Source organism: Bradyrhizobium manausense, from assembly GCF_001440035.1.
Taxonomy (GTDB): Bacteria; Pseudomonadota; Alphaproteobacteria; order Rhizobiales; family Xanthobacteraceae; genus Bradyrhizobium; species Bradyrhizobium manausense.
This window is the reverse complement of the sequence record NZ_LJYG01000090.1, coordinates 1-55,468: the sequence shown is the minus strand read 5'-3', so window position 1 is coordinate 55,468 and position 55,468 is coordinate 1. Positions and strand designations below refer to the sequence as shown.

Below are 55,468 nucleotides of genomic sequence, written 5' to 3'. Positions count from 1 at the left end.
TATTTTGTAAGCCTGTCGGTGGCGCTCGTTGTTGCATACAGAAGCAAAGCTGATTGGTTGGTCATTCTCGGGGCGCTTTGGCTTGGGGTCTTCCTGGGCACGTTGGTCGGGTTTTATGTGCAAGAAGCTGACGAGTGGGGGCCGCGCGCGTTGACGACATCGATCTGGGTGGTGGCTGGCAGCAGCACCCTCGTACTCTTGCAATTCTTGAACCCGAGCGCCGGTTTGCGAGAGATTTGGTTTTATCCCCTCGGAATAGTCGGCGGTTTTATTGTTGGTACGATTTGGGAGTACGTAGATCCGCCACTGCCGTCCAAGTGACCGGAGGCTGTTAATGGGTGTCTTGCCACATCTCGGCTTGATCTTGCAGTGGATATCAGTTGCGCTTGCCGCGGCATCGGGCGCCCTTTGGATCTGGTCGGCAAAGGTGCCGCTTAAGCTGAGCTACCCATTCAGTGAGCCGTTCCTTCTTGAACAGAAGGTGCTGTATGCTCGTGCCGAGCAGTTGACCAACGATGCTGCAGTGAGCGCCGCGTTTGCGAAGCAGTCGCGATTGAGCGCCGCAGCCGGGATAGCCGCGTTTCTTTCTGCCTTTTTGCAGCTCCTCGCTTTGATGTTCTAGTGTGGGCACATTGTTATGGCGGAAGCCGAACTTAGCCTCTTTGCCGAGCGCGAAAGAACCCGACAGGAGCCGCTCAAGCGTGGAGAGCAGCTATTTGAGTTCTACGATAGCTGTGCGCGGGACGGGTACGATCAGCTCAGAGTGCTGCTTAACGGTTGGATCGCCGCTATCCCTGAAGAGCATCGGGCAGAGCTTGTCTCTCGGATGCAGTATGGAGGGGATGAGGCTTTCGGAGCAGCACTTTGCGAGCTGCTGGTTGCAAGCTTTCTCACGAAATCCGGTCTGAAACTCGTCTTCCATCCCGATGTTCCTGGCTCAACCAATCATCCAGATTTTGCGGTTGTCGACGAGGCCGGGAAGACGATCTGCTATGTCGAGGTCACAACCGTCAACCGAGCGGCCGAGCGCGCCAAGGAGCAGAATCGCGAGGCGGTTATCTACAACGCGATCGATGGCGCAAAGCTGCCCGCGGGTTGTTTGCTGGGTTACAACCTGGTGCGTGCTGGTCCAAGTAGCCCGGCTACCAAGCCGCTCGTCGCCGCCATCGAGCAATGGGCGCGAGACAATGTGGAGCAGGCGCGAACAGCGGAGATGGTCGGAAGATTTACGGCTGGCGAGTGGATCATTGAGATGGAGCTATATGCCGGTGGCGAGCCTGGGCAGCGTGGGCACGCCATAGGCGTAGCTTCGCTCGGAGGAGGCATCATTCACCCTCATAAAGACATACGAGCGGCGTTGGTAAAAAAGTCCCGGCGCTACGGCAAGCTCGATGCGCCTTACGTAATCGTCGTGGGCGATGGAAAGGACCAGCTATTCAGCGCTGAGACAGTGCGCATCGCGCTTACGGAAGCCGTCTTCGGGGACGAGAAAGCCGCAATGGTGGGTGGTAAGCTGCGCTTAGACTATGCGAAGAACGGATTTTGGAACGGACCAAACGGTCCGCAGAACCAGCACGTAAGTGGAGTGCTGCTCTTACCAAAACATACCGCCTGGCACCTGCGGGAAGAGAAGTGGCACCCGCTCTTAGCGGTCAATCCGTGGGCAACGTCGGCACTTTCTGCGGAGCTGAAAACCCTTCCTTGCCTTGAGAACGACAACGGGCGCTGGTCTCGTCACGACGGCGTAAACTTCGCGGATATTCTTGGTGTTCCAAATCCATGGCCGCCCGAATGACAACCAGCCAAATTTGCTAGCGATGGGGATCGGTGACAAGCTATGGCAAACGATAAGCTTGTGCTCGCGCGTACCAATATCGAAAATTTGGTATCCAACCTCAGGGGAGAAGTTGGCGAAGCGATCACGACATGGCTTCTGATGCGGCACTTTATTGCTTCTGCGCAGCAGCAACAATCGGGTAATATCGATAAGGATGTGAGCAACAAGAACGTGCAGTTCGCGCATCTCCTTGGCGACAAGCTGAGTGACGAGCTGGTCGGCCGGCTTTCGGAGTTAGCAGAGAAGAAGATTGGACAGCTGACATTCTACTTTGCGGCTCGCAAGCTCGGTCTCTTCGAGGCTGAGGCCGACGCCTTCACGGCGTACATCTTGAAATCGAAGATCCGAGACAAGCGAAATCGGGACGTGAGCCACAAGCAACTTCCCGGAGAAGCAAACAAGCAAACTTATTTGCATATCGAGTATCGGGTTTTGCTTCGCGCTGTGGCCCGTGCATTGCGACTCATGAAACGGATCGACCGTCATGTGCTTGGGCCTTGTGCTCCCTTTGTTTGGAAGGAGGCGCGCAAGCGGCGCTACGATTTTCTTTCGCCGCCGCGTGCTGGATATATGCTGGTTCCGTACCTCAATCTCTCACCAGAGGAACGGGTGCAAATCGTTTTGCAGGAGCTTGCCGAGAAGCGAACGAGGCTGACCGAAGAACCGACAATGATAAACGGGAAGCCCGCGAAGATTCTTGCGTGCAAGCAGTGGGGCGTGATTGTTTTAGGAAACGCGCTATTGGGGCTCGGTTCATATCCATTGATCAAGCTCGACAATCTTCAAATGGGTGAGCCTAGCGACGATGCGGAAGGAGCGCCTGCAGGCGCTCCTGGTTAAGTTCGCAATGCGGACCATTTGCTCATCCACTCTTGGAGATCGGCGGCGAGGATCAAAGATCGATGTCCACGCTTTACGACCCGCAGGCGGCCTTTGCCGATTTCCACGTACAACGAGGCGCGACTGATTGCGCAAAGCTCCAGCACTTCTTTTATTGAATAAGCGAGCTTCTGCGGTAGCTCAGGGACCGGGCGGTCTTGTGCTGGCGGCCGTGCTTCTGGCCTCTGCTCCACCTCCTGCGGTAGGGGACGAAGCGCTATGTCCTCAAGGATATCGACAAATCGTCGAATATGACTGAATAGCTCGCGCACCTGCGCATCGCGATTGCGCATCAGGTCTCCATTTCGATTCGATATTCGCGACTATTGCGTCGTCGAGGTTGCGGTGAAAAGCGATGCTTGCGGCAATATGATGACCGTGCGGGTGCTGGTCGACGTGTTGCCCCAGGTGTCGGTGGCCACGTAGTCGATCGTGTCGGTCGCGACGTGGGTCGTGTCGATCACAATGTTGCTGATCAGAGCGCCGTTGAGGAAGATGCGGTATGAGAGGTCGTGGCCTAGGTTGTCGGTCGCGATTGCACCAAGGTCCGTATAAGTGTCGCCAACGTTGAGGGTAGCAGGATTAGCGCCAGCAAGGCGGATCGTCGGGGGAGTGGAGGTCGAGCCGATCGTCAAAGGAGCCGGCGTGCTGATCTGGACCGCTGGCTGGCCGGAAAGGAAGACGTCGAGCTGAGACTTGGTGATGCAAGTTTGCCCGGTCTGATCGGAAAGGCAGAGTTCTTGGGTCGATATGTGCTTTGAAGTGAATGAGTCTGCGAAGCCAGCGACCGTCGCCTGGAGGCTCGAAAGCTCAGACGAGAGCGCCTGGATTGCCTTCACGATCGGACTGATTAAGCCAAGGTAGTTCAGGCCCAATGTGCCGTCTGGCGTGAGGGCAGTGGGGGACGTTGTCGAAACAAGGTTGGGGAAAATCGACTGCACTTGCTGGGCCAGGAAGCCGTATTGGCGAACGCCGCCTTTTTCTGGATCGAGCCAGTCGTAGGAAACCGGATTGAGCTGGTTGATCGCCGACAGGGAAGAGGAAGCGTCCAAGGAATCTACGTTCGTTTTCAAGCGGGCGTCAGAGCTTTGCGTAAGTGTGCCGGAGAGTTGCGCATTGCCGCCATCGAATACGGCAAAAACAGTGCTTGAGGCATTGTTGACCACGTTAAATGCCAGGGTAGAACTTGCCGTGTCAGCTCCCCAGACCGTGAGCTTTGAGTAGGATGTTGATGTACCAACGGCCAATGTTCCTGCGAAAGAAGATGCGCCTGTGCCTACGTAAAGCGAGAACCATCTCTGACTAGTCGCGCTAAACCCGAGCGAGAGAGTGTTGTCAGTCTGCGGGAGAAAGCCGCTACCCATCGCTTGCACGTAATTTCCGTTGCCGCTGGTCTGAAGTCCAGCGGAGCCGGTGCTATCTGATTTTCTAAATAGGAGTGTCCCATTATCCTGAGCAAATAGGACGTTGCCCCCGGTAATCGCGATTTTGTTGCCGCTAGTCGTTGTAGTGCCGACAGAAAAATTGCCGGCCACCGTTGCCGAGCCGCCGAAAGTCGCAGCGCCTGTACCGACATTTAAGGCAGCCCAGCGTTGGCTCGCGATACCAAGGGTGTATGTATTGTCCGGATACGGTACGAAGCTGCCGCCAATTTGCAGCGTTGTACCATCACCGGCCAACACCAAGCTGTTGCCGCCAGTTGTGTCGCTGTTACGGAAGTAGATGCCACCGCCGCTATTTGAGATTTGAATATTACCAACCACTTCCAACTTTGACGTAGGTGATGTGGTCCCAACGCCAACACTGCCAGTGCCGGTAATGCGTACTCTTTCCAAAGGTGTCGTAGATGCGCCTTGATAAGAGGTGAGGATAGCCAATCCCGATTGTCTATTGCCTCCGGTCGCGTTCTCGGTGACTGCTTGTATCTTGGCTCCAAGATCCGTTGTCGAGTTGCTGTCGGACAGAAGGATGGATACGGCATTACCCAGCGCCTGGGTGGTATTGTTGATCACTCTGATGGCATCGACATTTCCGGCGCTAAGCGATTTTGCAACGTCGAGAGTATAAGCCGGGTTGATCGTGCCGATACCAACATTGCCTCCATTGAGGATGGTAAGTGCCTGAGACTCTCCAGTGAACCCCGTCCCAAGATAAAGGTTGTTCACATAGTTGCCTCCCAAGTACAGATCACTTCCTAAAGTATTGGCAACAAACATGCTGTTGCCGCTCGCGTCTTTAGTGAGATACTGTCTTCCATTTTCGATCTGCACGTTGCCGCCAGCGACATACAGCTTCTGTGATGATGATGTCGTGCCAACTGCGACGTTCCCCCAAACCAGGAGGCCATTGCTCGGCGATGACTGTGTAGTGGTTCCAATACTCAAGCTGCCGGCGATGGTCGACGGACCGGTCCCAAGGAAGGCAGCATAGTATCGCTGTTGCGTGGGACCTACACCAAAAGACTGTACGTTGTCGGAGTTGGGGACCAATCCGGTGCCAAGCGTTTGAACATAGTTGCCGTTGCCGCTCACTTGCAAGCCAGCCGCACCGTTTAGATTAGATTGTTTGAGATAAAGAATGCCATTGTCTTGAGCGAATGTGACATTGCCGCCGGTGATTGTTAGGCCGGTTGAAGGCGAACTTGTGCCAATTCCTATGGCTGAGAATGCTCCTGCGCTGCGGACCGAAGTGCCCAAGGCGTAGGGCGAAGCAAAAACGGACATCAACGAACTAGGCGTGAGAACTCCTGATGAGTTGGAAGTGTCGAGGGTGCCGCTGACGAAGTTGGCAACTTGCTGGGCGACTATCCTGTAGCCGGCTGCATTGAGGTGAATGCTGTCATAGCGCAGATCGGTTGGTGGGATATCGTGACCAATATCCGTAAGATCTTGCGAGGAAGTGGCAATTCCTGCGTCACTCAAGCCGTGCTGAATGAGATAGCTCCGGATATCAAGGTAGTGCCCAGGATAGGTCGAGGCCAAATAGCTGTTGATGCTGACGATTTGGTTATAGCCAGATCCCCCGGAGTACTCATTTGAGCCAAACTCGCCGTTGAGAATTGAAAGGATCAGGTAGTGAGAGTTTGCGCCAAGCGCCGCGACCATGGCCGCAATATCGGACTCCACTTGGGAAGGGCTCGAATAGTTGTTTCTGCCAGCCCAAATGATAGCGGTGTTGTTGCTGTATGTGCCGGTGTCGACAACAAAAGTTGCGGACGATACGTTTACGGCGCTTCCAGAAGTCGCTCGTGTAAAGGTGTAGGTCCCTCCGGAGTACGTGACTGTTCCATACACTCCTGAGATTGTGCCGCTTACGCCTCCTGAAGGTCCTTGCGAGGTAACCGGTTCGTAACCGGTTGGGAAAGTAACGGTCACGCCACCCGATGCTGGGATTTGGCCGCCTGAAATTGTTGCGGTTGTTGAGACGCCTCCTTGCCGAACACCAATCTGTGTTGACGTCTGGCCGCCCACACCTTTGTTGGTAACGGTTCGGCCCGAGAGGTCGCTTGAGAGAGAAGAAGGGTAGGTGACTCCGGTGCCGTCCTCGTTGCCGGAAGTGAGGCTGTCACCCCACGCGACGATGCTATATGCCGAATAGACTGCACTGCTATTCGTTGCGTAGCTCAATCCCAGATTAGAACGCGTGGTGCTTGCATCGCCGGTGTTGAGTGAGCCGGCTAAGTAAGCAGAGCCAGCTACGGCGAACAGCGATGATGGCGATGTCGTTCCGACGCCGACATTTCCGCCCGACGTGATTGAGAGGCGGCTGAGGCCAGTGGTCTTGTCGTAGATGTCAAAGCGACCCGCGCCGCTCGTGTTTGCCGATCCCGTGGAAATGAGATCGTAAATGTGGCCGCCGATGTCCGCGTTAGAAAGCCGGATGATGCTGCCTAAGGTTGAGGTGGAGTCGATCGTGAGAAGTGACGATAGGGACGTCGTGCCAATGCCGACGTTGCCTGCAGTGTAGGAAATGTTTGCGCCGCTCGTTGCCCATTGACTGGTCGAGGCTACGACAATGCACGTGCCATCGCTCGGCGGGCACGTCGGGTTCAACGTTTGGCCGGGTTGGTAGGATGCGGAGGCTACTGCAGGGAGGAAGAGGCCAAGGTATAGGAGTGATGAAGCAAGGGCGGGTTTGGATTTCATATTTAAATCGCGGCCGGATATTTCAGTGTAGCACGGCGCTTAATTAAACAGGAAAGTACGAGGGTGAGAGCTACAGCACTCGTTTCAAGAGAGCGACTATCCTCCGCCACCAGCATGTTAGCCACGAACACGACGGGGTGGCTGCCGATGTGGCCGTCGTATCTGACACGTGCTTGGAGGCGTCGGCCGTGGTCGCATACAAGGTGACCGGCAGCGTTTCTGATACGATGGATTGCTGGCCATACTGCGCGGACACGCCGATCGTGTAGGCACCCGCGCCAAGGCCACTGGTTGGAATGCTGACGCTGAAGGCCGGTGATGCGGCAGGGACAAGCGTTCCGGTAATTGAATACGCTATCGAGCCGTCGGCGCGATACACGCGGTAGGCATAGGATACGTCTTGCGAGCGCTTCGTATCGTTGAGGGTGATGTTGAGCGCGAGAGGCTTGTCTACGACTGCCGTGGGGCTGGTGTAGATGGTCAAGGTGATGCTGGGCGTTAGATGGGCCGGTACTGTTGAGCCGCCGGTTGGGCCAGACTTTGGCTTGGTGGCAGTCGGTGGCGGCGTGGTTGGGACTAGTGACGAAGGTGTGGTCGATACGGCAGCGCTGCCGGTTGCGGGGCTTTGATACCCGTACGACTGCGCGCCGCTGATGGTGCCGCTACCACCGGTGTCGGTATTTGCGGCTGCGGTGGATGAATTGCGCCACGTGGTGGTGACGTTGCAGTAGGTGCAGTCAAAGGTCATCGTGCCAAAGAGCGATTGTGCGGTTGTTTGACCGTGGAAGCGCCCGCTGCTGTCGATCGTGACGCCGGTAAAGTTGATCCAACCGGTGTTAGCTCCCCAGGCATAGCCGCCTAGAGTGCCGGAGCTGTTTGTTATGCCGCCCTGATCGGGCGCCAGATTGATCCAGCCAAACCCTGCCGACCAGATGTAGCCAGTAAGCCCAGTGTCGGTGACGGTTACGTTGCCACCATTTGCATTCCAGTTTACGTAGCCTCCGTTGTCGTCCCATGCGTAATGATTGGTGGCATCGATCGTGCCGGTCGACGCGAGGGCCGGTTGCCAGGCAGCAACAAAGAATAGCGCGACTAGGAGCCCACGAAAAACATAGCTTGGCTGAAAACGCATAGCGGTTGTATGCCGTTATATTAGCATCGCTTTGCTCATTTGACATTGCTCAGTATCCGTCGAGTCTCAGCTTGGCTCAGTGTTGAAGACGGATGTTACTTGCCGGCACGTTTATGCGTGCTAGAAGAACGCCTCATATAAATCAGGAGCAGTGCGTGGCTAAGAAAGTAAAGAAGAAGACTATCGTTCGTCGGGAATATACCAAGGCGGACGTGAAAGAGCTGCGCACTCATTCGAAGGCGAAGACGCCCGTCGCAAAGATTGCGAAACTTACAAAGCGCTCCGAAGGCTCGCTGCGGCAAAAGGCGCTCAAGCTCGGAATTAGGCTTGGTCATCGGCGCTAGTTGGTTGAAAAGAAGAGGCTCGCCTTATTGACGAGCCAGCCGAACGTCCAGGTCATCGGAAAACGTCATGTAGACGTGCTCAATGAAGCGGGCGCGGTTTTCGGAGTTGCAGGTCATGTGATCGGCCAAGTGGGCGATCTCATGCAGAGCCGTGCCGCGAATCTCCCGTGGCACGGACTTGAAGATGACAATGATCCACGGAAGCTGAACGTCTCGAAAGATCGAGGCTCCCTGGTACTCCGCGGCCTCCTCGTAGTCCGTGCTGTAGTCCGCTATCAGCTTCTTTGGAATGATACCGGACTGCTCGACCAGCTTCGCGAATTCGGTAGGGTCGAATTGCTCCTGGACAACGAACAGACCGCGGACGTGTGTTTGCAGGAGCATGGGAAGTACATACGGTATGAGCATCATTACTCTCCTGAATGAGTTAGCCCTGCCCCACTGGTGGAGCACCGCTACGAATCGAACGTAGTCGGGGCGTGTCTCGACGGTCCCCCAACGGGGCATAACACTCGCCAGTGCGTTTAGCTGACCGATTGGCCTAGGTGGGAAGGGGCAGGGCTCTAACTATTTTACACCCTTGCCATCGAGCGCTCGTTCCTCGAAAGCGACTTCATTGCTATGGTGGTTAGCGCATGAAGAATGATTGATAGGAGACGCGTGTGTCATTAGATCGTGCATGTTATCTGGCTGGCAAGTTTTTGCATCTGTTTGCGCAAATCGAAGGTGAGCTAGATATCGCAATCGGGAAATTGTTTGAGCTTGAGAAAGATAATTCGCTAATTCTGACGGCCTCGATCGACTTCTTCAAAAAGTGCAACATCGTGAAGACCGCGCTCAATGCCCAAGACGACGGCAGCAAGGAGAAAGCCATTCGAGAGGCTTTCTCGGATGTCGCAAGAGTGAATGACTTACGGCAAATCGTAGCTCATTCGATGTTCGAGGGGCACGCGCCGGATGGGGTAGAGTTCCGACGCAATACAGCCAAGGGCGCTCTAAAGAAGGAAATAGTCGCTTGGAGCGAAAAGGATTGCGACGCCCATTTCATAAAGATGGAGCAAGTTAGACGAGATCTACACTTCTTGGTGCAGAAGATTGCTCCATACAAGCCAAGTCTGGATTTCTCCGACCCGCGAAATTCTATGTACCTCGGAATGTTTTGATGCAGCAGATCGCGACTGACGTCGTAGGCCGGGCTGACACGTCGACAAAAGGAAACGGCAGCCCTCGTTAGGCTGCCGCAACGGGCTCAATAGTCCTCCGCGAGCATAAGCAGTCCGACGCGTGCGGTCTTCGCTGGATCGGAAGGATCTTCAGATCCAGTCTGCATGTCGGGCGCGTAGTAGTCGCATTTCCAAAAGAACTTGCGATTGCACAGCTCGAATGTGAGAAAGTCGTGCTCATGGTAAGGATCGTTTCCGGCATCCCACTCGTTGAATTCCGACACTTTCAACCAAGCGGCCGACCGCACCATGTGTGGCAAAGCGGCGACGCTAGCCGACATCATCATTCTGCCGCCGGCAAACGTCTTGCGGAAGGCATCATTCAGCTCGCGGATGCGAGCCGTCTTGTCCTGCTCGTCACTCATAACGCTTCTCCTCACTGGCGGCACCCGAGAGGTCACGGATGCCGGGCAGTAGGGAGAAGAAAGGCCCGCACGCGGCGGGCCTCTATGTTCAGAAGAGCTCCAGGGTGTCGCAGTGCTTGGTCGCCATGAGGGCGGCCAGCATTTCGACCTGCAAGCCGGAGATTTCCGAAAGGAAGCACACGCAGTTTGTTGCGCCGGCTTCGTACGCTCGCAACACGTCGAGCACGTCCCGGACCAGGTAGAGGGTGCCGGCTTCGACCCGGTGAGCCCCGAAGATGATCTCCTGCGGGTTGAGCCCGTTCGGGATCGTGAGTACCGGCTGCTCGGTGCCGAGCGCGCGTCCGGCGAAGCCGAGGACGTTCCCGGCCGGGTCATGCAGCGCGATAGCCAAGCGGCCCCGGTTGGTCCCGGTGCTCGCAAAGCCGGCCTTCCAGTCCCGAAAGGTCTCGGCCGAGATCCCAAGCGCGGACAGGGCCGCGTGGGCGGGATCCAGCTTGGCCGCGTAGGTCTCCGGATCGAAACCTGGCTTCTTCTGGTGGGCAGGGGGAACGGTAGCAGGAACGGTACTGGTACTGTTCCGGCGGCCGGTCGTGGGAACAGTACCGTTCCCACCCAGGAAGGCCGCTGCTTCCGGAAGCGAGCAACCCCGGATGTGGGCCACCAAAGCGATCTGGTCGCCTCCTGCGCCCTTGGCGAAGCAGTAGAAGCCTCGGCCAGGGGTGATGACCAAGGCGCGCTCGCCGCCTGACTTGCAGGCCGGGCAGGGGCCTCGGTGTTGGTTGCCGTGCACCTTGAGGGCGAGGCCAAGCAGTCGCATGGCATCCTCCAAGGAGACACGGGTCTTCAGCTCCGCGAAATCGACGAAGGGCATTGGAGTCTCCAGCGACGTGGGGATAGCGAGAAGGTCCGTCCGGTTTGAATTGTACCATTGAGGCCAGAGGCAACCCGCAAAAGGAGAGTACCTGTGGCAAACCGTAAGCCCGACTACAAAGTCTTCGTATCACGCAACATCGCGAAGGAAGGCGAAGAGCCGAACAACTTCTATCACGAAGTTGGCGCGGCCTGGACGGTCGACAAAGATGGCATCTCGATCAGCTTGCACGCGCTGCCGATCGACGGCCGCTTGGTCCTCTTTCCGAACAAGGACTGAAAGAGAAAGGCCCCGATATGATCGGGGCCTTTTGTGTTGGCTAGAGTGCCGGCAACTGAGTAGCGGTTTCTTTTTCCGGGCAGGTTCGTGCTGAATGGCCCTCCTTGTTGCATTTAGAGCACTTCTGCGCGGCGCGAGTTTTTGCAGCGCCTGAACCGCCGAAGATTTCAGCTAGCTGCCGGTCGATGTCTTCGCGCTTCTCGATAAGGTCTTTCGCTTTACTGATGTCGTAGTCCATTTAGATCTCCTTCAGGTTTACGGGCGGGTGGATGGCACGGTGCCAATTCTCGAGAATTGACTGTGCGGGTGCGGGAGCTGCTTCGTAGCTCCCATATTCAGGCACGACCTTGAACAGGAACGGCTTATCCTTGGCGAGATTTGCCATGGTGTCGCGACGGGCTGTGTTCGTCGTGATCGTGAGCACGTTCATCAACTGCTGAACGCCGAGGTGGCGCTTGTAGACGCCTTTGAAGATCAGCTCGTGATAACCGCGGGCCTTCGTCGCGTACTCCTTCTCGCCGTGATTGCTCAGGTCGATCTCCCAAAAGAACATGCGATATTCGTTTGGATACTCGACGCTACAAATGGCGTCGGGTATGAGCTCGCCGCTGGTGACCGGGAAACGGAAGGGAGCCTTGAGCTGCTTCGTGGCACTGGGCGCGCGGGTGAGTATTGCTTCCCAGGGGATGAATCGCAGGCCAGCTTTGGTGACTGCAACTTCGAAGGATGCGAGAGCAAGGCAGACGACGAGATTGTGAACGGGCGTCCCACGCGAACCGGATTTAACCCAGATGGCGCGATCGGGGAGTAGTTCGCGGCTTTTCAGGTACGCGATCCCTTCGGCGGAAATTTCATATACCTGCGGATCTTTGAGGCGGTCGCGGCGAAAGAGATTGTTGGAGAGGCGGTTTATAAGCCCAGCGTCAAAGAGCCTGCGCAGTGCGCTCTTGGCGTTGCTATTTTCGCAGCCGATGAGCGCAAATATGTGCTTGCTATCGAGATAGCGATAGCGAGCGAGCGCAGAGAGAATCTGGTTGTGCCGCGAGGAAAGGCGGCGCAAGACGATGGGGAGGCGTTTGGTGCGAGGCCGATTCATACCTCATTGAATAACGGGCGGCGGCAGAAGAAAACGTTGGCTGTACACAGCCCGGAAGCACAATGCTCAACAGTGTGGAGGTATGCCGCGACAAAAAAAGTCTTTGACTACCAAACCTTGGAATCGCGCGGGGGAGGTTCTTTCTTCGGGTGATCGGTCGGGCTGCCTGTAAGACCTTCGGTTGTCTGGTGAAGCTTGGGAACATGCACTTTCAAGAAGACGTGCCCATAGCTGCCGTCAGGATTCGGGCGCCCTTGCCCCTTCAATCGCAGGATGGCGCCATCCTTGGTGCCGGGCGGGATGGTTATGAGAAAGCCGTGTTCTCTGGTTTGCCCACCATTTCGGGCAAGCTTCGGGCTGATTGTGATCTCCCAATGGAGATCGTAGCTCTCTTCCGCTATAGATGGACCGAAACGATGGCGCATGTATGCTAGCTGTTGCTGATACTCGACGGCTGTCATCGTGGGTAGCTTTTCCATCACGCCGTAGGGGATCGCAACTGCTACTGCGCCCTCTGGCGTTGCCTTCTTGTTGAAAAAGGCAAACGTCAAATCCGGCTGCCGGCGCACAAAGTCAGGATCCGAATTGCTCATCATTTGCGCGATCTTGAACGCGTCGGACGGACTGACGCCGCCCGCGACGATCGTATTGGCGATCGCGGCCAGACCCTCGTAGACGGGGTCATCAAGTTGGCCGAGCCATTGTTGAGCGACGGTGAGGCCAATGTATTGCTTGCGGGCTCTCGCGAGCATACCGACAAAGTTCTTGTCATCTTTGATGTACTGGTACGCTTCATCCAGATAGACGTACGTCGGAATTTTGGCGCGCTCGTCTGTCATGGCGGCGCGCTCTGCGACTGCGTTGCCAATGAGCGCAAGGACGAACCGCCCGAAGAATCGAACACCCGCCTCAAACAACAGGCTTTCCGCTGTGTTGACGAGTATGACGCGGCCGGAATTTATCTCGGCAAGCAGGTTGAGCTTGCATTCCTTTTGGCCAAACATGGCTTCAAACGTGGCGTTACGAAGCAAAGAATCGATGCGACTCTCGACTTCACTCTTTGTTTGGGCATAGTCGCTTGACGTGAAGCCGTTCTCGAAAAATTGCCTGACGGAAGAGGTCGATGGCAGTCCCTCGATGACCGGCCGATACTTGTCGATTCCGCCTTTTCGCATGATGTTGCGGAAATCGTGGATCGTGGCACCGTCGACCTGGAATAGCAATTCGGCGACGTATGCGAATAAAGTCTCCTGCTTGCCGGTCATCTCCCGGGCAAGTAGAGAGCTAAACAGGAAGCTATACAGTTCGAGGGTGGCGTTGATCACCGTTCTGCGTTGCCGGTCGTTGGAATTCAAGCGAAGGCGGAGATCAAAGAGATTGAGCGCGAGATCAACATCCATCGGATTGAGGACGGATAAGCGGCCGTGTAGCGGTTGGCCTGGCGCGAAGAATTGAAGTTTAGCGATGTTCGGGATGAGCTTGTTTTGGCTGTCGATCACGATGATCGAGCGGCGACCTGCGGCAACCTCCTTGAGGTCTTCTAAGATCATTCGCTGAAACAGCTGCGTTTTGCCATGGCCGCTATCGGCAACGACCCACATGTGCTGCATCCGCGATTGCTCGTCGACAACGAGCGGTATTTCGACTTCGAAGGTGCGCGGGAGGAGGGGAGCAAAATTCCAAAGGAAAGTACCGTTGAAACGGGCATCGAGCGGGTCAAGCTCGGCGAGGAATTTCTCTCGATCTTTCTCGAATTGGCGTTTCTCCTCGATCCACGTTTTGTGGTCCTGGCGAAAGCGCTCTTTGGCTTCTCGGAAGTCGCGGCGCTGATAGGGATCGGGGGCGATCGGTTCTCGGCGATCGAAGGTCGGCTCTGGATCGGAAAAGCTGTCGGTGAAGACGTGATAGAGCTGGCCCGCGCGAAACATGCCGAGTGCGGAGAGTGAGGGCATGGCTTCCGCAACGGAACTTACCAACGCCTCAATGGGCAGAGCGAGGTCGAGAAGCACTTTTTGGGAGAAGAGCGCGGAGGAATCAGCAGCAAAGGCGCGTGGGTCAAGCTTGCGATGAAAAGCAATTAGTGCCTTTACGCAGGCCTTCAGAAGGTGATGATAGGCCTCGTTCGGTCGCTCGGTCGATTGGGCTGCTACAAAGGCAGCACTGAACGCGCTAACCAATGATTGGAGCAGCGCATCCGGCATGGGCGAATTGGATGCGCAATAGTCGAAGTAGAGTGTGGAGAGGTCTAAGGCGAACTGCTGGCGAGACGGGTAGCTCAATGCTTCCTCAGCTCGTCCGCGAGACGCTTGGCCGTTTCCGATATCTCGGCCGGGCTGGCCGACCGGTACTCTTCTTTGGTTGCGTCGGCGTACCGCGCTTCTTGCTCTTGCCGCCTGGCTTCGTCGGCGTGCCGAAGAGCGGCTAGTTCGTCCCGAACGCGACCCCTCTCTTTGGCAAGACGCTGGTCTTCCTTCGCGCGCGCTCGTTTGGCTTCGGCCTCTTTGAAGTGGGGAAGATTCATATAAACCTTGCCCATGTACGCGATGGCGGCGGTAATCCCAGCAAACAAAAACAGACTTAGTTCGAGGGAAGCTTTGCTTGGGATGAAAATCAGAGCGACTAAAGCGCCGGCCATAGCTCCGCTATATTGCTCGACGCGCTTGTAGTAATGGCCGAAGTACCCGATGACGACGATCGTTCCAGCCGCGATGAGGTAGAGGAGGGGCGATGGCCGTGTCGCCTCGGCCCAGAGGTTGACGATGTAGACGCCGCCGACGGCGGCGGCGAGTAGAACGGGTATGCCCCAAGTGCTCCAGATATTGTCCTCGTCCATGCACAACCCCCAGCCACCTCCCGAAAGCTTATCTCAAGATGGTTGTACGTGTGGAGTCCCCACTTTCCGACTGTGCACCGCGATAGTGCGCTTCCTGACCGCGTTGAACCGACCGAGAGATGCTCGATCGGGCGGATAGGTGGCAATGGGGAATGGACCTGTTGGAGTGCCGTCTGCGAGGGTTCTTACCCACGCCTCAAAGTTCGCCGTGTCCTGCAAGTTTCCGGGATTGCCATGGCGTAATATTTTACCGATTAGGTCGCTGTCATCGGCACCGACCCGGAAGGCTACAAGGGTGCCGACGTTGCCCGATATGGCGGCCTGCAGGGCAGGGGGAAGTTGGGCGTAAAACTGGTTTGCGAGGATAAGCGAAAGTCGCATCTTGCGCGCTTCGGATAGGATGGCGTTGAAGCCGTCGTTTTGAAAGTTCTGCATTTCGTCGACGTAGAGATAGAAGTCGCGGCGCTTGTCCTCCGGGATATCAGCGCGGGCTTCGGCCGCTTGTGCGATGGCGATGATGAACAGACATCCAAGAAGCTTGGCGGGCTTCTCGCCCCACCGCCCTTTCGACAGATTGAGAATGAGTATCTTCCCCTCGTTCATGAGGTGGGAGATGTTGAGGGTGCTTGGTCCGGCCAAAATGTTCGCGAGGTGCGGATTTGAAAGAAAGGCGCGAAGCTTGTTCGTCGTTGACCGGATTTCCTCGGCCTTTTGCTTGTCAGCCTTAGCTTCAAACTCTTCTTGCCAGAAATGCTTGACCACTCTGTTCGTGCAGTTTCGTAGGAGTCGAGCTCTGTAGTCGCTGTCCGTGAGGAGGCGGAGCGTATCGTTCAAACTGGTGTGCTCGTTGTCGAGCAGGAGATAGAGCGAGTTGCGAAGTACGTCCTCCAAATTCGGCCCCATATTTTCGGGCCAGATATTCCAAAACATAGAAACTATGTGCTCGACCGTGAGCGACTTGTTTCGGGGATCTGCCGTCCGGAGGATGTTGAGCCCGAACGGGTGTTCGGGATCGTAGTCAATGTACGCAGTATCCTGGGTCCGGGACTCCGGAATGTTGTTCGCAATCCGCTCGGCACTCTGGCCATGGGGGTCGATAAAGCAGATGCCTCTCCCAGCACGGATATCATCGAGTGCCATGCTTTCGAGGAGCGTGGACTTGCCGACCCCTGTTTGGCCGATCACGTAGAGGTGCCGACGGCGGGCGTCAGCCGAAAGGTGGATCGGACTAAGTTTGGCTTTGTGGAAACCTATCGCGGTCATACATCGGCACCAGCTCGGAATGCGAATGCCGCGCCTTGTCAGCCCTTCCACCCCCGACTATCGGGCACCGATGTTTGAAAGCGAAAGAACGATTCCAAAAAAATTGTAACTCGCAAAATCGCAAATAGCGATTTTGCCGATGCGCCGGTTTTTCCGGCGCGCGGTCGGATTGGGGAAGGTGCAAAGGTCCGCACCTGTTCGTCTGGGGCGTTCAGCCCCGACCCAATCCTACCGCAGCCCGCCAGCGATAGCGCCTGCGGGTCTTCAAGTCTTTCCCGACTCATATATGGGAGGGAAGACCAAGGGAGGATTGGGTCGGGGCTGCTAAGTCCACGCGAACAGGTGCGGAAGTGTCTGTATTTAAAGCGATTTTTGCAACTGATGGGTGGCTACGCGCCATGGAAACGGGGGCCATGGTCGTGTCCATGGCTTGTTTCCGTACCGTAGAAACGGAAACACCCGCGTTTGGAGGCGCGGGTGTCGCTCCGGAAGGAGCTATGCCTTGCGGCCGGAATGGCCGTGAAGCCACTCGACTATTTGCGATAGCCACCAGACAGGATGAGAGTTGCGGTGTCTCCCAAGTTTAAAAGCTTGCGGAAAATCACCAGCAGCCATCATTCGCCAGATGTGCGCCCGCGAATAAGGAATTCCGAGCGCCTTCAGTCCCTTCCAATCAACCACTTTGTCGTCCATTGCAAAGCTCCGGGTTGGGAGCCGTTGCAACGGTCCGGTGTAAGCGGCCGTCCTGAAACTGTAGCCAAAGTTCCCGCACGTTGAAAGAGGGAAATGCGCAACTTGAGGAAGTGCAGCGGTACCGGCTTCAGGAAGTTTGGTCAAAGCTCGTCGGGTGAAAGAGGAGCGCGCCTTTCGTGTACAACGCGTGCAATCTCGACTGCATCCTCTGTGACCCGGTACAGAATGATATAGGGGGAAGAGAACGTTGCCCGGATTCCCGGGTATATCTCGTCGCGGGGCGAGCCCATGAAAGGTTCATGTTTGAGCCTGCCGGTAACTATGTCGATTTCCAGGAGCAGGTTTTCGGCAACGTCCGGAGAAGCGACCTGAGCAAAGTACCGGTAGATATCGAGTAGGTCTCGGCGGGAGGAAGGGGACCACGAGAGCCGCCTAGCTGCGGCCATAGGTGTTCCGAGCCTCCTTGATAACGTCTGACATGTGGAGTTCTTCTCCCAGTCCGCCTTCAAGTTCGCGGATGCCAACTTCCACGTCTGCACGCAATCGGGTCAGCAGCTCAACACTCTCAAGCACCTCGCGCGCTATCTTTTCCTGAGCCGCTTCAGGAAGGGCGGATGCCTTGGTCATCGCAAGTTGTAGGGTCTTAGTTGCCATAGCGACATTGTAGCATACTGCGGTCCGCTTTGCCGGGAGGGATAGGAATTTGCACGTCGATTGACGTAAATACAGTTTGTATGTCGATGACAAAAGAAAGGGCAGCCCGATCGGGCTGCCCTGAACGTGTTGTTGACTGCAAAGATCGAGGCTCTCGACGCTGGGGAGCGTGGATCAATTCTTCCTCAGCTCCTTCGCGAGACGTTTGGCCGTTTCCGTTATTTCGGACGGACTGGCCGACCGGTACGCCTCCTTGCTTACGTCGGCGAAATGGTCGGTGGCGCTGAGCTTGGCGATGAGTTCCAAAACTCCCGCCTTTAGCTCGTCGCCGCGCTCGTTGAGGAGTTGGGCGGCGGTACCGTCGAGCTTGGCCTTGTTGTAGGCGGCTTCGACGATCGACACAAACTGGAGGCCTTTGGGATCGCGAGACGTGATCAATGCGGCTTGCATCGTCATCATCCTTTTGCCCGGTGTTTGGCTCGGGCGAGCACTCATCTCCCATGAGACGAGCTCTCCGAGGCCGATGTATCAGCCACAAAGAGTTCGCCTCTGGGGGCAAAAACTAAAATCAGTTGCCAGAGTGCTTATGCATCGTAGCTAAGCGCGCGATCGTGCATCTGCCTAACTTAATTGAATCACGAATTATGAATCTGTCAAATTGTGAGCCAGGGTCGCGAAACAGATATTGTGCGACCTAATTTCCGTGGCTCTGTTGAGCCATATTTTGGAATGCCCCACTTTTGGATCGGTTGATGTGTGGCGGGAAATCCGACGTCAAAGACACTATGAGGGTTGAGGTTATTGACAGAAGTATGTTTGTGTTGCGGAAACAGACGCGACCATTCTGAGGCTTTGTTGAGCTATATTTTGAATAAGTGTTGGCAGTGCGGACGCAAGCGATGAGCCGTATTGCAGAGGCTCGGGATTAGCAACATCTCGCTGACCTTGGCACCACTGGCTTCCTTTTTTGAAGAATGAGCCCACACACAGAGTTAGAAGTTATAAGAGTATATAGGGATTAACCGGACGAGCTAGGAAATGGCTCTGTTGGGCCGCGCAAATGACCAAGTAGCGCCTCCAGCTCCGGTAGAACCCCCCAATTGCTCCGGTCAAACCCCCCGCCATCTCCGGCTGATCCCCCCACGGACTCCGGTCAAACCCCCCGGTCCATGGTGATCTCCACCGTCGATCTACTGTGTGGCTTCCTTCCACTTCTCAAATGTTTGGAATTCTTCGGGGTAACGATCGACAACCAGTCGAGTTCTTTCGACCTCAAAGAGAAGCTGTGAAAATGCCTTCGTGCCTCCTAAAGGCGGTCTTGCTTTCGATCTTGCGGCATTCTCTACGGGGATGCGCTCTCTATCTGGAAGTCGGTCAAATACCTGCGCTGCGGTAGTGCGGAGATATGCGCCGTAATCAGCCTGTAAGCGCTCCTCTTGCTCTTTGGCAAGCTGACTATTCTTCCTGGCGGTCTCGGCCGCCTGCCTCTTCCCTGTTGCAAGGAATGGATTGATGTATTGGCGAATGCCGGCCAGGGTCTGGGGTTCAAAGTTCGTCCTTCGGGCTTGGACTAGAGCAAAGTCGAGAAATGCGTCTATGCGTTCCATCGGAACGACGGTCAAAATCTCCTTAGCTGTCTCTACCTCTCGTGTCGGCACATAAGAAATGCCAGCCCGCTTCTTGCCGGTAATCTTTTCAGCAAACAAGTAGGCGACTTCTAATGGCTCGCCGATCGTTTGATTGTCTGTATTGAGCTCGATCGAGAACTCAGCTTTGGCTCGACTAGCGTAAAAGGTCTTGTAGTCAGCAGCGAATTGCTGCCCAGCCTGAAAGCTCAAAACGAACCCTTCCCTAGTTTCGGCTGGTGCAAGTGAGTAAGATTTCAAGAAGCCAACGGCTACGAGGAGGTCCAAATGCGTCCCGAGTTGATCGCGTAGAATGTCGGACCGGTACCGTTGAACGGTTATCCCGCCTAACCACTCGGCACAAATGTCGTCATAGCGCTTCTTGAACCCGACACGGTCCAAATGCTTTCCATCGTAGAGGATTGAGAAATGGTAGAAGAGCCTAATGTACAGCGCTGCTGCGATGGAGCTGAGATCCTGGATGAGGCTGTAGTTCAAGCAAGCAAAGTGGCGGTCATTAAGCGACTGAATGATCGGATCAGCAATGACGACTGTGCAGGCCGTAATCGGATCATTTGGTAAGTTTCGGCGTTCGATCAGCACCTCGTTAAATATACTGAAGTCGTGCTCAATAAACTTGTCCTGCTGTTTGAAGTGCGCGACCACGTGCGTGTAGCGGATCTGCTTAAGGGCCAGCTCTAACTCTTCACTATCGCGGCCTCCCCATGTTTTGCGGCCTGTCATCTTCATCAATTCACGTTGTGAAAAAGAGATGCGGTTCTGAGCTGGAGAACCAAAGCGTGACTGTTTGCGTAAGATTGCCATCGCGACTTTGTGTGCGAACGGACCTGGTTGTGCGTATTCCGGATCGAGCCGGACAGTAATTCCCTTTTCCGCGACGCCGCGGTTAATCTCGACTTTGCCTGTGCGCGTGCGGGCGCGCTTGGGATCGTGGCAAAACAAAACGCCAAACACGCGAAGTAAGGTGCTCTCAAGGTACACCGCTTCGGCTGCTAAGTGTCGCTGGTTGTCGGTCCTCGTCGTCGCTTCCATATGGTCATAGAAATTATGACACGGAAACGCAGCTGTGCGGCCTAGACTTGTGGACTGTCGGGCCGTTCCTCTGGTTTGCCCAACAGCGGTCGTAACAAGTTTTGTAACCCAGCAACGAGATGGTTTGTTTCGCGGGCGCGCTCAGTTAGTTCCGAGATTTGCGTGTTCTTCACTGCGATCTCTCCGCGCAAAAATTCGTTCTCTCGTTCAAGGAGCGACAGATACTTGTCGTCACCTGTCGGTGCTGTCGCGACAGGTCGCGGCTGGTCGGAGGATGTCGCAGGTATTTGTCGCCGCTTGTCGTCCTTATTTTCTGCGGCGACAGTGATCGCGACTGGTCGTTGCACGTCGGAGCCTGTCGTTCCTTCTTGTCGCTGCTTGTCGTCGGAATTTATCTCACTAAATTCTGTCGCGACAGGTCGCGGCAAGTCGCGACTGGTCGCTGCCATTACCTCCTTGATGTAGGCAATGTGCTTCTCAACCGATGCGCGGGTTATGAGATACTTCTCGCCAAACTCTGTCTCGATACGACGTGACGCAAGGTGTTGTTTTGCGCAGTATCTCTGAATGCTTCGGGGGGTGCGGGGGATGCCGGCTGCGGCGTAAAGGGCGAGAGCGTCCTCGATTGTTAGAGTAAATTCGCTGTCGCCGCTGGTCGCGCCCTGTCGCGACATGTCGATGTTTTCCATGGGTTGATGATAACCGGCCGGCTCGGCGCAGGTCGCCGGTTATCCCCACGGGCTAGGGGCGAGAAGCTGAGGGCAATTTCTTGATGCGTCCAACAATACGCTTGAGCTGCTTGGGATCGATCGTCTCGCATTCCCAGATAGTGAAGACAGTCCAGCCATCGGCTCGCAATGTCGCGGCATGTCGCGCGTCACGTTCGCGGTTGCCGGTGATCTTTGGATTCCAATACTGCTGATTCGATTGCACCCTGCGAGTCCCGTCGATGCACTTTGTACAGCCGTGCCAAAAACAACCATGCACGAACAGGACTGCACGGCGGCCCGGAAAAACGAGATCGGGTTTGCCCGGAAGGTCTCGACGGTGGAGACGATAGCGAAGGCCCGCGGCGTGCACGACCCTCCGGACGGCAAGCTCGGGAGTTGTGTCCTGGCTGCCTATGCGTGCCATATTTCTGCTGCGGGCTTCGGGACTTAGCCGATCCATAGTGATTCAAAGACTCGCTTCTAGCCGCCGATCGAGTAATCATAGGTTGCAGCCAGATTGCGATTCGGCCTGGCGGGTTGTGGGCGGGGAACAGGTTGGCTAAGGATACACCATTCGGGCAGGGAACGCGCATGCGCGTTCTCGAAGAATATTTTGCGAGCGCAGGCGAAGTCACTGAGCAGAATGCGTGGGAACACGTGTATCGCTGCTTGCTTTGGATGAACGTTGGCGCGGGCCTGGCTCACATCTACGATTCCAACCACATGCAGCCCGGTGGTGTTTTTCATGCTCGCGCCGCGCGGTTTACGGAGCTGCTTTGCAAACACTGGAATATCTCTCGAAAGGAACTCCCGTCGCAGATTGATGTCCTGTTTAAGGGATGCGTAGCCGAACTCAAGCGCCGCGAAGAAGAGGACGGCGAGATCGACAGCGAGACCGAGTCGGAACTTATCTCCGCAATTCAAGCGCACCTGCGTGGCGAGGGAATCAAGGAAGATCGCGCACTCGCGCTCGCGCGCACGATTGAAGTCCAGAGCCGCGATTTCTTCACGTTGGGCAACAAGCGCAAGAATGCACTCGGCGAAGGATTCGAAGATCTATTGCTAATTCTTTTGCAGCGCGTGTCCAAGATACCGCTCGAAAAATTGCCACTTCGCACGCCAGTATCCGGCTTGCCCGGTTTCCGGCGTGCGCCTCCACGTAACAAGGGCGATCCACGCAAGCGCGAGCCTCATCCGGATATTGCCATTGTTGAGGGCGAGATAACGCACGTCATCGCGACGGCGAAATGGTCGATGCGTCAGGATCGCGAAACGCAGTTCCAGTCGGAGTATCATTCGTTTCAAATGAACAAGACGCAAACCACCGAGCTGACCTACGCGTTGATAACGAATGAATTTGATATTGCCCGTCTAAAAAATGTCGTTAACGCAGAGCCGGGCCGCGATCGCGGCGGTTACATTTTCCACAACGTGTATCACATCTGTCTCCCGCTGCTGCGGGAGACGCATGGAGATCGCTTCAAGGAAATCGAGCCGTGGGTTGGCACCGGCAAGCTGCGCTCGCTCGACAACTTCTTGGTCGAAATGCGCGGGCGCTTCGGCGAGTCCTGACTAGAGCGCTAGCGCGAGCTGCTTCGCCTTATCCGCTTGCGTAAGAATGGAAGCGAGGGTCTGGCCGATAGCTTTGGCGAAGAGCGGTGGTACCGCATTGCCAACTTGCCGATATCTGCTGTGCCGATCGCCGGCCGGGAAGTGGTATGTATCGTCAAACGAATGAAGCCGTGCGAATTCGCGGACAGTGAGCGCGCGCGGCTTACCGTAGTGAAATACACAATCCGCCTTGGTGTTGAGCGTCCAACTGAAGTGCCGGGGATGCAGCTTGCGGTAGGCAAAGAAATACTTGCGGCTCAACGTCTCGCGGCCGAGCTCCGGGCCCCACTTCTTATCGGATAGATATCGCGTCGCTAGTTCGGGGGGCAGGTCGCGAAAGTTGCCGCCCTGGGGAATCGAGCGCAGCCGTAACACCGTATCCTCGCGAATTGACGGCACATCCGCGTTGAAGAGTTCGGTCGAGCCGGCACGACGGGCCTTTTGATATGCGGAGAGCGCTTTGCTTTCGTAGGCGATCGCTTCGTTTGAAGGTTTGCGCACGAGCTTTTCAGCGGGGTTGAGCCACGCCAAATCGCCGATCGCTTGCTCGACGGTGACCAGTTGCGCATTGTCAGGGTCAAGGAGCTTCGCGAGCGACCGAACCGTCTCTGAGGACTTGCCGTGGCGATACTTCCAACGATCGCCATTGGGCCGGCGCTCTAAGAAGGGGAGCGATCCCAGAAACTGACTTTCAGGGAAAAGTGGCGCAAGCTCCAGGTCTCTGCGAACGCCGATAAAGAGAATGCGCAATCGGTTCTGTGGCACCCCGAACGCGGCGGCATCAAGTACGCGGCACTCGACGCGGTACTCGTTGTCGATCGCGAGGTCTTCGAGGATCTGGTCGCGGACGGCGCCGCCAGCTAGATTTTCCAGGCCCGGAACGTTCTCCATTACGAACGTGCGCGGCCGGAGGGTCCGTATCACTGACACGTAGTGGCGATATAGCTTGTTTCGCGGGTCGTTGATGAGCCGGTTGTGATTGCGAACCTGCGAGAAGCCCTGACAGGGTGGCCCGCCTATCACAGCATCAAGCTCGACGTCCCTTACAGTCTCAAACAGCTCTTCCTTGATGCGCCGGTCGGATATGTCACCAAGCACAAACTTCGTGCCATGTTTGTGATGATTGTGAACGTACGTCCCGCCAGCCGAGGGGTCGATGTCGGTGGCCGCGACGGTATGGAAGCCGGCTTGGCGAAAGCCCTCGGAAAAGCCGCCGGCGCCCGCAAACAAGTCGAGGCAGCGGAAAGCTCGCAGTGGCTTCTTATACTTCGGGGCCTGCGGCATCAGGGCTGTTTCCGATCTTGCGGAGAAATATCCAACGTGAGCTGCAAGCCCTTGCTTTCGTCTTCAATGAGGCGATCAACTGCATGGCGGATCAGCCACGAGACTGAGACCTTCCGTCGCTCAGCCATGAGGCGTAGCAGGCGGCCTTGCTCGGCCGTCAGCGTTGCCGTTGTCCGCGGGTTCTTGCTCATCTCAGTCGCGCGCATCAGAGTGCATCACTTTGCAGCGGCATGATGCACACCCTGCCGGGCGAATCAAAACAATCCGTGAACTTTCCCACACTGTTCTTATTTTGTTCTATGTTCAATGCCAAAGTCGCGGCATGGCTAACTTGTTGATTGGGCGTATAAAAGTTGCCGTACCGGCCGGATAGGCACACCCCGTGCGTTCAGGATTTCGCATTATGCGCCTGGAATGGTGATATCCAGAACTGAGCGACAGGCCGGGATGGGGCCGCTTGTGTGCGTCCGGGCCCTGCCGCATCCGATATCTGAAGGCGAAAGAAAGCAAGAATGCCAGCTTTGGGTGAAGACGAAGATATTGCGGTCGCTGAAGAGGGAGAGGACCAGTCGGCCTGGTTCACCGACGACGGCTCCGAAGATATCGATGCAAGTTTCAAAGACTATGACATCACGGCTTCGCCGAACGATTTCAACATTCGAACGATCGTCGATTTCATCGAAGCTGGGCCCTTTCAGATACCAGGCTTTCAGCGGAACTATGTGTGGGACCGGAAGCGGGCTTCCAAACTGATCGAGTCAGTGCTCATCGGACTGCCGGTTCCTCAGATTTTTCTGTATGAGGAAGATCGGAACAAGTTTTTGGTGATCGACGGGCAGCAGCGCCTCATGTCGATCTACTATTTTGTCAAAGGGCGGTTTCCACGGCGCGCGCAACGCCCAGCCATTCGCCGGATCGTCGCCGAGAAAGGCCTCCTTCCGAAGGAGATACTGGCAGACGACGCATATTTTCAGAAGTTCAATTTGTACCTGCCAGGCGCTGCCGGCGGGCAGCGGTCTCGCTTCCATGGGAAGAACTTTGAGACGCTCGGCGAGGATCAAACGACGTTCAATTTGAGAACCATACGCAATGTGATCATCAAGCAGAATTCGCCCAAGGAAGACCGTGACACCTCGATCTTCGAGATATTCAATCGCCTGAATACGGGTGGCGTGAACCTCCGTCCGCAAGAGATTCGCGGAAGTCTCTACCACTCGCGATTTATGGAGCGGCTGAATAAGCTCAACATCGAACCGGTTTGGCGCGCACTGATAGGGCAACCGGAGCCCGACCTTCACGCAAAGGATACGGAGATTCTTTTGAGAGTTGTCGCGCTGACCATGGATGGTGAACACTACGCCGAGCCTATAGGCCAGTTTTTGAATACGTTCGCGAAGAAAGCGCGGGCCCTGGACGATACGCAGCTCAGCTTCCTAGAGAGCTTGTTCTCGGCGTTCTTAGCTCAGGTGAAGAACGTCTCAATGGACGTGTTCCGCGTGGAGCGAACGGGCCGTTTCAGCATTGCCATGTTCGAAGCGGTGTTTCGAGCTGCCTGCACTGATGCGCTTAAGAATCGATCGCTTGACGTGTGGCCGCTAACCAACGCGGCCCTCGCAAGCCTTAAGTCCGATAAGAAGTTTATCGAGGCAACGAAGGAAGGCATAGGGCGGGCGACGCACGTGACCGAGCGCTATGAGCGGGCCCGCGAGCTGCTTGCTATCAAGCCAGCAGGATAGTGATGCCGGCTGACATCGAAACCTTCTACGCATCCCACAAGGCTGTCGTAGATTTTCTGATAGCAAACGAACAGCCGTCCTTCGCGAGCGACACTAACAACAACTTCCGTCGATCCTTAGTTCTCGCAATCGCCAGTTCGTTCGAGCACGAGATTTCGGGAATTATTGCGGAGATACCGCGTGTTCATGCAAACGCAAATCCAATCGTGGTTGGCTTGGTTGAGCAAAAGGTGATTCCGCGCCAGTACCATACGTATTTTGATTGGGAAAAAAAGAACGCAAACAAGTTCTTTGCGATGTTTGGAAGCGAATACGCCGAACTGGCGAAAAGCCGAGTAGCGGCTGACGGCGATCTTGACCAAGCGGTTAAAGACTTCCTCGCACTCGGCGATACTCGCAACCGGCTTGTTCATCTCGACTACGTGAATTTCGATATCGAAAAAACGCCGGACGACATAATAGCCATGTACCGTTCCGCGCGTAAATTCGTCGGCTTCCTGCGGGAAACGCTACTAAAGGCGGCTGATGGGGACACCGAAGTCGAGCCGGCCGCCGCTACCTAAGCTGCCAAGTCGCGCGATCGGGTGATAACGTCCATCGCGTGGCGCTCCCAAGTTTCCATGGCAGCACGCATTTCCGGCAGGTAGGTCCAGAGGTCGTAGGTCTCTTCCATATCACTGCGAGAGGAGACGTGGTTGACCAGTCGCTCTGCGATGTCGGGTCTCACTCCCAAACGGCCAAGGCCGCTGCGGAAGGTTCTGCGGAGATCGTGTAGCGTCCAGGGAGCGATGTTAGCGAGCTCATCAAGTTCGCGTTTGCACTTGGACCAACCGTTGAAGGGACGCTCGATCGAAGTGCGGGAAGGGAAGAGGAGGGCACTGCTGCGGCGGTCGTTTGATTTGATCTGCGTCGCTATGAGCGTTGCCGCCATCTGTCCGACCGGGAAGGTGTGCTCCAGGTGGTTCTTGGTGAGCGAGCCCGGCAGTGCGACCGTTTGTTGATTGTGGGAGTAGAACGTATCGCGCAGCGCTCCGATTTCGCCGCGGCGCTGACCGGTGAGGAGAATAAGTTTCACGATCGCGCCGAAGAGGCCGCCAATTTGATCGGTCGCCAGCCATACGGCTCGTAGCTCTTCGTCGCTTAAAAGCCGTTTGCGCCGTTTGGCTTTGCCCTGCTTGAAGGACTGAAGGGGATTGGTGGTGAGATATTCTTGGTCGACCGCCCAATTGAAGAAGGTCTTGAGGTAGACGGCGGCGTGCTTCTGCTGCGACGGTGCATCGCTGAGGCGTGCGAGCTTTGCCGAGATATCCTGTTTGGTAATATCGGCAAGCTTGGTGTCGCCGAAAGGTAAGTACCGTCGCAACGCACGTTCGTATTCGTTGTAGGTACGCGGCCTATTCTTTGTTTTTGCCTCTGCCAAGTAAAGCTCAAGGGCCTTCTTCCAGGAGATCGAATTGGGTCGGTGCTTCCCAAGCGTTCGCTCCGCCAGGATCGTCTTTGCCTTGTCGCGGGCTTGAGCCAAGGTGATGATGGGGTAGCGGCCGATGGCCTGACGCCGCCCGGACCCCAGAAGAACGATGAAGGATTTTGCACCGCCGCTGCTGATCCGGACGCCGAAGTGCTTGAGCGTGCCGTCCCAAAGCGTGGTCGTGCCATGCTCGGGCGGCTTGACGGCTCGCAGTAATACGTCGGTCAGCGGTTGATGCTGTGGCACCGATTTGGCACTCCGAAAGCGCGTGCTGCAGGTTGCAGCGGCGGAGTGCTATGTAATGAAAACCGTACGCGATACAATGAGTTACCGGCGGTTACGTATACCATGACACACTATGTGGCAGTAAAAGATCTGACTCTTAATCAGCGGGTCCCAGGTTCGAGCCCTGGTGCGCCCACCATTTCAATAGCTTAGCTAGCAAGACCGTTTGAGCGTTGGATTTTCAAACGGTGTTTTCTCAGCAAGTAGAAAATTGCCAAAGCGCCGCGGCGAATTCCGCTCAAGCGGAGAGCACGACCTGGAGGCACGCCAAGTCCGAGCGCCAGAGGAAAATCGAGGTTTAGCCACGGTGAATAATCCCCTATAGGACCTGCTGGCCTCGGATCGCCACTATCGGCGCGAGTCCTGGCTCAGAGGTCGAAGCTTGTCCGGCGGCCATCAGCAGTCATGGATGATGCCCCTGATACAAGTCGATCTTGCGCTGAGCGTCTCCGTCTGTCGCTCAACGACGCACGCCCGCCAAGTGGCTGAAAATTTCGAAGTCGCTGCCGCGCGCGATGCCGATCAAGGTGAGGCCGCTGGCCTCGGCGGTGCGGATCGCAAGCGCGGTCGGCGCGGAGACTGCGACGACAATGCCGGCGCCGATCGCTGCCGCCTTCTGCACCATTTCGACCGAGATCCGGCTCGTGAGAATGACGGCGCCGGTGCGGCCAGATAGGCCCTGCGAGGCCAGCGCGCCGGCAAGCTTGTCCAGCGCATTGTGACGTCCGACGTCCTCGCGCAGGATCATGCCGTCATGGCCGGGCTGGAAGAAGCCGGCGGCGTGCGTGGCCCGCGTCGCGTGGTTGAGGACTTGTGCCGCACTGAGGCGCTCGACCGCGGCGCGGATCTGCTCTGGCGTGAGACTGATCTGCCGCACGACGGTGCAATGCATCCGGTTGGCTTCGGCAAGACTCTCGATGCCGCACAAGCCGCAGCCGGTCGGACCAACCAGTTGCCGGCGCCGATCTTTCAGCCGGCGTCCAGCCCGCGGCCGCAGCCAGGTTCGCAGTTCGATGCCATCGACACCGGGAACGACCGACAATTCCTCGATCTCGCCGGGGTCCTCGATCAGCCCCTCGGTCAGGCTGAAGCCGAGCGCGAGATCGGTGAGATCGGACGGCGTCGCCATCAGAACAGCCATGGTCGTGCCGTCAAACACGAGCGCCACCGGACACTCCTCGGCAATGACGCGCTCATCCCGCGTTCCGCCCGAGGTCAGCCGAGGCATCCTGATCGAAGCGGTAGGCGTCAAGATGCTATCGCGTCTGGTCGAGTGGGAGCCGTGCATGAGGTTCGTCCTGCGACGAAGTATCGACGCGCGAGCGCGCGCAATGTTCCTGATGCTGAGGAACCTGAGATGCCGCCTTCCGTTCTGCGTACGGGGGCTTGCAAGCAAAGGGCCCGCCAATGCGGCAGAAAGCCAAAGTCGAGAATTATGATGCTCCCGCCGGTGGCTGGGGCTCGCTCAACGCCGTCATGCATATACTGACGCAGGAGGAGGTTGCACTCCTGGGCAGCGAGATCCTGTTGAAGCAGAACAAGCCTGATGGCTTCATGTGCGTCAGCTGTTCCTGGGCCAAGCCGGCAAGTCCGCGTCCCTTCGAATTCTGCGAGAATGGCGCCAAGGCGACCGCCTGGGAAATAACCGGCAAGACGGTCACGCCGGAGTTTTTCGTTCAGCATACGCTCACCGAGCTGCGCGCCTGGTCCGATCATCAATTGGAGGAGCAGGGGCGGCTGACCAATCCAATGCGCTATGATCCGGTCAGCGACAAATATGTGGCAGTCGACTGGAACCAAGCGTTTCGCGAGATCGGCGCCGAGCTCAACAAGCTCGATCCCCATTCGGTGATCATGTACACGTCCGGCCGCGCTTCGCTGGAGGCCAGTTACATGTACCAGCTGTTCGGCCGGATGTACGGCACCAACAATTTCCCCGACAGCTCCAATATGTGCCATGAGACGACCTCTGTGGCCTTGCCAGAGGTCATCGGGGTTCCGGTCGGCACCGTGCTGCTCAAGGACTTCGAGAGCACCGACTGCATCTTCTTCTTCGGCCACAACACCACGACCAATGCGCCGCGGATGCTGCATCCGCTGCAGGAGGCTGCTCAGCGCGGCGTGCCCATCGTCACCTTCAATCCGCTTCGGGAGCGCGGCCTTGAGCGCTTCGTCAATCCGCAGAACCCGCTGCAGATGATCGCGGGCGGCACGCGCATCAGCACGCAATATCATCAGGTCCGCGTCGGCGGCGACGCAGCGGCGATTGTCGGGATTTGCAAATGGGTGATCGAGGCGGACGACAAGGCGATAAAGTATGGCGAGCCGCGCGTGGTCGATGTCGACTTCATCGCGCAGCACACCTCCGGCTTCGACGAGTTCGCCGCATTCTGCCGCAATCAGGGCTGGGACGAGGTCGAGCGGGCGTCGGGACTGACGCGGTCGGCTATGCTTGAGGCTGCAAACACTTATATGGCTGCGAACGCCGTCATCGCCAATTACGGCATGGGCGTGACCCAGCACAAGTATGGCGTCGAAACGACCAAAATGATCGTCAATCTGCTGCTGTTGCGCGGCAATATCGGCAAGCCCGGTGCCGGCATCTCGCCGATCCGCGGCCATTCCAACGTGCAGGGTCAGCGCACGGTCGGCATCTCCGAAAAGACCAAGCTGGTGCCGCTCGACAAGCAGGCGAAGCTCCACGAATTCGAACCGCCGCGCGGGGACGGTTTGTCGACGGTGGATGCCTGCGAGGGCATTCTGAAAGGTGAAGTTCGCGGCTTCGTCAGCTTAGGGGGCAATTTCGTGCGCGCAGTTCCAGACCGTTCGCTGATGGAGCCTGCCTGGTCGGGCCTCCGTCTGTCGGTGCAGATCGCAACAAAGCTTAATCGCAGCCACATCGTACCAGGCGAAGTGACGTATCTGCTGCCATGCCTCGGCCGCATCGAGATCGACCAGCAGGCCAGCGGGGCGCAGGCCGTGTCAATGGAGGATTCCACCGCCTGCATTCACGGCTCGCGCGGCCAGCGCAGGCCGGTCGCCGAACATGCCTTGTCCGAGCCGGCGATCATCGCTGGTCTCGCCAAAGCGACCCTGAAGCCCAACCCCAAAATCGATTGGGATGGCTGGATCGCCGACTATTCGCGCATCAGGGATGCGATCGAGCGTACCTATCCGGACCAGTTCAAGGATTTCAACAAGCGCATGTTCGAGCCCGGCGGCTTTCCGCGGCCGCTGGCGGCGCGCGAGCGCAAATGGAAGACGCCAAACGGCAAGGCCAATTTCACCGTTCCCAAGGCGGCCTTCGCGCCGCCAAAGGAGAGCGATGGCGTCTATGAGCTGATGACCATGCGCGCGGATGGGCAGTTCAACACGACGATCTACACCGAGGACGATCGCTTCCGCGGCATCCATGGCAGCCGCTACGTCGTGCTGATGAATCCTGATGACATGGAGGCGGACGGGCTGAAATCCGGCGACACCGTCACGCTGGTGACGGAGGTTAATGACGGTATCGAACGTAGACTGAGCGAGCTTCAGGTCGTGCCCTACGACATCCCGCGCCGGTGCATCGCTGGATACTATCCCGAATGCAACGGGCTGATTCCGCTTTGGCACTATGCCGAAGGCAGCAAGGTGCCGGCGGCGAAGTCCGTGCCGGTGCGGCTGTTCAAGGATGTCCCGCCCGAGATCATCGAGGGCGGCGAGGTACCGATCTCGGCGGCGTAACAGACCTCATAGCAGCAGGAATGTCGGATGAAGTCGAAGACGATCAATGACGGCGCCGAGCGCGTGTTTGTCCTGATTCTGGATCAGGGCGAGGAGGCTTTCAATCCATCACCGAGTTCGCCAATCTGGAGAACATCACCGGCGCCTCGGTCTCGGCGATTGGCGAGCTCGGTATCGCGCTGATCAGCATCTAGCGTCGGGATGCGCTCCTACCAAAGGCTAACCTGCGCATAGGAACCTCCAAATCCGGCTCACGTTGGCGACACGGGCCTGATGGATGTTCCATGCAGCGCAGAACCTTTTTGACACTCGCGGCCTGGTTTGTCGGCACGACATCCCTCACGCACGCGACGGTGATCCACAATCACGTGCCGTGGGCGCCTCGTCCGAACTCGCCGCCAGAGATGGTGCGCCCAGGTCCGTGGCAGTTCTTCACGCTCGATGAAGCCCGCGCGATGGAAGCGATCGTCGATCGCATCATCCCGCCCGATCCGGAGACGCCCGGGGGCAAGATCGCCGGCTGCGCGGTGTTCATCGATCGCCAGCTCAAGGGGCCCTACGGGTCCAACCAGAACCTCTACACGCTTGGACCGCATACCCACGGCACCAAGGAGCAAGGGCCGCAATCGGCACTGACCCACGCCGAGCTCTATCGCAAGGCGCTAGCCGCGCTCGACAAGCATTGCAAGTCAACCCAGGGCGGGAAATCGTTCGCAGAGCTCGATGCCGACGCCCAGGATGATGTGCTGCGAAAGATCGAGTCTGGGGAGATCAAGTTCGAAGCGGTCGATGCGAAGGGGTTTTTCTCGGCCCTGCTGAAGGATGTGCCGGAAGGCTTCTTCTCCGATCCCATTCACGGCGGCAACATCGACATGGTCGGCTGGAAGATGATCGGCTTTCCCGGAATCCGCTACGACTATCGCGACTGGGTCGGTCGTCACAACGAACGTTATCCGCATCCGCCCGTCAGCATCGCGGGGCGCGCCGACTGGACCCCGGCAAAATCGTGAGCACCGCACATGGCCCGCAAGCTCCCGCGGAAGGACGTCGTCATCATCGGGCTCGGCTGGACCGGCTCCATCATGGCCTATGAGCTCGCCGATGCCGGGCTCGACGTGATCGCAATCGAGCGCGGCCCGTGGCGCAATACGGCAACGGACTACCCGCCGGGCTACGCGGCCGACGAGTTGCGCTATCGCATCCGTCACGAGCTGTTCCTGAGCCCGAGCCAGACCACCTTCACCTTCCGCAACAAGATGAGCGAGACCGCGCTGCCGATCCGGACCTGGGGCGCCTTCATGCCGCCGAACGGCGTCGGCGGCGGCGGCGTGCACTGGAATGCCGAGACCTGGCGCTTCTTGCCGTCAGATTTTGTGCTCAAGACGCATCTGACCCAGCGCTATGGCGCAGGCTTCCTGCCAGAGGACATGACCGTCCAGGATTGGGGCGTGACCTATGACGAGCTCGAGCCGCACTACGATCGCTTCGAATATCTCTGCGGCACGTCCGGCCAGGCCGGCAATATCAAGGGCACGATCATGGAGGGCGGCAATCCCTTCGAGGGGCCGCGCTCGCGCGCCTATCCCAATCCGCCGCAGGACCAGCCATTCGGCCACACGCTGTTCGGCAAGGCGGCGCGCGAGCTCGGCTACAAGCCGTTTCCGCAGCCCTCCGGCAACATGTCACGGCCATACCAGAATCCTCTCGGCGTTCGCCTCGGGCCCTGCACCTATTGCGGTTTCTGCGAGTGGTTCGGCTGCGGCAACTATTCAAAGGCCTCACCGCAGACCACGATCCTGCCTGCGCTGGTGCGCAAACCCAACTTCACGGCCCGCGACAACAGTGAAGTCACGCGGATCAACGTCGACGGCTCCGGCAAGCGCGCCACCGGCGTGTCCTTCGTCGACACAGCGGGCGACGAATGGGAGCAGCCGGCCGATCTCGTCGTGCTCTCGGCCTATACGATCTTCAACGTCCAGCTCCTGCTGCTGTCGGGTATCGGCAAGGCCTACGACCCCGCGGCCAATACCGGCGTGGTCGGCCGCAACTTCACCCACCAGACCATCTCCGACGTCGTCAGCTTCTTCGATCCGGCAAAATTCGTCTTCAATCCCTTCATCGCCTCCGGCGCGATCGGAATGTGCATCGATGAGTTCAATGGCGACAATTTCGATCACGGTCCCCACGGCTTCGTCGGCGGCGGCTACATGGGGCATGTGCAGACCAACGGCCGGCCGATCGAAACCACGCCGGTGCCGCCGGGGACGCCGTCATGGGGTGCGGCGTGGAAGAAGGCCGTCAAGGAAAACTATCAGAGCGCCATCAAGCCCGGGACCGGCGTCCACGGCAGCATGTACAGCTACCGCGACGTCTATCTCGATCTCGATCCCACTTACAAAGATCGCTTCAATCGGCCGCTGGTGCGGATCACCATGGATTTCCACGACAACGAGATCAAGCAGAACAAATTCCTGACCGACAAGTTCGCCGAGATCTTTCAGGCGATGGGCGCAAAGCAAGTCCACAAGGAATATCGCAAGGCGCCTTACGACATCACCAAATACCAGACCACCCATCTTTGCGGTGGCGCGATCATGGGAACGGATCCCAATACGAGCGCCCTGAACCGTTATCTCCAGAGCTGGGACGTGCCGAACCTGTTCGTCCTGGGCGCCAGCGCGTTTCCGCAGAACGCCGGCTACAACCCGACCGGCACCGTTGCCGCGCTCGCCTATTGGGCGGCCGATGCGATCCGGTCGAATTATCTCAAGAACCCGGGGCAGCTGATCAATGCGTAGAGCTGCACAATTCGCGTTCGTGATGCTCACGTTTGCTGTTGGCGTCAGCAAGGCTATGAGCGCCGACGTGCAGAATTTCGCTGCAGTGGAGCGCGGGCGCTATCTGGCCGCCGCCGCCGATTGCGGCAGCTGCCACACGGTGCCCGGCAGCGATCATCCTTTCAGCGGCGGCCGTCCCATCGAAACGCCGTTCGGCGTGCTGGTCGCGCCCAACATCACGCCGGATCGGGAGACCGGGATCGGCGCCTGGACCGACGAGGAGTTCGACGCGGCCGCGCGGAAAGGTATGCGCCGCGACGGCAAGCGGCTCTATCCGGCCATGCCGTTTCCCTACTTTGCACGCATGACGCAAGAGGACGTCAAGGATATTCGCGCTTATCTGTCGACCGTGGAACCGGTTCATAATTCGGTGGCCGCCAACCAGCTGCCGTTCCCTCTCAACCAGCGAATGGCGATGACGGTCTGGGACAAACTCTATTTCAAACCGGGCGAGTTCATGGAGCAGCGGAACAAGTCGAAACAGTGGAATCGTGGCGCCTATCTCGTCGAAGGCCCCGGCCATTGCGGCGCCTGCCATACGCCGAAGACGGTGTTGGGCGGCGACAAGTCCGACAAGCCTCTCCAAGGCTACACGCTGCAGGGATGGGTCGCGCCCGATATCACCAGCGGGCAGGGCCCCCTTGCCGAATGGTCGGCCGACGATCTCGCGCAGTATCTCAAGACCGGCCACAACAGGTTTGCGGCAGCGGCGGGCCTTATGGGTGAGGTCGTCGAGCTCTCGACGTCCAGGCTCAGCGACGATGACACCAAGGCGATGGCGGCCTATCTGAAGGATGTATCGGGCCCGAAGGCTGCGGCGGACAGTTCGGCGGATGCGCATGTGATGGCGGCGGGCGGGGCGATCTATCAGGATCTCTGCTCGGCCTGTCACAAGTCGGATGGATCCGGCGTTCCTAATCTCATTCCGAATCTCGCTCATGCGGCGACCGTCAACACGGGCGATCCCACGACGGTGCTGCGCGTGATCCTTCAGGGCGCGCAGAGCGTCGCGACTGACAAGGAGCCGACTGGTCCGGCCATGCCTGCCTTCGGCTGGCAATTGAACGACGTGCAGGTCGCGGCGGTCGCGACCTATGTCCGAAACCATTGGGGCAAGGCGCCGCCGGTCAGCGCGGACCAAGCTAAGAAGGAGCGCGCGGCGCTCGATGCCAGGACGAACTGAAGAATCTCACGTCCGCGTCAGGAAATCCATCGACCCCAGCCATAACAGGATGCCGAGCCAGAACAGCCCCGCGCCGGCGAAGATGAGCGTGAGGCCGCCGCGATGCCGCAGCTCCATGAAGATGGCCGCGACAAGTCCCGCCTTGATCGTGCCGATGGTCAGGGCGACGACGCCATTGCCAGCTCCGAGTGGCAGGTAGGCCAGAGCCACGGTCAGCGCCAGCAAGGCCAGCAGGGCGAGCCAGGCACCGACGAGGGCAATTGGTGGTCGCCATTCCGTCATGATGTAGATCTCCCGGGCAGGTAGATCAGCGCGAATAGGAAAATCCAGACAACATCGACGAAGTGCCAGTACAGTGCCGCGCTGTGCAGGGCCGTATGATGGCGTTTGGTGGATGCCCTGCGGCAGATGATCGCAAGCGTGATCAGCAGGCCGATCCCAATCAGCATGTGCAACGCGTGGATCGCGGTTGCGATGAAGTAAAAGATGAAGAACAGCTGAACGCCGTTGGCCTTCGGGCCGGCGAACTGGAAGTTGATGCCGGGAACGAGATGCTCGTCATATTCGCCGCTGTACTCGAGGGCCTTGAGCGCGATGAAGACAAGGCCGAGACATGCCGCACCGACGAGCAGCCATGTGACGATCTTGCTGGTCGCCGGCGAGAAGATCTCGACGGCCCACGCCACCAGAAAGCTCGATGTCAGCAGCACGGCGGTATTGGCCGTCCCGATCACGATCTCGGTGTGCCGGCTGCCCGCGGCGAAGCCTTGCGGGAAGGCGTGGCGATAGACGAGATAGGCGAGAATCAGGCCGCCGAACAGCAGCACTTCTGTCGCGATGAAGACCCACATGCCGAGTTCGGCGGTATGGTCGCGGTGCGGGATCGATGCGTATTGCGGGGCGACCGCGGAGCTCTCAGGCATTTTGCGGCTCCGCCTCGAAACGCTCGTTGTATTGATACGGCTCGCGCGTCACCACGGGTTGGGTCTCAAAGTTGAACTCCGGCGGCGGCGAGGACGTCTGCCATTCGAGGCCCGGCGCGTCCCAGGGGTTCGCCGGGGCGCGTTTGCCAAAGAAGGCGGAGTAGCCGAGATAAAACAGCGGCATCAGATACGCGACGGCGAGGATCGCGGCGCCTCCCGAGGACAGCACGTTCCAGACCTGAAACTCCGGGGGATAGACGTGGTAGCGCCGCGGCATGCCCTCGGCGCCGAGAATGATTTGCGGGAAGAATGTGAGGTTGAACCCGAAGAAGATCAGTACTGCGGCCGTGCGCGCCCAATATTCCGAGTAGAGCCGCCCGGTGATCTTCGGCCACCAATAGTGCAGCCCGCCGAAATAGGCCGTCACCATGCCGCCGACCATAATGTAATGAAAATGTGCGACGACAAAGTACGTGTCGGTCGCGTGCACGTCGTAAGCGAGACAGGCCAGGAACAGGCCGGTGAGGCCGCCGATGGTGAACAGGCCGATGAAGGCCAGCGCATAGAGCATCGGGGCATCGAAATGGATCGAGCCCTTGTGCAGGGTCGCGGTCCAGTTGAATACCTTGATCGCTGATGGCACCGCGACGATGAAGCTCATGAAGGAGAAGACGAGGCTTGCGACCAGCGACTGGCCGCTGACGAACATGTGGTGGCCCCAGACCAGGAAGCCGACCGCGGCGATGGCGAGGCTGCACCACGCCACGAACTTGTAGCCAAACACCTCCTTGCGCGAGAAGCAGGAGACCAGTTCGTTGATCACGCCCATGCCCGGCAGGATCATGATGTACACCGCGGGATGCGAGTAGAACCAGAACAAATGCTGGAACAGCAGCGGATCGCCGCCGATACGGGGATCGAAGATGCCGACGCCGAAGAACCGTTCCGTCGCCATCAGGAGCAGCGTGATCGCAAGCACGGGCGTCGCCAGCACCAGGATGACCGACGTGGCGTAGAGCGACCACAGGAACAGCGGCAGCCGGTACCAGGTCAGTCCCGGCGCGCGCAGGCGATGGATGGTGACGATGAAATTGAGGCCAGTCAGGATCGATGAGAAGCCGGCGATGAAGACGCCGGCGGCGGCGACGATCACATAGCTGTTGGAGTAGAGCGTCGAGAACGGCGTGTAGAAGGTCCAGCCGGTGTCGATGCCGCCGGCAAGGATCGCAAACAGCGTGACGCAGCCGCCGAGCATGAAAACGTACCAGCTCATCAAATTAAGCCGCGGGAAGGCGAGGTCGCGCGCGCCGATCATCAGCGGGACAATGAAGTTGCCGAGCGTGTTGGGAATAGACGGAATCAGGAAGAACCACACCATGATGATGCCATGCATGGTGAAAAGGCGGTTGTAGACATCGGAGCTGACGAGATCGGCCTGCGGCGTCGCGAGCTCGATCCGGATCGCGGTGGCGGCCGCGCCGCCGACGAAGAAAAAGAAGATCAGGCTCGCGAAATAAAGGATCGCGATCCGCTTGTGGTCGGTGGTCAGGAACCAGGACCGCAGCGTGAAATCGGTGGTGAGATAGTTCTTTTCGCTCATGATTGATGTCCTGCGAGCGATTTGATGTAGGCGACCAGGCGCAACAGCTGGTCCTCGCTGATCTTGCCTTCGAATGAAGGCATCACCGGCTGATAGCTTGCGACCACCTGGCTGCGCGGCATCAGGATGGAATCCCGGATGTATTTATCATCTGCGATCACGGTGGTGCCGTCCGAGAGCGGCACGGGCTTCCCATAGACGCCTTCGAGAGGCGGCGCGCGGACTGCGCTGCCGTTACCATGGCAACCGCTGCAGCCGAGTTCGCGGAACAGCTGGCTGCCTTCACTCGCAAGCGGGCTCGATGGCGCCTGCTGTGTCAGCCAGTTGGAGAAATCGGACGGCTCCATCGCCACGACCTCGCCGATCATGCCGGAATGATCGGTGCCGCAATATTCGGCGCAGAACAGATGATAATGGCCGGGCTTGTCGACCTCGATCTCGAGGTCCTGATAGCGGCCAGGGACCACGTCATGCTTGAGGCGGAGGGCCGGGATGAAGAAGCTGTGAATGACGTCCTGCGACGCCATCACCAGGCGGACGGGGCGCTTGATCGGGATATGCAGCGCGTCGATCTCCGACTGGCCGCCGGGATGCTGCGTCTTCCACATCCACTGCTTGGCCACGACAAAGACATCATGCTCGTCGGCCGGCGTGCGGTAGATCTGGAAATAGACGCTTGCGCCCCAGATGAAGAGGCCGAGGAAGCAGACGAACGAGGCGGCAGTCCAGCTCACCTCCCAATGCCAGCTCTTCTTGACGCGATGATCCCGGTCGGTCTGGTTGCCGGCGCGATAGCGCGTGCAAAACAGCGTGAGCAGAAAGAACAACAGCCCGATCACCAGCGCGCTGACGATCAGAAGGCCCGCGAACAATAGATCGACGTCACCGCTGTGCGTGGAGAGCCCGGGCTGCCAGAACGGTATCCACTGGCGCCACATCTAGGGCAACCCCGATCGGGGCGCGCTCATGGAGAGGGCCATCCGGGCAATCCCTTGCGCACCAGGATATCGACCGCACGGTCGATCGGGATGCGAACCTCGCCGCGACTCCGATCGGCCCAGCCGTAGCTGCGCTCGATCTGCGCTTCCCCTTGTCGTGTCGCCTGCAACGTGGTTTGCGGGCTGACCTCGAGCGGAGGTGCATTGGAGCTCATGGCCGGGCGGCTCGCAGGCGTGACGTGTTTGGTCGACGATGGAAACATCAGGGGCAGGACGAGCGGAGTGACTACGACGAAAGTTGCAAGGCCTGCCGCGAGCCAGCCCACAAGGCGGAGCCTGACGTCCGACCGCTCGTAGTCGACGTTGTTGGTGTCCGCCATATGCTGCTGTCCTCGATCGCGGCGAGACAATGCACGCTCGGGGATTGTGTTCCTTCGTTAGGAACCAACGCGCGGGCACCAGATTGTTGATCGGACGGCTCGCTCTCAGGTCACGGCGAGAATGGTGCAAATATTCTCTCCTGTGGCGGACACCTGGATTCGCCTGTTTCTGATTGGCGGCCTGTCGCTCGCCGGCGGCAGCATCGTGGCCGCTGTCGGCTTCGCGCATTCGTCGTACATGACCGAGACCGATATTCGTCCGCATCAGCCGGTGCCGTTCAGTCATCGTCATCATGCCGGGGAACTTGGCATCGACTGCCGCTATTGCCACAGCAATGTCGAGGCCGGGCCGCAAGCGGGCCTCCCACCGACCGAGACCTGCATGACATGTCATTCCCAGATCTGGACCAACGCGTCGATGCTGGAACCGGTGCGGAAAAGCCTTGCCGACAACACGCCGATTCCATGGACGCGCGTTGCAAAGCTGCCTGACTACGTGTTCTTCCGCCACGACATCCACATTGCCAAGGGCGTCGGCTGCGAAAGCTGCCACGGCCTCATCGACCAGATGGCGCTGACCTATCGAGCCAAGGCGTTCACGATGCAGTTCTGCATCGATTGTCACCGCGATCCCGCGCCGCATCTGCGCCCCAGGGATCACGTCACCGAGATGGCGTGGGCGCCGCCTGCGAATGCGCGCAAGGAGGGCGAGGCCATCGCCGTCCATGAAGGCATTCGCTTCGGCGAACTCACGCATTGCTATGTGTGTCACCGATGAAGCGCCGCAGCGATCATCAACCGGCGGACGGGCCGCGCGTGTGGGCAGGCATCGAGGAGCTGTCGGACGATCCGCAGTTTCAGGCCTTCATCGAGGCGGAATATCCATCGGCCCTCGAATTCTCCAAGACAGCGCGCCGCGACTTCCTGAAGCTGATGGGCGCGTCCTTCGCGCTGGCGGGGCTGACCGGTTGCGAGAAGAGCTCGTTCGTCACGGCATTGCCCTATGTCGACCAGCCGCCGAACGAGACCATCGGCCTGCCGCGCTATTATGCGACAGCCGTGTTGCTCGACGGCTATGCCCAGCCGGTGATCGCCACCGCACATGCGGGTCGACCGACCAAACTCGATGGCAATCCACAGCATCCGGCCACGCAGGGCCGCAGTGACATCTTCATCCAGAGCGCGGTGCTGCAACTCTACGACCCCGATCGTGCGGCAGCGCCAGCGCGACATGGCGAAGCGGTGAGCTGGGCCGATGTGGAATCGGCGATCGGTACGATGCGCGAGAACTGGCGCGGCGATCAGGGCGAGGGCGTGCGGCTGCTGCTCGGTCCGACGACGTCGCCGACGTTGCTGCGGCAGATCGATGCCTTCCGGAAGCAGTTTCCTAAGGCGCGCGCTCATCTGCATGCCGCTGCTGGACATGAAGCGAGGCGACAGATCACCGCCGCAGTCTATGGGCAGGCTGCCGATCTCCATTATGATCTTGCAGACTGCGATGTCATTGTCGGCCTCGACGATGATTTTCTGGGTCCCGGGCCTGATCAGGTACGGAACGCGCTCGGCTGGTCGCAAGCACGCCGACGGTCCAGTGACCGGCCCGGCAATCGGCTGTTCATGGCGGAGAGCGTGCCGACCGCAACGGGCGCCCTGGCGGCGCACCGGCTCATTGCCGACGCAAGGCGAATGCCCGTGCTCGCGGAGGCGCTGGGCAACGCGCTCGGTGTGGCCGGCGCATCGAAGCCGGACGTGACGGACGCCGAGGCTGGCTGGGTTGCGCGCGTGGTCGCGGCTTGCAAGGATCGAGCGGGGCGTTCGTTGTTCGTCTCGGGAGTGAGCGGCGGCGCAGCTACAGCGCTCTGGATTGCCCGGATCAACCAGCAGCTCGGCAATGCCGGCCAAACGCTGAAGCTGACCGCGCCGCTGGTGGGACCGGCTGATGCGGGAACGCTGACCGAATTGGTGTCCGATATCAATGCGGAGCGCGTCACCACGATGCTGGTGATCGATTGCAATCCCGTCTACAGCGCCCCAGGTGAGCTCAATGTCGGCGACGCCCTCAAGCGCGTTCACTCCTCGTTTCATATCGGTCTGCACCGCGACGAGACCGGCGCGCTCTGCCAATGGCAGCTTCCCCTTGCGCATCCGCTGGAAAGCTGGAGCGATGCGCGCGCCGTCGATGGCACGGCGATCATTCTTCAGCCGGTGATGACACCATTCTACGACGTCAGATCGGTGCATGATGTGTTTGCGAAGCTGCTTGGCGCTGAAGATCAGACGCCGGATGCTGTAATCCGCGACACCTGGCGAGTGAGTTTCGGTGACGCATTCGAAGCGCGGTGGAAGCAGGCGTTGCATGACGGCTTCATCGCGGGAGCGGCAGCGTTCGTCACCGCATCGCCCGTAAGCAACACGATCGTGCCCCCGAACAGCGCTGGAGACCTTGACATCGTGTTCCGGCCGGACCCGACGGTCTGGGATGGCCAATTCGCCAATATCGGCTGGCTTCAGGAGCTTCCGAAGACGCTGACGACGGTCACATGGAGCAACGTGATCGCGGTGAGCCCGGCGCTGGCGACGCGCTTCAGCGCCACCAACGGTGATCACGTCGAAGTGACGGTCGGCGAGCGTCGCATCAAGGGACCGCTCTGGATCATGCCGGGCCAGGCCGACAACACGGTCGCGCTCTATCTCGGCTATGGCAGGACCCGGGCAGGACGGGTGGGGGACAATCTCGGCTACGATGCCTATCAGGTGAGGCCATCAGGCGAGCCATGGCTGGCGCAGGGACGCCTGCGCAAGCTCGACAGCCGCGAAGATCTCGCTGTGACGCAGCTGCATCATCGCCTCGAAGGTTTTGATCTCGCGCGGGAGCTGAGCCCCGAACAAGTCGAGAAAGTAAAGCCAGAGCAGGCCAGTCTTTATGCCCCCTGGCCGTCGGCCAAGAACGCCTGGGGCATGGTGATCGATCTCGATAGCTGCATCGGCTGCAATGCCTGCGTCACCGCCTGTACGGCCGAGAACAACGTTCCCGTGGTCGGCGCTGATCAGGTCCGAGCCGGCCGCGAGATGCATTGGCTGCGCATCGCGCGCTATTACACTGGGGACATCGCCGAGCCGCATAGCTTCTTCGAGCCGGTACCCTGCATGCATTGCGAGGAGGCGCCCTGCGAAATGGGTTGCCCGGTCCACGCTACGACGCACAATTCCGAGGGCGTCAACCAGATGGTCTACAACCGCTGCATCGGCACGCGGACCTGCTCCAGCTACTGCCCCTACAAGGTGCGGCGCTTCAATTTTTACGACTATCGGTCGCCCACGGATTCACCTGAACACGCCGCCCATAATCCTGACGTGACCGTCCGCTCGCGCGGCGTCATGGAGAAATGCACCTATTGCACCCAGCGCATCGAGGCGGCCCATGTCGCCGCCGACAAGGAGAACCGCCCGATACGCGACGGCGAGATCGTCACGGCCTGCCAGCAGGCCTGCCCGACCAAGGCGATCGTGTTCGGCGATATCAATGATCCGAACTCTGAGGTGTCGCGTCTGAAGCGCGATGGCCGACACTACGTCCTGCTGGAGGAGCTGGGGACGCGGCCTCGTACGACCTATCTGGCGCGCTGGCGCGACGATGATCCGGAATCGAGGCAGGGATGAGCGAGCACTCCGACATCCTGCCGACGCGCCAGAGCATGGGCGGCATGACCGACCAGCTCACAGGCATTCCCCTGCATTTCCCGGCGGACCGGCGCTGGGTGATCGCGATGACGGTCGCGAGCGCGATGCTGCTGTTGCTGATGGTCTCCGTGGTCGCGTTGTTCACGCGCGGCGTCGGCATCTGGGGCATCAACATCCCCGTCAATTGGGCGTTCGCGATCCACAATTACGTCTGGTGGCTCGGCATCGGCCATGCCGGCACGCTGATCTCCGCGCTGCTGCTGTTGACCGGCAGCGAGTGGCGCAACTCGCTCAACCGCTTCGCCGAGACCATGACGCTGTTCGCAGTCGTCTGCGCCGGCATCTATCCGTTCCTGCATCTCGGCCGTCCCTGGTACGTCTACTGGATGTTTCCCTATCCGGCGACGATGGGCGTGTGGCCGCAGTTCCGCAGCCCGCTGGAATGGGACATCTGGGCGGTGCTGACCTATCTGACAGTGTCGCTGGCCTTCTGGTACACCGGCCTGATCCCTGATCTTGCCGCGGCACGCGATCGGGCGACGCGGCGCGGCTGGCAGGTTTTCTTCGGTATCACCGCGCTCGGCTGGCGTGGATCGGCCAGGCATTGGCAGCGCTGGCAGCAAGCGTATCGCTTGACCGCGGGGCTTGCTGTTCCGCTGGTCGTCTCGGTTCACAGCGAGGTGTCGCTGTTGTTCGCCGCCGGTCAGATCCCGGGCTGGCACTCGACGATCTTTCCACCTTACTTCGTACTGGGTGCGGCCTTCTCCGGCTTCGCCGTCGTCTCCATCATCGCCGTGTCGCTGCGCTCGTGGTTCGGGTTGAAAAACCTCGTGACCGACGATCATCTCGATCTGCTTGGAAAAGTCCTGCTCGCGACCGGCCTGATGACCGGCTACGGCTACGTCTTCGAGGTATTCGATGCGGTCTATTCCGGTGAGGCGCACGAGATGCAAACGCTGGTGGATCGGTTCACCGGTGCCTACGCCTGGACCTATTGGGGCGCGGTGATCTTCAACTTCATCCCGCTGCAGGCGCTGTGGTGGCGCGCGGTGCGCCGAAGCGGATGGATGTTGCTGCTAATCTCCGTGTCGGTCGTGATCGGAATGTGGCTCGAACGCTACATGATCCTTGTCACCAGCCTCTATCGCGACTTTCTGGTCTCATCGTGGAGCCACTTCACGCCGAGCTTCTGGGACTGGTCGACCTATTTCGGCACGATCGGACTGTTCCTGGTGCCGTTCCTCATCGCCGTCAGGCTCGTTCCCATGATCTCGATCTTCGAGAGCAAGGAGCTGCTTCACGAGGAGAAGGAGGGGCAGCAGCATGGCTGAGCAGCTCTACGGCGCGCTGGCGGAATTCAAGTCCCCGGAAGATCTGCTGGCGGCGGCGCGCAAGGCGCGGGAGGCCGGCTATCGCAATCTCGATGCCTTCTCGCCGTTTCCAGTCGATGGACTGGATCGCATCCTGCGGTTTCCGCGGCCCACCATCTCCTTCATCGGACTCGGCGGCGCCATCGCCGGCGCGAGCACTGCGCTCGCGATGCAGTTCTTCACGAACTACGACTATCCGCTCAATGTCGGGGGACGGCCAATCTATCCAATCTCGGCCTTCGCGGTGGTGACCTTCGAGCTCACCATCCTGTTCTCCGCGCTCGCCATGCTGTTCGGGATGCTGTGGCAGAACGGGCTGCCCCGGCTCAGCTATCCCGTATTCAATGGGAAGCGGTTTCACCGTGCCAGCAAGGATCGGTTCTTCCTTTGCGTCGGCGCTGACGATGCCAGGTTCGATGCAGGCGAGACGCTGGCGTTCCTGAGCGGGGCCGGCGCGCTGTCGGTAGAGCTGGTGCCGGAATGAACAGGTGGCTCGCCATCGTTGCGCTCGCGGGCCTGCTCGCCGCCTGTGACCAGAACATGGACGAGCAGCCGCGCTACAGCGAATATTCGCGCGCGCCGCTGTTTCGCGGCAGCGTGCTGCGGCCGCCGCCGGCGAACACGGTTGCCCGGGATGACCTAGAGCTGGAGAAGGCGGCCAGCACCAAGCCTGCACTCTCGGCCGAACTGCTGGCGCGGGGGCGAGAGCGTTTCGGCATATTCTGCTCGCCGTGCCACGGCGCCGGCGGCGATGGAACAGGCATCGTCGTTCAGCGCGGCATGCCGCGCCCGACGAGCTATCACGACGACCGGCTACGGACCGCGGAAGACCAATACTTTTTCGACGTGATCACCAACGGTCACGGCGCGATGTATTCCTATGCGGCCCGCGTCCCGCCCAGGGATCGCTGGGCGATCGTCGCCTATATCCGTGCGCTCCAGCTCAGCCGCCATGCCTCGCTCGACGACATGCCGGCGGATGAGCGGGCCCGGCTGGAGAGCCGGCCATGAGTCTCCCCGGCAGCGCAAGAAGCTCGGTCGCTGTGGTGTCGGGCCTGGTCCTGATCGCAGGCTTTGTCATTGACGCCAGGTCGACGACATCAGCCTATCTCGTCGCCTGGAGCGCCCTCGGCGCCATTCCGATCGGCGCGCTGATCGTCTTCATGACCAGCTATCTGGTGCGGCGCCGCTGGACCGAGACGCTGCATCCGGTCTTCATTGCGACCACTGGCATTCTACCCGTCGCCGCGCTGACTTTCACTCCGGTGCTGTTGTTCATGAGGCAGATCTATCCTGCCATCGCGGACGGATCCTCATTGCCGCCGTTTAGGGCGCACTGGTTCTTGCCGTGGTTCTTCGTACTGCGCACGGTGGCCTATTTCCTGATCTGGATCGTGCTCGCCGAATGGCTTCGGCGATCCTGGCGCAATGACGAGGCCATGGTGCGCGCGGCATCGGTCGGTTCGATCGTCTGGACGCTGACCGTGTCGTTTGCCGGGATCGACTGGCTGGAATCACTGGAGCCGGAGTTTCACTCGTCGATCTATGGCCTCATCGTTCTCAGCTTCCTGCTGGCGAACGGAACGGCCTTCGTGATCGCAGCGGGGCTGTTGTCGCCGCGGAGCATCGGTCCGAGCCGCGGGTATAGCGGCCTCCTGCTCTCGGTGCTGCTGCTGTGGTGCTATCTCCACGCCATGCAGTACATCGTGATCTGGTCCGGCAACATCCCCAAGGAGGTCACGTGGTATCTGGTGCGAGCGGAGCACGGCTGGCAATTTGTCCTCGCCGCGCTCTCATTCGGGCAATTCGTCTTTCCGTTCTGCGCGATGTTGAGCAGCCGGGTGCGTTCCGACCCGTATCGGCTGCTGGCGCTATGCGGGCTGACGCTTGCGATGCGCTGGCTGGAGGCCGCGATCCTCATCCTGCCGGCCATTCACGGACTATCCATCGCGGTCACCGCCGCCATGTTGATCGCGGCCGGGCTCTTCCTTGGTTCGGTGTTCTGGATGGCGTTCGATACCGCGCTCACACGGTCCGGGGAACGAGAGCCTTCGGGCGCTATCTGGTGGCGTGCTCGCGCCGAAGCAGGAGCCCGATCAGCAAGGCAAGAACGATAGCGCTGATGGCGGACGTTGCGATCAGCAGCCGCCGCGCGGCGAACGTGTAGGTACCGCTGGCCGGATCGAAACCGTAGCAGAGCAGATGGATCTGGTCACTCCAGCCGCCGACGTGACTGCGGCCGGCCTCCACCAGCGCAAGGCGCAGACTGGGGGCATCGACCGCAAGGGCCGAGAGCGCACGGGAAATCCGCCCGTCTGCCGTCACGACGAAGGCGGCCGCGGGGTGAGCAAATTGATCGTGCTCGCGATCGTAGATGGGCCGAACGCCGAAGGCGTCGATCAAGGCGCCGACATCGGGCGCCGTCACCCGGAGAAACACGCTGTGCTCGGCGAGCCCGTTCCTCGGACTCAGCTGCGCATCCTTCATGGCCAGCGCCTGGGCGGCGGTATCCTTGGGATCGAAGCCGACGACGATCAGCCGAAAATCCCTGCCCGCGCTTAGACCGGTATCGGTCAGCGCGTTCGACACGATCGAGATTGCCGGCCCGCACAGTGTCTCGCAGGTGTAGTCGGCCAGGATCCAGACGGTCGGGACGCCGCCGAGCCAATCCTTAAGCGGCGCGCTGCGCTCGTTCTCATCGCTCATCCTGATCTGCAGGGGCAGCTGTGCGCTCGGACGACGAGTGAGGGTGACCGGTTCGAGCTGCGAAGCGGTAAGGGCTGCCTGTGCTGGCGATATTGCGATCCAGGCAATGAGCGCGACCGTCCATCCTACGGCTCCCGCGCGGGGCGGTCTTGTGGAGGGGGCGTGCGAACACTGGACCGGCAAATCGCGCCTCCGGGTCTGCGAGGATGCCCGGAACGAACATGCGCGCCCGATGATGGTTCCAAGAGATAGCGCCACGCCCGGGAGGGATCATCAGTCCTCTTGATCCGTTACCCCGCCACAAGTGATTGAGATCGTGCGACGAATGCCCACTTTCAGTCAGATAATCCCGGTGGTGCGACCAGTAAGTCATTGATTGTTCTCACCCCGGGGCGGTCTCTTAATCAGCGGGTCCCAGGTTCGAGCCCTGGTGCGCCCACCATTTCAATATCTTGGCCAGCAAAGCCGTTTGATCTTCTGATTTTTCAAACGGTCTTTTTGCAAGCGAACAACCGACAACGTTCGATGAAGGGGCGCGGCGGGCAGCAGCTCAGCAGTTCGTCGTGTGAGTAAAGCCTGAGGGAACACCAACAGATGGCGATCTCCGAATGATGCTGCGGTCCAATGACGGATTGGAGCAAGAGTTCAAGTTGTTCAGTAGGTTAGAAGGCAGCGCGGTCAGAGTCCAAGGCAAAAAGGAATTGCTGCCGACCAACATCAGCTCGTCCTGACGGAGTAGCAGCACAACCGTCGTCTTGAATAATTCTGGACCCCGCCGGTCGAGCTTCGACAAACAAGATCTGCCAGCCGGAGCGAGATAGATGACCAGCAGCAGAAACGCTACGTAGATTTCGAAGCTGCGGCGCAAGCTGCGTGCGATGAGGGTTGGCCAACCACGACTTCGCAGCGTGTAGCCATATGAGATCATGCACGTATAGCCCGACACGAAAACGAACACTTTGGAGGCGTCGCTTGTCTTGCCGAACGGCGAACCCCGTCAGATGGGCGTTGGCATCCATGTTGCGGCTGGGATCGCAATTCTCGCCCTGCTTGTGGGTCGCCCACGACGCCACCCCAGAACATCACTGAAAGCCCGATTTCAAGGGCGGCGCGAAGTGCTCAAGCGCCGAGGAGATCGCGGAGGGAGGATGCCGCGGCGGGACGCGATCTGATGTCGGGTCAACGACCGGTCCCGTCGCAAGATCCGGACCTATGATGGGTCGTTCCACGTCGACTGCCCCAGTTCCTTTACCGCGATGATACGCTCGCCGACCATAATCTGGGCCTCGGTGACCGTGGTTTGCCCGAAATCCTTTGCCCGCAGCCATGTGTCGGCAGCGGCAAGAGCAGCGGGTAGGTCGGGGGCATCGTATTCATGAAAGTCGACGGTCTGGTGAAGACCGAGGGCGTTTCGTTCTAAGGCTTCGACGCGATATAGGGCCATGGCGTACGTTATATTGTCAGAACGACGCTCGTCTGATCGTGTCAAATTGGGAGACTCAAGCCTGCGCTGTATTCGCGATGGCGCTTTGATCTATGTGAGACCAAGGCGGGATCGGCCCGAACCTGGGCAGGTGCCGGATGGTGAGCCGGACGCCGCGCATACGGGCACCCCATCTCGGCAGGCGCCTTCACCTATCGAGCAGCGGCAGCAGCAGAGGGAGCTGGTAGCGCTAGCGGGTCCCTGAGAATGACGATGTGGCGCGTGCCGTCGACATCAATCACTTCCATGCTAGATAGCTCCAGCCCCTGCGCTTCAACATAGATCTCCCGAGGGTTGCGAATCTGATGATCGTGGCCTTCGAGGTCGACATCCAGAACATCGTCCTTTGGATCATAAGAAATCCCGAGCAATGGCAACCATTCCGCTTCGATCTGGTCGCCCAGCTTGAGCGAGGCGACCTCTATCTCGGCTCGTTTGCCGGTCAGCAGTGCGTTCGTAATCCGGTCGAAGAAAATACCCCACTGCGATTTTTCGAGCTGTTTCGCCATGACTCTTCACCTCCAAATGCGTCACGCTTCTGCTGGCCATTTTGGGTGAGCTGGCTGCAGCCGCCATGACTGTCATCAATTTCGGAAGGAATTCGAGTGGCGGACCTCGTGCCGAAGCGGGTATCGGCAACACGCATCGCTGAGGCTACTCTGGAGTGGAAGATTGAACGCACCAAGGAATTCGGCGAGCAGATTCTCAATGAGGCGGGCAGGCGGCCTGCCGCACAGGCACCGTAATCCGAAAACTTCACCCACAGGTGACATCTGTCAGAATCGCCAAATCTCATACAGAAGTTGACGCCCGTCATCGCTACGATGCTCGCCGCTCCTACATTGGCCCGAAGGCGGTTTCGCTAGTAAGTTGGTGTTTTATGAAGGCAAACAGCCAAATCGAGCGCGAGGTTCGTGATGAGTTTGGAATGGGATCCCGACCTTGACGCAGACCATAGCTGTTCATGAATAATGACCAGCCCTACCAGAAGCCGCAATCCTGCGCCTTTGTCATCTTCGGTGTCACGGGAGACTTGGCCAATCGACTGGTGATCCCTTCGCTCTACAATCTCGCCGCAGCCGAACTCTTGCCAGGTAGATTCTGTATCATCGGCGTTGCGCGCCGCGCCATGACGAATGAAGCACTGCGCGAGAGCCTAATGAGGGGCCTGCACCAGTTTGCAACGCGCCGGGTCGATCACAAGATCGCGCATCGTCTCCTGGAATGCATCACCTCTGTCGAGGCCGATCCTGACGACGGCCCCTCTTACGACCGTCTCAATGAGCAGCTTCAAGAACTGGAAGCCGCGCGCGGCACCGGAGGCAATCGGCTATTTTATTTGGCAACGCCGCCTGATGCCTTTGCGCCGATCGTGCGCCAGCTCGGCCGTCTCGGCTTGTTGAAGGAGGATCATGGCGCTTGGCGACGGCTCGTGATCGAAAAGCCCTTTGGGACTGACCTGGCGTCGGCGCGCGCGCTGAATGCGGAGTTATTGAGCATTCTCAACGAGCACCAGATCTATCGAATCGATCATTACCTGGGCAAAGAGACTGTCCAGAACATCCTGGTGCTGCGCTTTGCCAATGGAATGTTCGAGCCGATTTGGAACCGTCATCACATCGATCATGTCCAGATCGTGGTGGATGAGCGGCTCGGCGTTGGGCACCGCGGCAGCTTCTATGACGCGACCGGCGCGTTGCGCGACATGGTCCCGAACCATCTGTTTCAGCTGCTATCGTTGATCGCGATGGAGCCGCCGACACACTTCGACGCCCACAACGTCCGTTCGGAAAAGGACGAGGTGCTGACGGCGATCCAGACCCAGAGCGAAGAGGAGGCGCTGAAAAACTCGGTGCGCGGTCAGTACACCGCCGGGAAGATCGGCGACACCGAGATTTCGGATTATCGCAAGAACCCTGACGTGAGGCCGGACAGCGTTACGGAGACCTTCGTCGCGCTGAAACTGAGCATTGACAACTGGCGCTGGGCGGGTGTCCCCTTTTACCTGCGCACCGGTAAGGCGCTCCCCATGAAGCGCACGGAAGTAGCGATTAAATTCCGCGAGGCGCCGTTCGCGATGTTTCGGTGCACGCCCGTCGAGCAATTGGCCGAGAACTATCTCGTCATCTGCATCGAGCCTAACGAAGGCATCACGCTGCAATTCAACACCAAGGTGCCGGGGCCTGTGATCAGGATCGACGGCGTACAAATGAAGTTTCTCTACAAGGATTACTTCGAGGCCGAGCCGGCAACTGGCTATGAGACCTTGATCTACGACTGCATGATCGGCGACAATCTTTTGTTTCAACGCGCCGACGGCGTTGAGGCCGCTTGGCGGGCGGTTCAGCCCTTTCTTGATGCCTGGAGAAAAGTGGGTACAAAGGGATTGGAATTCTATCCCGCGGGTAGCGAAGGTCCTCCTGGCGCATTCGAGCTGTTAAGGCGCGATGGTCGAAGTTGGCGGAAGCTCTGACGTCGATGGGTTTGCAGGAACAGTTGATTAGCGGCCGCCTAGTTCGTCGATGTGGAACAAAAGATCAGCCGGATCTTCGTAGACGCGAACAGCTCCGGCTTGCCTCAATTCGTCCGAACCGTAGCCGCCGCTGAGCAGCCCGACGCCCAACGCCCGGCAGCGCGTAGCCGCGAGCATATCCCAGATACTGTCGCCAACGACGAATGCGTTCTCGATCGGGGTCTCGAGCCGGGCCGCGGCAGCGAGGAACAGGTCTGGATCTGGTTTTGCGTACTTAACCTGATCGCGAGTGATGACGATGGTCTGCCGAGGATCGACATCCAGTGCCGCAAGGTTGACCGCAGCGGTTTCCATCCGCCCGCTGGTCGCAATTGCCCAAGGTATCGCGCTCTCGGCGAGCCAGGCGAGCAGCTTGCGCGCGCCAGGCAGTGCGTTGATGTCGCCGGCGTATCGCCGGTAGGCCTCGGCGTGGCGCCACCGCAGCCGTTCCATCCGTTCGGGATCAATTTCGACCTCGGTCTCACGCAACAGCTGATGGGTAAACAGGCCACCGCTCATGCCGATCTTGCGGTGGATGCGCCAGACAGAGATTTCGATACCCTCGGCATCGAGCGCGGTCTTCCATGCGAGAACATGCTGATAGACACTGTCGACCAGGGTGCCATCCAGGTCAAATAGAAAGGCCGGTTCGATGTGCATTTGTGAGATCTCCGCTCCAGCAAATCCGATACGTGCACGATCAACGACGCTCTGGCGACCGACACGCTGGCTCGTTTCGAACTCCTTGCCGCTGGCAAGCCAACGCTGGCGATCCATTGCCATCGCGCCATGCTGAAGGCAGGATAAAGCCCTCGGCGCAACACTTGTGCCCGCACGGCCTGACCGATCCGTCACCCGAGAAGACCAAACCGGCCACTCCTCCGCAATCACGCGCAAAAACTCCAAAGAAGCGGCGACAGCTTGATTGCCACGTTCCTCGACTTGGTCGTAATCCGCGATCAGAGGCGCGTACGCCTTGACGGTCGTCAAGGCCGTGCTTGTCCGGGCAGCTCAAAAGGCAAGTGGGGTTGCCAGACGTCTCGAGCGCACCGTTGCGGATGCTTCGTTCTCGGCTGGTAATCTGCATTCGGCGCCAGCACGCGCGCGCGAGTTGGTGAGCTGGGCCAATCCAGCGGGATCGCGGCCCCGGAAATCGACCCATACAAGTTCAAGTGTGTCCGTCGTTGGGATCACGAAGCGGATCGGCCTTGCACACACGGGACAAGGAACCGGAGTTTCTCTGCATGGCAGTGCCTGCGCTGAATCAAACATGGGGATGCATTGCCTGCTGACTGTTGCGGCGCGCGGCGCAGCGTTGCGCGGATATCGGCCCGCAAAGCCGGGTCTGCATTCCTGAATTGATAGCGCTCAAGGCTCGCCATTCAGGAAGCTGCTAGCTTGGCTCATACGTTCGGGATCGGTCGTGCGAAGGCCTTGCGTCAATGGTTGCGCCAGCATGCGCCTTCAGTCGCATCTGCCGCCTCATGAATACACCATCACGGTCTTGATGTTGACGAACTCCTTGATGCCATATGACGACAATTCACGCCCGTAGCCGCTTTCCTTGATACCACCAAAGGGCACCCTCGGATCGGAACGAACGTTCTCGTTTACAAAGACCATTCCCGATTCGATCTCAAACTCGGCGATCCTTTCTCCACGTGGAAGATCGCGGGTGATCACGGCACCGCCAAGTCCGAAGGGGGTGTCATTCGCGATCGCAATCGCCTCGGCCTCGCTCTTGGCGGGGATGATTGCCGCGACCGGGCCGAACAATTCCTCCTCATAGGCCGGCATGCCTTTCCCGACGTCCGTCAGAACCGTGGCCGGATAGTAGGCTCCCGGATGATTGGGGACGGTGCCGCCGAGGAGGAGGCGAGCTCCCATTCCGACGCTAGCGACGACCTGCCGGTGCAAGGTGTCGCGCAAATCGTGCCGCGCCAGCGGACCTATCTCTGTCCCACCCTCGAACGGGTCTCCCATCTTGGCCTTGCTCATCAACTCGACAAAGCGTTTCTCGAAAGCCGGCCTGGCCTCTTCCACCACAATAAACCGTTTGGCAGCAATGCAGCTCTGGCCCGAATTGACCAGCCGGCCTCTGGCGCAGATGGCTGCCGCGGAGTGGGGATCGGCATCTTCCAGGATCAAATAGGGGTCGCTGCCGCCGAGCTCGAGCACGGTCTTTTTGAGCACGGCGCCGGCCTTGCTCGCGACTGCGCGTCCGGCGGCGCCGCTACCCGTCAGGGTCACCGCGCGCACGAGTGGATGCTCGATCAGGGCGTCGACCTGCTTGCTCGCGATCATCAATGTGCGGAACAGGTTTTCGGGAAAGCCGGCGTCGCGAAAGATCTTTTCAATCGCGAGCGCACAACCCGGCACATTCGAGGCATGCTTGAGCAATGCTGCATTTCCTGCCATCAGGCTCGGTGCTGCAAAACGAAAGACCTGCCAGAACGGAAAATTCCAGGGCATGATTGCCAACACCACCCCAAGAGGGTTGAACGCGACGAATGTTTTGCGTGCATCGGTCCATACCGGCTGACGTGACAGGAAAGTCTCCGCATTTTCGGCAAAGTACTCGCAAGCTTTGGCACATTTTTCGGCTTCTGCAATTCCGTCGAGGAAGGGCTTTCCCATCTCCTCCGCCATCAGCTTTGCATATTCGCGTGCATTGTCGCTAAGGATCCCGGCAGCATTGCGCATCAGCGAAGCCCGGCGATCGAAGCCGGTTCGGTGCCACGCGACGTAATCCTGGTGAACCTTACAGACGACGTCTTGCGCCTGCTCAGTCGACCATTCCTCATACGTTGCGAAAAGTTCGCCGGTGGTGGGGTTGATCGATTGAAGTGTCATGGCGGATGGTGCTCGCATAGCAGCTCGGTCGGTTGTCCGCTGCGTCTGTCACCATGAGTATGTGAGGTTTGACGAACCATGACGGTCGTCAATTTGCCCAGTTTGCGCGCGGGGGGCCTGTAGTTATGGCCTGGTCTGGTCCACGCCGCCCCGGAAGCTGCCAAACAGCAGGCCTGCCGTCTAATGTACCTCGTCCGTGCTGCGCTGCCACGCCTCGATCAGTTCGCGGCTGTGAACGGCCAGCGTCCAGGCATTAGCCCTGAAACGTTGAATGGGGATAGTCAACGCCGACCATCAGCAAGAGCTAGCAATCTTGCATGGTTTCATCAACGGACGTCCTGTCAGCTTGGTTTTCCGGCCGCTGCCCGCCGCTCCTTCTTCGTGCGTGACGCCGATCCATTCGATCCCACTGCCGCACCTCCGGCCAATGGGACTCCTCCACAGCTTCCGCTCTACCGCGAATATACTGCCTCATTGTGATCGGCTTTCTCGAGAGAGATGCTCGCTTTCAGAGGAGTCGAGAGCGCATCCAGCTGATTGCGGGCATTTCAACTGATAACCGTCAAGGTGCAATTGGCGTGATGATGTGATGAATGCCGCTTTACCGCCGACGGTGGGGATCGGTCGTTTACGCGTAAGGCTCGCATCATGCCCACGGTCTGTCGCTTCTACGATGATTACGCCGATGGCAACCGCGTCATTCTTTCGTTGGACATTGAGGGCGGTCCGGTTTCAGACGCCAGCCTTGTTTCCAACAATTGTGATGCCTGGTACATCGGCGCCGTGGCATCTAACCTTGTGCCCTTGCGGAAGCATAGCGAAACCACCGTCGCCGGCCCAAGCATTAAAGATGCGAGCGCCGGTGCTGGGGGCGGGGCAACCGTTGGAACTGCCGCGCGCCTTATCACCATGCTCGTCGTGCCAGGGATCGGGCCTGTGGTCGGGGTCGGTTGGCTCGCAGCCATATTGGGCGGCATGGCGGCTGGTGGCGTAACTGGCGGCCTTCTGAGCGCTCTCACGAACGCGGGAATCAACGAAGAAGGTGCACATGTTCTGGTCGAGGGCGTGCGGCGCGGTGGAACATTGGTTGCCGCACGCGCCGCGCAGGAAGATGTGCCTCGCATCGAACCATTGATGAATTGCAGAGCCGTAAATCTTGAAGAGCGGAGTGAAATCTATCGCAAGGCCGGCTGGCTCGCTTTCGACCCCAAGGCGCCGCCCTACACCGCCGACCAGGTCCGCTGTGAACGAGCACTGCACGGCCGCTGAGCCGCCTTGCCGGGAGGCACGGCGATCGAGACGACGACTGGCTATTGCGCTTGCAGCACCGAGCGAGCTTACAGGAGCGAGTGATGAGCTATTATACGCCCAATGATCCCAATGCATCGTTCGGAATGGCAGCGCAAGCTCGCATCGAAGCCGGGCTGCGGCAACACATGCAGCGCGTTTATGGCTATATGGCAGGTGGATTGATATTGACCGGCCTCGTCGCCTATGCCGCCGCTTTCTCGGGCTTCTATCAGGCCATCGAGGGCACGCCGCTGCTCTGGATCGTGATGCTGGCGCCGCTTGGATTCGTGCTGGTTTTGAGCTTCAGGATCGAACGCATCAGCGTCGGCGCCGCGGTCCTGCTGTTCTGGATCTACGCTGCGGTGATGGGCCTGTCGCTGGGCGGAATCTTCCTGGTCTTCACCGGAAGCTCGATCGCGCGCGTCTTCTTCATAACGGCGGCAACCTATGGCGTCACGAGCCTGTACGGGTTTACAACGGGTGCCGATCTCTCGCGGTTCGGTTCCTTTCTGTTCATGGGCCTGATCGGCATTGTGATCGCCTCGCTGGTGAACATCTTCACAAGATCGGATGCCGTCCAGTTCGTGATCTCAATCG

Annotated in this window: 56 protein-coding genes and 1 pseudogene (1 of these 57 cut by a window edge); 24 read left to right on the top strand and 33 right to left on the bottom strand. The window is 58.9% G+C overall.

The genetic code is table 11. From position 1 onward, the window contains the following. The 4 genes in view from AOQ71_RS21185 to AOQ71_RS21170 are tightly spaced (at most 42 nt apart) and all read left to right on the top strand, a layout consistent with a single transcriptional unit that may run on beyond the window. On the top strand, positions 1–321 hold the 3' portion of the coding sequence (locus AOQ71_RS21185) for a hypothetical protein (protein WP_057750421.1). It extends 69 nt beyond the left edge of the window; the window shows 321 of its 390 coding nt (coding positions 70–390); the start codon falls outside the window, past its left edge; the stop codon is at positions 319–321. Positions 322–334: 13 nt separating this feature from the next. Next, positions 335–622, top strand: a complete 288-nt coding sequence (locus AOQ71_RS21180) for a hypothetical protein (RefSeq protein ID WP_057750418.1) — start codon at positions 335–337, stop codon at positions 620–622. A 15-nt stretch (positions 623–637) separates the two neighbouring features. Continuing rightward, the gene (locus AOQ71_RS21175) at positions 638–1,795 is read left to right on the top strand and encodes a hypothetical protein (protein ID WP_057750415.1); all 1,158 of its coding nucleotides are present in this window, start codon (positions 638–640) and stop codon (positions 1,793–1,795) included. Between the two features lie 42 nt (positions 1,796–1,837). After that, positions 1,838–2,677: a hypothetical protein gene (locus AOQ71_RS21170; RefSeq protein ID WP_057750412.1), complete on the top strand. Its 840-nt coding sequence runs from the start codon at positions 1,838–1,840 to the stop codon at positions 2,675–2,677. Here the strand turns inward: AOQ71_RS21170 and AOQ71_RS21165 are convergent. The 3 genes from AOQ71_RS21165 to AOQ71_RS21155 form a co-directional block, all read right to left on the bottom strand. Next, positions 2,674–3,009: a helix-turn-helix domain-containing protein gene (locus tag AOQ71_RS21165; RefSeq protein ID WP_057750409.1), complete on the bottom strand. Its 336-nt coding sequence runs from the start codon at positions 3,007–3,009 to the stop codon at positions 2,674–2,676. The genes AOQ71_RS21170 and AOQ71_RS21165 overlap by 4 nt on opposite strands. 30 nt (positions 3,010–3,039) lie before the next feature. Next, positions 3,040–6,861 carry a beta strand repeat-containing protein gene (locus AOQ71_RS21160; RefSeq protein ID WP_083514381.1) on the bottom strand — a complete coding sequence of 1,274 codons (3,822 nt, stop codon included), beginning with the start codon at positions 6,859–6,861 and terminating at the stop codon, positions 3,040–3,042. A 70-nt stretch (positions 6,862–6,931) separates the two neighbouring features. Continuing rightward, on the bottom strand, positions 6,932–7,993 hold the full coding sequence (locus tag AOQ71_RS21155) for a hypothetical protein (RefSeq protein ID WP_057750403.1): 1,062 nt from the start codon (positions 7,991–7,993) through the stop codon (positions 6,932–6,934). Between the two features lie 155 nt (positions 7,994–8,148). Here AOQ71_RS21155 and AOQ71_RS21150 point away from each other — a divergent pair, with 155 nt between their 5' ends. Further along, on the top strand, positions 8,149–8,337 hold the full coding sequence (locus AOQ71_RS21150) for a hypothetical protein (RefSeq protein ID WP_057750597.1): 189 nt from the start codon (positions 8,149–8,151) through the stop codon (positions 8,335–8,337). Between the two features lie 24 nt (positions 8,338–8,361). Here AOQ71_RS21150 and AOQ71_RS21145 read toward each other — a convergent pair whose 3' ends face one another. Continuing rightward, a complete protein-coding gene (locus AOQ71_RS21145; RefSeq protein ID WP_157083609.1) occupies positions 8,362–8,748 on the bottom strand; it encodes a hypothetical protein in 387 nt (128 codons plus the stop codon). A 251-nt stretch (positions 8,749–8,999) separates the two neighbouring features. Here AOQ71_RS21145 and AOQ71_RS21140 point away from each other — a divergent pair, with 251 nt between their 5' ends. Continuing rightward, a complete protein-coding gene (locus AOQ71_RS21140) occupies positions 9,000–9,500 on the top strand; it encodes a hypothetical protein (protein ID WP_157083608.1) in 501 nt (166 codons plus the stop codon). An 86-nt stretch (positions 9,501–9,586) separates the two neighbouring features. Here AOQ71_RS21140 and AOQ71_RS46000 read toward each other — a convergent pair whose 3' ends face one another. Continuing rightward, positions 9,587–9,925, bottom strand: coding sequence for a DUF3768 domain-containing protein (locus AOQ71_RS46000; RefSeq protein WP_057750395.1), 339 nt, complete (start codon positions 9,923–9,925; stop codon positions 9,587–9,589). An 88-nt stretch (positions 9,926–10,013) separates the two neighbouring features. Next, positions 10,014–10,796, bottom strand: a complete 783-nt coding sequence (locus tag AOQ71_RS45995) for a hypothetical protein (RefSeq protein WP_057750392.1) — start codon at positions 10,794–10,796, stop codon at positions 10,014–10,016. A gap of 93 nt (positions 10,797–10,889) precedes the next feature. Here AOQ71_RS45995 and AOQ71_RS21125 point away from each other — a divergent pair, with 93 nt between their 5' ends. Next, positions 10,890–11,075 carry a hypothetical protein gene (locus AOQ71_RS21125; RefSeq protein ID WP_057750389.1) on the top strand — a complete coding sequence of 62 codons (186 nt, stop codon included), beginning with the start codon at positions 10,890–10,892 and terminating at the stop codon, positions 11,073–11,075. 40 nt (positions 11,076–11,115) lie between these two features. Here the strand turns inward: AOQ71_RS21125 and AOQ71_RS21120 are convergent, their stop codons facing one another. From AOQ71_RS21120 to AOQ71_RS43625, 12 genes are all read right to left on the bottom strand, one after another. Then, positions 11,116–11,313 carry a C2HC-type zinc finger protein gene (locus AOQ71_RS21120; protein ID WP_057750386.1) on the bottom strand — a complete coding sequence of 66 codons (198 nt, stop codon included), beginning with the start codon at positions 11,311–11,313 and terminating at the stop codon, positions 11,116–11,118. Beyond that, complete coding sequence (locus AOQ71_RS21115) at positions 11,314–12,171, bottom strand: replication-relaxation family protein (protein WP_057750383.1); 858 nt, start codon at positions 12,169–12,171, stop codon at positions 11,314–11,316. 107 nt (positions 12,172–12,278) lie between these two features. Beyond that, positions 12,279–14,450, bottom strand: coding sequence for a hypothetical protein (locus AOQ71_RS21110; RefSeq protein ID WP_157083607.1), 2,172 nt, complete (start codon positions 14,448–14,450; stop codon positions 12,279–12,281). After that, complete coding sequence (locus AOQ71_RS21105) at positions 14,447–15,004, bottom strand: hypothetical protein (protein ID WP_057750377.1); 558 nt, start codon at positions 15,002–15,004, stop codon at positions 14,447–14,449. The genes AOQ71_RS21110 and AOQ71_RS21105 overlap by 4 nt, the downstream gene beginning before the upstream one ends. Positions 15,005–15,037: 33 nt before the next feature. Then, positions 15,038–16,267 (bottom strand): type IV secretory system conjugative DNA transfer family protein, encoded by a 1,230-nt coding sequence (locus AOQ71_RS21100; protein WP_057750374.1) that lies wholly within the window; start codon positions 16,265–16,267, stop codon positions 15,038–15,040. Between the two features lie 495 nt (positions 16,268–16,762). After that, positions 16,763–16,960 carry a helix-turn-helix transcriptional regulator gene (locus tag AOQ71_RS43630; protein WP_083514379.1) on the bottom strand — a complete coding sequence of 66 codons (198 nt, stop codon included), beginning with the start codon at positions 16,958–16,960 and terminating at the stop codon, positions 16,763–16,765. A gap of 140 nt (positions 16,961–17,100) precedes the next feature. Next, entirely contained in the window at positions 17,101–17,406 is a 306-nt protein-coding gene (locus AOQ71_RS21095; protein ID WP_057750371.1) for a type II toxin-antitoxin system RelE/ParE family toxin, read from the bottom strand. Further along, entirely contained in the window at positions 17,393–17,587 is a 195-nt protein-coding gene (locus AOQ71_RS21090; RefSeq protein ID WP_157083606.1) for a hypothetical protein, read from the bottom strand. Before AOQ71_RS21090 ends, AOQ71_RS21095 begins: the two co-directional genes overlap by 14 nt. Before the next feature lie 201 nt (positions 17,588–17,788). Then, positions 17,789–18,064, bottom strand: a complete 276-nt coding sequence (locus AOQ71_RS21085) for a hypothetical protein (protein WP_157083605.1) — start codon at positions 18,062–18,064, stop codon at positions 17,789–17,791. Positions 18,065–18,804: 740 nt separating this feature from the next. After that, positions 18,805–20,292 (bottom strand): replication initiation protein, encoded by a 1,488-nt coding sequence (locus AOQ71_RS21080; protein ID WP_057750365.1) that lies wholly within the window; start codon positions 20,290–20,292, stop codon positions 18,805–18,807. Positions 20,293–20,333: 41 nt separating this feature from the next. Beyond that, positions 20,334–20,981, bottom strand: a complete 648-nt coding sequence (locus AOQ71_RS21075) for a hypothetical protein (protein ID WP_057750362.1) — start codon at positions 20,979–20,981, stop codon at positions 20,334–20,336. 52 nt (positions 20,982–21,033) lie between these two features. After that, positions 21,034–21,462, bottom strand: coding sequence for a very short patch repair endonuclease (locus AOQ71_RS43625; RefSeq protein WP_083514378.1), 429 nt, complete (start codon positions 21,460–21,462; stop codon positions 21,034–21,036). A gap of 131 nt (positions 21,463–21,593) precedes the next feature. Between AOQ71_RS43625 and AOQ71_RS21065 the strand changes: the two genes are divergently transcribed. Continuing rightward, positions 21,594–22,574 (top strand): hypothetical protein, encoded by a 981-nt coding sequence (locus tag AOQ71_RS21065; protein WP_057750355.1) that lies wholly within the window; start codon positions 21,594–21,596, stop codon positions 22,572–22,574. Here the strand turns inward: AOQ71_RS21065 and AOQ71_RS21060 are convergent, their stop codons facing one another. After that, positions 22,575–23,897, bottom strand: coding sequence for a DNA cytosine methyltransferase (locus AOQ71_RS21060; RefSeq protein WP_057750353.1), 1,323 nt, complete (start codon positions 23,895–23,897; stop codon positions 22,575–22,577). Continuing rightward, the gene (locus AOQ71_RS21055; RefSeq protein WP_205668247.1) at positions 23,897–24,088 is read right to left on the bottom strand and encodes a ribbon-helix-helix domain-containing protein; all 192 of its coding nucleotides are present in this window, start codon (positions 24,086–24,088) and stop codon (positions 23,897–23,899) included. Before AOQ71_RS21055 ends, AOQ71_RS21060 begins: the two co-directional genes overlap by 1 nt. Positions 24,089–24,409: 321 nt before the next feature. Here AOQ71_RS21055 and AOQ71_RS21050 point away from each other — a divergent pair, with 321 nt between their 5' ends. Further along, complete coding sequence (locus tag AOQ71_RS21050; RefSeq protein WP_057750346.1) at positions 24,410–25,633, top strand: DUF262 domain-containing protein; 1,224 nt, start codon at positions 24,410–24,412, stop codon at positions 25,631–25,633. 2 nt (positions 25,634–25,635) lie between these two features. Continuing rightward, positions 25,636–26,196 carry a HEPN domain-containing protein gene (locus AOQ71_RS21045; RefSeq protein WP_057750343.1) on the top strand — a complete coding sequence of 187 codons (561 nt, stop codon included), beginning with the start codon at positions 25,636–25,638 and terminating at the stop codon, positions 26,194–26,196. Here the strand turns inward: AOQ71_RS21045 and AOQ71_RS21040 are convergent. Together AOQ71_RS21040 and fdhD are read right to left on the bottom strand one after the other, a co-directional pair. After that, positions 26,193–27,347, bottom strand: coding sequence for a tyrosine-type recombinase/integrase (locus AOQ71_RS21040; protein WP_057750340.1), 1,155 nt, complete (start codon positions 27,345–27,347; stop codon positions 26,193–26,195). The genes AOQ71_RS21045 and AOQ71_RS21040 overlap by 4 nt on opposite strands. A gap of 499 nt (positions 27,348–27,846) precedes the next feature. Continuing rightward, on the bottom strand, positions 27,847–28,614 hold the full coding sequence (gene fdhD / locus AOQ71_RS21035) for a formate dehydrogenase accessory sulfurtransferase FdhD (RefSeq protein WP_083514377.1): 768 nt from the start codon (positions 28,612–28,614) through the stop codon (positions 27,847–27,849). Between the two features lie 179 nt (positions 28,615–28,793). Here fdhD and AOQ71_RS21030 point away from each other — a divergent pair, with 179 nt between their 5' ends. The 4 genes from AOQ71_RS21030 (at position 28,794) to AOQ71_RS21015 (ending at position 35,135) form a co-directional block, all read left to right on the top strand. Next, complete coding sequence (locus tag AOQ71_RS21030; RefSeq protein WP_057750335.1) at positions 28,794–31,115, top strand: FdhF/YdeP family oxidoreductase; 2,322 nt, start codon at positions 28,794–28,796, stop codon at positions 31,113–31,115. Between the two features lie 284 nt (positions 31,116–31,399). Continuing rightward, positions 31,400–32,125 carry a gluconate 2-dehydrogenase subunit 3 family protein gene (locus AOQ71_RS21025; protein WP_057750332.1) on the top strand — a complete coding sequence of 242 codons (726 nt, stop codon included), beginning with the start codon at positions 31,400–31,402 and terminating at the stop codon, positions 32,123–32,125. Positions 32,126–32,134: 9 nt separating this feature from the next. After that, complete coding sequence (locus AOQ71_RS21020; protein WP_057750329.1) at positions 32,135–33,913, top strand: GMC family oxidoreductase; 1,779 nt, start codon at positions 32,135–32,137, stop codon at positions 33,911–33,913. Then, complete coding sequence (locus AOQ71_RS21015; RefSeq protein ID WP_057750326.1) at positions 33,906–35,135, top strand: c-type cytochrome; 1,230 nt, start codon at positions 33,906–33,908, stop codon at positions 35,133–35,135. The genes AOQ71_RS21020 and AOQ71_RS21015 overlap by 8 nt, the downstream gene beginning before the upstream one ends. A 6-nt stretch (positions 35,136–35,141) precedes the next feature. Here AOQ71_RS21015 and AOQ71_RS42110 read toward each other — a convergent pair whose 3' ends face one another. The 5 genes from AOQ71_RS42110 to AOQ71_RS20990 are packed head-to-tail and all read right to left on the bottom strand — an operon-like array spanning position 35,142 to position 38,976. Next, the gene (locus tag AOQ71_RS42110; RefSeq protein WP_063958276.1) at positions 35,142–35,417 is read right to left on the bottom strand and encodes a cytochrome C oxidase subunit IV family protein; all 276 of its coding nucleotides are present in this window, start codon (positions 35,415–35,417) and stop codon (positions 35,142–35,144) included. Continuing rightward, positions 35,414–36,058, bottom strand: coding sequence for a cytochrome c oxidase subunit 3 (locus AOQ71_RS21005; protein ID WP_057750322.1), 645 nt, complete (start codon positions 36,056–36,058; stop codon positions 35,414–35,416). The genes AOQ71_RS42110 and AOQ71_RS21005 overlap by 4 nt, the downstream gene beginning before the upstream one ends. Next, positions 36,051–37,658, bottom strand: coding sequence for a cytochrome c oxidase subunit I (gene ctaD, locus AOQ71_RS21000; RefSeq protein ID WP_057750319.1), 1,608 nt, complete (start codon positions 37,656–37,658; stop codon positions 36,051–36,053). The genes AOQ71_RS21005 and ctaD overlap by 8 nt, the downstream gene beginning before the upstream one ends. Further along, positions 37,655–38,596, bottom strand: a complete 942-nt coding sequence (coxB, locus tag AOQ71_RS20995) for a cytochrome c oxidase subunit II (RefSeq protein WP_057750316.1) — start codon at positions 38,594–38,596, stop codon at positions 37,655–37,657. The genes ctaD and coxB overlap by 4 nt, the downstream gene beginning before the upstream one ends. Positions 38,597–38,622: 26 nt before the next feature. Then, complete coding sequence (locus AOQ71_RS20990; protein WP_057750312.1) at positions 38,623–38,976, bottom strand: hypothetical protein; 354 nt, start codon at positions 38,974–38,976, stop codon at positions 38,623–38,625. 121 nt (positions 38,977–39,097) lie between these two features. Here AOQ71_RS20990 and AOQ71_RS20985 point away from each other — a divergent pair, with 121 nt between their 5' ends. Genes AOQ71_RS20985 through AOQ71_RS20960 form a run of 6 tightly spaced genes read left to right on the top strand, consistent with a single transcriptional unit; the run spans position 39,098 to position 46,144 of the window. Then, positions 39,098–39,754, top strand: a complete 657-nt coding sequence (locus AOQ71_RS20985) for a cytochrome c3 family protein (RefSeq protein WP_057750309.1) — start codon at positions 39,098–39,100, stop codon at positions 39,752–39,754. After that, complete coding sequence (locus tag AOQ71_RS20980; RefSeq protein WP_057750306.1) at positions 39,751–42,636, top strand: TAT-variant-translocated molybdopterin oxidoreductase; 2,886 nt, start codon at positions 39,751–39,753, stop codon at positions 42,634–42,636. The genes AOQ71_RS20985 and AOQ71_RS20980 overlap by 4 nt, the downstream gene beginning before the upstream one ends. Next, positions 42,633–43,988, top strand: a complete 1,356-nt coding sequence (nrfD, locus tag AOQ71_RS20975; RefSeq protein ID WP_057750304.1) for an NrfD/PsrC family molybdoenzyme membrane anchor subunit — start codon at positions 42,633–42,635, stop codon at positions 43,986–43,988. The genes AOQ71_RS20980 and nrfD overlap by 4 nt, the downstream gene beginning before the upstream one ends. Beyond that, positions 43,981–44,511, top strand: coding sequence for a DUF3341 domain-containing protein (locus AOQ71_RS20970; protein ID WP_057750300.1), 531 nt, complete (start codon positions 43,981–43,983; stop codon positions 44,509–44,511). Before nrfD ends, AOQ71_RS20970 begins: the two co-directional genes overlap by 8 nt. Next, complete coding sequence (locus AOQ71_RS20965) at positions 44,508–45,038, top strand: c-type cytochrome (RefSeq protein WP_057750296.1); 531 nt, start codon at positions 44,508–44,510, stop codon at positions 45,036–45,038. Before AOQ71_RS20970 ends, AOQ71_RS20965 begins: the two co-directional genes overlap by 4 nt. Beyond that, on the top strand, positions 45,035–46,144 hold the full coding sequence (locus AOQ71_RS20960; RefSeq protein WP_157083604.1) for a hypothetical protein: 1,110 nt from the start codon (positions 45,035–45,037) through the stop codon (positions 46,142–46,144). The genes AOQ71_RS20965 and AOQ71_RS20960 overlap by 4 nt, the downstream gene beginning before the upstream one ends. Here AOQ71_RS20960 and AOQ71_RS20955 read toward each other — a convergent pair. From AOQ71_RS20955 to AOQ71_RS20945, 4 genes and pseudogenes are all read right to left on the bottom strand, one after another. Then, positions 46,086–46,733, bottom strand: a complete 648-nt coding sequence (locus AOQ71_RS20955; RefSeq protein ID WP_083514376.1) for a thioredoxin domain-containing protein — start codon at positions 46,731–46,733, stop codon at positions 46,086–46,088. The two genes, AOQ71_RS20960 and AOQ71_RS20955, sit on opposite strands and share 59 nt — an antisense overlap. A 550-nt stretch (positions 46,734–47,283) precedes the next feature. Continuing rightward, positions 47,284–47,694 (bottom strand): annotated as a pseudogene (gene opgC / locus AOQ71_RS43620) (OpgC domain-containing protein); the annotation flags it as partial. A 249-nt stretch (positions 47,695–47,943) separates the two neighbouring features. Continuing rightward, positions 47,944–48,177 carry a hypothetical protein gene (locus tag AOQ71_RS20950; protein WP_057750290.1) on the bottom strand — a complete coding sequence of 78 codons (234 nt, stop codon included), beginning with the start codon at positions 48,175–48,177 and terminating at the stop codon, positions 47,944–47,946. A gap of 191 nt (positions 48,178–48,368) precedes the next feature. Then, positions 48,369–48,725 (bottom strand): DUF5335 family protein, encoded by a 357-nt coding sequence (locus AOQ71_RS20945; protein WP_057750287.1) that lies wholly within the window; start codon positions 48,723–48,725, stop codon positions 48,369–48,371. Between the two features lie 96 nt (positions 48,726–48,821). Between AOQ71_RS20945 and AOQ71_RS45250 the strand changes: the two genes are divergently transcribed. Together AOQ71_RS45250 and zwf are read left to right on the top strand one after the other, a co-directional pair. Continuing rightward, on the top strand, positions 48,822–48,962 hold the full coding sequence (locus AOQ71_RS45250; protein ID WP_157083603.1) for a hypothetical protein: 141 nt from the start codon (positions 48,822–48,824) through the stop codon (positions 48,960–48,962). A gap of 218 nt (positions 48,963–49,180) precedes the next feature. Next, the gene (gene zwf, locus AOQ71_RS20940; protein ID WP_057750284.1) at positions 49,181–50,689 is read left to right on the top strand and encodes a glucose-6-phosphate dehydrogenase; all 1,509 of its coding nucleotides are present in this window, start codon (positions 49,181–49,183) and stop codon (positions 50,687–50,689) included. Between the two features lie 27 nt (positions 50,690–50,716). On the opposite strand, the gene AOQ71_RS20935 is transcribed toward zwf, so the two are convergent. Together AOQ71_RS20935 and AOQ71_RS20930 are read right to left on the bottom strand one after the other, a co-directional pair. Further along, the gene (locus AOQ71_RS20935; protein ID WP_057750591.1) at positions 50,717–51,388 is read right to left on the bottom strand and encodes an HAD family hydrolase; all 672 of its coding nucleotides are present in this window, start codon (positions 51,386–51,388) and stop codon (positions 50,717–50,719) included. An 822-nt stretch (positions 51,389–52,210) separates the two neighbouring features. Continuing rightward, complete coding sequence (locus AOQ71_RS20930; RefSeq protein WP_057750280.1) at positions 52,211–53,581, bottom strand: NAD-dependent succinate-semialdehyde dehydrogenase; 1,371 nt, start codon at positions 53,579–53,581, stop codon at positions 52,211–52,213. A gap of 648 nt (positions 53,582–54,229) precedes the next feature. Here AOQ71_RS20930 and AOQ71_RS20925 point away from each other — a divergent pair. Further along, complete coding sequence (locus AOQ71_RS20925; protein WP_057750277.1) at positions 54,230–54,850, top strand: hypothetical protein; 621 nt, start codon at positions 54,230–54,232, stop codon at positions 54,848–54,850. An 83-nt stretch (positions 54,851–54,933) separates the two neighbouring features. Then, on the top strand, positions 54,934–55,468 hold a 535-nt coding region (locus tag AOQ71_RS20920), incomplete at its 3' end, for a Bax inhibitor-1/YccA family protein (protein WP_057750201.1).

What these genes read in the sequence shown, in the direction of transcription:
- AOQ71_RS21180 (WP_057750418.1), top strand. Translation starts at nt 335, where the DNA reads ATGGGTGTCTTGCCACATCTCGGCTTGATCTTGCAGTGGATATCAGTT.
- AOQ71_RS21175 (WP_057750415.1), top strand. Translation starts at nt 638, where the DNA reads ATGGCGGAAGCCGAACTTAGCCTCTTTGCCGAGCGCGAAAGAACCCGA.
- AOQ71_RS21170 (WP_057750412.1), top strand. Translation starts at nt 1,838, where the DNA reads ATGGCAAACGATAAGCTTGTGCTCGCGCGTACCAATATCGAAAATTTG.
- AOQ71_RS21165 (WP_057750409.1), bottom strand. Translation starts at nt 3,009, where the DNA reads ATGCGCAATCGCGATGCGCAGGTGCGCGAGCTATTCAGTCATATTCGA.
- AOQ71_RS21160 (WP_083514381.1), bottom strand. Translation starts at nt 6,861, where the DNA reads ATGAAATCCAAACCCGCCCTTGCTTCATCACTCCTATACCTTGGCCTC.
- AOQ71_RS21155 (WP_057750403.1), bottom strand. Translation starts at nt 7,993, where the DNA reads ATGCGTTTTCAGCCAAGCTATGTTTTTCGTGGGCTCCTAGTCGCGCTA.
- AOQ71_RS21145 (WP_157083609.1), bottom strand. Translation starts at nt 8,748, where the DNA reads ATGATGCTCATACCGTATGTACTTCCCATGCTCCTGCAAACACACGTC.
- AOQ71_RS46000 (WP_057750395.1), bottom strand. Translation starts at nt 9,925, where the DNA reads ATGAGTGACGAGCAGGACAAGACGGCTCGCATCCGCGAGCTGAATGAT.
- AOQ71_RS45995 (WP_057750392.1), bottom strand. Translation starts at nt 10,796, where the DNA reads ATGCCCTTCGTCGATTTCGCGGAGCTGAAGACCCGTGTCTCCTTGGAG.
- AOQ71_RS21120 (WP_057750386.1), bottom strand. Translation starts at nt 11,313, where the DNA reads ATGGACTACGACATCAGTAAAGCGAAAGACCTTATCGAGAAGCGCGAA.
- AOQ71_RS21115 (WP_057750383.1), bottom strand. Translation starts at nt 12,171, where the DNA reads ATGAATCGGCCTCGCACCAAACGCCTCCCCATCGTCTTGCGCCGCCTT.
- AOQ71_RS21105 (WP_057750377.1), bottom strand. Translation starts at nt 15,004, where the DNA reads ATGGACGAGGACAATATCTGGAGCACTTGGGGCATACCCGTTCTACTC.
- AOQ71_RS21100 (WP_057750374.1), bottom strand. Translation starts at nt 16,267, where the DNA reads ATGACCGCGATAGGTTTCCACAAAGCCAAACTTAGTCCGATCCACCTT.
- AOQ71_RS43630 (WP_083514379.1), bottom strand. Translation starts at nt 16,960, where the DNA reads ATGGACGACAAAGTGGTTGATTGGAAGGGACTGAAGGCGCTCGGAATT.
- AOQ71_RS21095 (WP_057750371.1), bottom strand. Translation starts at nt 17,406, where the DNA reads ATGGCCGCAGCTAGGCGGCTCTCGTGGTCCCCTTCCTCCCGCCGAGAC.
- AOQ71_RS21090 (WP_157083606.1), bottom strand. Translation starts at nt 17,587, where the DNA reads ATGACCAAGGCATCCGCCCTTCCTGAAGCGGCTCAGGAAAAGATAGCG.
- AOQ71_RS21085 (WP_157083605.1), bottom strand. Translation starts at nt 18,064, where the DNA reads ATGCAAGCCGCATTGATCACGTCTCGCGATCCCAAAGGCCTCCAGTTT.
- AOQ71_RS21080 (WP_057750365.1), bottom strand. Translation starts at nt 20,292, where the DNA reads ATGGAAGCGACGACGAGGACCGACAACCAGCGACACTTAGCAGCCGAA.
- AOQ71_RS21075 (WP_057750362.1), bottom strand. Translation starts at nt 20,981, where the DNA reads ATGGAAAACATCGACATGTCGCGACAGGGCGCGACCAGCGGCGACAGC.
- AOQ71_RS43625 (WP_083514378.1), bottom strand. Translation starts at nt 21,462, where the DNA reads ATGGATCGGCTAAGTCCCGAAGCCCGCAGCAGAAATATGGCACGCATA.
- AOQ71_RS21065 (WP_057750355.1), top strand. Translation starts at nt 21,594, where the DNA reads ATGCGCGTTCTCGAAGAATATTTTGCGAGCGCAGGCGAAGTCACTGAG.
- AOQ71_RS21060 (WP_057750353.1), bottom strand. Translation starts at nt 23,897, where the DNA reads ATGCCGCAGGCCCCGAAGTATAAGAAGCCACTGCGAGCTTTCCGCTGC.
- AOQ71_RS21055 (WP_205668247.1), bottom strand. Translation starts at nt 24,088, where the DNA reads ATGAGCAAGAACCCGCGGACAACGGCAACGCTGACGGCCGAGCAAGGC.
- AOQ71_RS21050 (WP_057750346.1), top strand. Translation starts at nt 24,410, where the DNA reads ATGCCAGCTTTGGGTGAAGACGAAGATATTGCGGTCGCTGAAGAGGGA.
- AOQ71_RS21045 (WP_057750343.1), top strand. Translation starts at nt 25,636, where the DNA reads ATGCCGGCTGACATCGAAACCTTCTACGCATCCCACAAGGCTGTCGTA.
- fdhD (WP_083514377.1), bottom strand. Translation starts at nt 28,614, where the DNA reads ATGCCTCGGCTGACCTCGGGCGGAACGCGGGATGAGCGCGTCATTGCC.
- AOQ71_RS21030 (WP_057750335.1), top strand. Translation starts at nt 28,794, where the DNA reads ATGCGGCAGAAAGCCAAAGTCGAGAATTATGATGCTCCCGCCGGTGGC.
- AOQ71_RS21025 (WP_057750332.1), top strand. Translation starts at nt 31,400, where the DNA reads ATGCAGCGCAGAACCTTTTTGACACTCGCGGCCTGGTTTGTCGGCACG.
- AOQ71_RS21020 (WP_057750329.1), top strand. Translation starts at nt 32,135, where the DNA reads ATGGCCCGCAAGCTCCCGCGGAAGGACGTCGTCATCATCGGGCTCGGC.
- AOQ71_RS21015 (WP_057750326.1), top strand. Translation starts at nt 33,906, where the DNA reads ATGCGTAGAGCTGCACAATTCGCGTTCGTGATGCTCACGTTTGCTGTT.
- AOQ71_RS42110 (WP_063958276.1), bottom strand. Translation starts at nt 35,417, where the DNA reads ATGACGGAATGGCGACCACCAATTGCCCTCGTCGGTGCCTGGCTCGCC.
- AOQ71_RS21005 (WP_057750322.1), bottom strand. Translation starts at nt 36,058, where the DNA reads ATGCCTGAGAGCTCCGCGGTCGCCCCGCAATACGCATCGATCCCGCAC.
- ctaD (WP_057750319.1), bottom strand. Translation starts at nt 37,658, where the DNA reads ATGAGCGAAAAGAACTATCTCACCACCGATTTCACGCTGCGGTCCTGG.
- coxB (WP_057750316.1), bottom strand. Translation starts at nt 38,596, where the DNA reads ATGTGGCGCCAGTGGATACCGTTCTGGCAGCCCGGGCTCTCCACGCAC.
- AOQ71_RS20990 (WP_057750312.1), bottom strand. Translation starts at nt 38,976, where the DNA reads ATGGCGGACACCAACAACGTCGACTACGAGCGGTCGGACGTCAGGCTC.
- AOQ71_RS20985 (WP_057750309.1), top strand. Translation starts at nt 39,098, where the DNA reads ATGGTGCAAATATTCTCTCCTGTGGCGGACACCTGGATTCGCCTGTTT.
- AOQ71_RS20980 (WP_057750306.1), top strand. Translation starts at nt 39,751, where the DNA reads ATGAAGCGCCGCAGCGATCATCAACCGGCGGACGGGCCGCGCGTGTGG.
- nrfD (WP_057750304.1), top strand. Translation starts at nt 42,633, where the DNA reads ATGAGCGAGCACTCCGACATCCTGCCGACGCGCCAGAGCATGGGCGGC.
- AOQ71_RS20970 (WP_057750300.1), top strand. Translation starts at nt 43,981, where the DNA reads ATGGCTGAGCAGCTCTACGGCGCGCTGGCGGAATTCAAGTCCCCGGAA.
- AOQ71_RS20965 (WP_057750296.1), top strand. Translation starts at nt 44,508, where the DNA reads ATGAACAGGTGGCTCGCCATCGTTGCGCTCGCGGGCCTGCTCGCCGCC.
- AOQ71_RS20960 (WP_157083604.1), top strand. Translation starts at nt 45,035, where the DNA reads ATGAGTCTCCCCGGCAGCGCAAGAAGCTCGGTCGCTGTGGTGTCGGGC.
- AOQ71_RS20955 (WP_083514376.1), bottom strand. Translation starts at nt 46,733, where the DNA reads ATGAGCGATGAGAACGAGCGCAGCGCGCCGCTTAAGGATTGGCTCGGC.
- AOQ71_RS20950 (WP_057750290.1), bottom strand. Translation starts at nt 48,177, where the DNA reads ATGGCCCTATATCGCGTCGAAGCCTTAGAACGAAACGCCCTCGGTCTT.
- AOQ71_RS20945 (WP_057750287.1), bottom strand. Translation starts at nt 48,725, where the DNA reads ATGGCGAAACAGCTCGAAAAATCGCAGTGGGGTATTTTCTTCGACCGG.
- zwf (WP_057750284.1), top strand. Translation starts at nt 49,181, where the DNA reads ATGAATAATGACCAGCCCTACCAGAAGCCGCAATCCTGCGCCTTTGTC.
- AOQ71_RS20935 (WP_057750591.1), bottom strand. Translation starts at nt 51,388, where the DNA reads ATGCACATCGAACCGGCCTTTCTATTTGACCTGGATGGCACCCTGGTC.
- AOQ71_RS20930 (WP_057750280.1), bottom strand. Translation starts at nt 53,581, where the DNA reads ATGACACTTCAATCGATCAACCCCACCACCGGCGAACTTTTCGCAACG.
- AOQ71_RS20925 (WP_057750277.1), top strand. Translation starts at nt 54,230, where the DNA reads ATGCCCACGGTCTGTCGCTTCTACGATGATTACGCCGATGGCAACCGC.